At 61.1% G+C, this 56377-nt stretch carries 58 protein-coding genes and 1 tRNA gene (1 of these 59 running past the window's edge); 12 read left to right on the top strand and 47 right to left on the bottom strand.

The window, feature by feature from the left end:
• Window positions 1-4: 4 nt before the first annotated feature.
• On the bottom strand, window positions 5-226 hold the full coding sequence (infA, locus tag J7I86_RS08415; protein ID WP_011775571.1) for a translation initiation factor IF-1: 222 nt from the start codon (window positions 224-226) through the stop codon (window positions 5-7).
• A 196-nt stretch (window positions 227-422) separates the two neighbouring features.
• The gene (locus tag J7I86_RS08410) at window positions 423-1373 is read right to left on the bottom strand and encodes a P1 family peptidase (protein ID WP_214819001.1); all 951 of its coding nucleotides are present in this window, start codon (window positions 1371-1373) and stop codon (window positions 423-425) included.
• A gap of 260 nt (window positions 1374-1633) precedes the next feature.
• Between J7I86_RS08410 and J7I86_RS08405 the strand changes: the two genes are divergently transcribed.
• The 3 genes from J7I86_RS08405 to J7I86_RS08395 are packed head-to-tail and all read left to right on the top strand — an operon-like array spanning window position 1634 to window position 4935.
• Entirely contained in the window at window positions 1634-2620 is a 987-nt protein-coding gene (locus J7I86_RS08405; protein WP_214819000.1) for a carbohydrate ABC transporter permease, read from the top strand.
• Window positions 2617-3537 (top strand): carbohydrate ABC transporter permease, encoded by a 921-nt coding sequence (locus J7I86_RS08400; protein WP_214818999.1) that lies wholly within the window; start codon window positions 2617-2619, stop codon window positions 3535-3537. The genes J7I86_RS08405 and J7I86_RS08400 overlap by 4 nt, the downstream gene beginning before the upstream one ends.
• Window positions 3538-3588: 51 nt before the next feature.
• Window positions 3589-4935 carry an ABC transporter substrate-binding protein gene (locus J7I86_RS08395; protein WP_214818998.1) on the top strand — a complete coding sequence of 449 codons (1347 nt, stop codon included), beginning with the start codon at window positions 3589-3591 and terminating at the stop codon, window positions 4933-4935.
• Window positions 4936-4996: 61 nt separating this feature from the next.
• On the opposite strand, the gene map is transcribed toward J7I86_RS08395, so the two are convergent.
• The 23 genes from map to rpsJ all read right to left on the bottom strand — a co-directional run bounded on the left by map (window position 4997) and on the right by rpsJ (window position 17879).
• Complete coding sequence (gene map / locus J7I86_RS08390; RefSeq protein WP_214819607.1) at window positions 4997-5824, bottom strand: type I methionyl aminopeptidase; 828 nt, start codon at window positions 5822-5824, stop codon at window positions 4997-4999.
• A 184-nt stretch (window positions 5825-6008) separates the two neighbouring features.
• The gene (locus J7I86_RS08385) at window positions 6009-6578 is read right to left on the bottom strand and encodes an adenylate kinase (protein WP_214819605.1); all 570 of its coding nucleotides are present in this window, start codon (window positions 6576-6578) and stop codon (window positions 6009-6011) included.
• 5 nt (window positions 6579-6583) lie between these two features.
• Window positions 6584-7894, bottom strand: coding sequence for a preprotein translocase subunit SecY (gene secY, locus J7I86_RS08380; RefSeq protein WP_214818997.1), 1311 nt, complete (start codon window positions 7892-7894; stop codon window positions 6584-6586).
• A 185-nt stretch (window positions 7895-8079) separates the two neighbouring features.
• Window positions 8080-8562, bottom strand: coding sequence for a 50S ribosomal protein L15 (gene rplO, locus J7I86_RS08375; RefSeq protein WP_209758660.1), 483 nt, complete (start codon window positions 8560-8562; stop codon window positions 8080-8082).
• Window positions 8562-8768, bottom strand: coding sequence for a 50S ribosomal protein L30 (gene rpmD / locus J7I86_RS08370; protein ID WP_011775580.1), 207 nt, complete (start codon window positions 8766-8768; stop codon window positions 8562-8564). The genes rplO and rpmD overlap by 1 nt, the downstream gene beginning before the upstream one ends.
• A gap of 2 nt (window positions 8769-8770) precedes the next feature.
• Complete coding sequence (gene rpsE, locus J7I86_RS08365) at window positions 8771-9442, bottom strand: 30S ribosomal protein S5 (RefSeq protein WP_011775581.1); 672 nt, start codon at window positions 9440-9442, stop codon at window positions 8771-8773.
• A gap of 29 nt (window positions 9443-9471) precedes the next feature.
• Window positions 9472-9855 carry a 50S ribosomal protein L18 gene (gene rplR, locus J7I86_RS08360; RefSeq protein ID WP_024817584.1) on the bottom strand — a complete coding sequence of 128 codons (384 nt, stop codon included), beginning with the start codon at window positions 9853-9855 and terminating at the stop codon, window positions 9472-9474.
• A gap of 3 nt (window positions 9856-9858) precedes the next feature.
• Window positions 9859-10395 (bottom strand): 50S ribosomal protein L6, encoded by a 537-nt coding sequence (gene rplF / locus J7I86_RS08355; RefSeq protein WP_011775583.1) that lies wholly within the window; start codon window positions 10393-10395, stop codon window positions 9859-9861.
• An 18-nt stretch (window positions 10396-10413) separates the two neighbouring features.
• Window positions 10414-10812: a 30S ribosomal protein S8 gene (gene rpsH, locus J7I86_RS08350; RefSeq protein WP_024817585.1), complete on the bottom strand. Its 399-nt coding sequence runs from the start codon at window positions 10810-10812 to the stop codon at window positions 10414-10416.
• Between the two features lie 78 nt (window positions 10813-10890).
• Window positions 10891-11469 carry a 50S ribosomal protein L5 gene (rplE, locus tag J7I86_RS08345; RefSeq protein ID WP_214818995.1) on the bottom strand — a complete coding sequence of 193 codons (579 nt, stop codon included), beginning with the start codon at window positions 11467-11469 and terminating at the stop codon, window positions 10891-10893.
• Complete coding sequence (gene rplX / locus J7I86_RS08340) at window positions 11469-11831, bottom strand: 50S ribosomal protein L24 (protein WP_024817586.1); 363 nt, start codon at window positions 11829-11831, stop codon at window positions 11469-11471. The genes rplE and rplX overlap by 1 nt, the downstream gene beginning before the upstream one ends.
• Before the next feature lie 3 nt (window positions 11832-11834).
• Window positions 11835-12203 carry a 50S ribosomal protein L14 gene (rplN, locus tag J7I86_RS08335; protein ID WP_024817587.1) on the bottom strand — a complete coding sequence of 123 codons (369 nt, stop codon included), beginning with the start codon at window positions 12201-12203 and terminating at the stop codon, window positions 11835-11837.
• Between the two features lie 353 nt (window positions 12204-12556).
• Window positions 12557-12853 carry a 30S ribosomal protein S17 gene (gene rpsQ, locus J7I86_RS08330; protein WP_011775587.1) on the bottom strand — a complete coding sequence of 99 codons (297 nt, stop codon included), beginning with the start codon at window positions 12851-12853 and terminating at the stop codon, window positions 12557-12559.
• A complete protein-coding gene (rpmC, locus tag J7I86_RS08325) occupies window positions 12850-13170 on the bottom strand; it encodes a 50S ribosomal protein L29 (RefSeq protein WP_024817588.1) in 321 nt (106 codons plus the stop codon). The genes rpsQ and rpmC overlap by 4 nt, the downstream gene beginning before the upstream one ends.
• Before the next feature lie 2 nt (window positions 13171-13172).
• Entirely contained in the window at window positions 13173-13589 is a 417-nt protein-coding gene (gene rplP, locus J7I86_RS08320) for a 50S ribosomal protein L16 (RefSeq protein ID WP_003803795.1), read from the bottom strand.
• The gene (gene rpsC / locus J7I86_RS08315; protein WP_011775589.1) at window positions 13590-14411 is read right to left on the bottom strand and encodes a 30S ribosomal protein S3; all 822 of its coding nucleotides are present in this window, start codon (window positions 14409-14411) and stop codon (window positions 13590-13592) included.
• Window positions 14412-14777, bottom strand: coding sequence for a 50S ribosomal protein L22 (rplV, locus tag J7I86_RS08310; RefSeq protein ID WP_011775590.1), 366 nt, complete (start codon window positions 14775-14777; stop codon window positions 14412-14414).
• Window positions 14778-14815: 38 nt separating this feature from the next.
• Complete coding sequence (gene rpsS, locus J7I86_RS08305) at window positions 14816-15097, bottom strand: 30S ribosomal protein S19 (protein WP_011775591.1); 282 nt, start codon at window positions 15095-15097, stop codon at window positions 14816-14818.
• 12 nt (window positions 15098-15109) lie between these two features.
• Complete coding sequence (rplB, locus tag J7I86_RS08300; RefSeq protein ID WP_011775592.1) at window positions 15110-15949, bottom strand: 50S ribosomal protein L2; 840 nt, start codon at window positions 15947-15949, stop codon at window positions 15110-15112.
• 29 nt (window positions 15950-15978) lie between these two features.
• The gene (gene rplW, locus J7I86_RS08295; protein WP_024817589.1) at window positions 15979-16284 is read right to left on the bottom strand and encodes a 50S ribosomal protein L23; all 306 of its coding nucleotides are present in this window, start codon (window positions 16282-16284) and stop codon (window positions 15979-15981) included.
• Window positions 16281-16898 (bottom strand): 50S ribosomal protein L4, encoded by a 618-nt coding sequence (gene rplD / locus J7I86_RS08290; RefSeq protein ID WP_142938370.1) that lies wholly within the window; start codon window positions 16896-16898, stop codon window positions 16281-16283. Before rplD ends, rplW begins: the two co-directional genes overlap by 4 nt.
• Before the next feature lie 4 nt (window positions 16899-16902).
• Window positions 16903-17553 carry a 50S ribosomal protein L3 gene (rplC, locus tag J7I86_RS08285; RefSeq protein WP_011775595.1) on the bottom strand — a complete coding sequence of 217 codons (651 nt, stop codon included), beginning with the start codon at window positions 17551-17553 and terminating at the stop codon, window positions 16903-16905.
• A 17-nt stretch (window positions 17554-17570) separates the two neighbouring features.
• Window positions 17571-17879 carry a 30S ribosomal protein S10 gene (rpsJ, locus tag J7I86_RS08280; RefSeq protein ID WP_003803825.1) on the bottom strand — a complete coding sequence of 103 codons (309 nt, stop codon included), beginning with the start codon at window positions 17877-17879 and terminating at the stop codon, window positions 17571-17573.
• Window positions 17880-18261: 382 nt separating this feature from the next.
• On the opposite strand from rpsJ, the gene J7I86_RS08275 reads away from it, so the two are divergent.
• The gene (locus J7I86_RS08275; RefSeq protein WP_214818994.1) at window positions 18262-19695 is read left to right on the top strand and encodes a GH1 family beta-glucosidase; all 1434 of its coding nucleotides are present in this window, start codon (window positions 18262-18264) and stop codon (window positions 19693-19695) included.
• A gap of 38 nt (window positions 19696-19733) precedes the next feature.
• On the opposite strand, the gene J7I86_RS22740 is transcribed toward J7I86_RS08275, so the two are convergent.
• From J7I86_RS22740 to rpoB, 8 genes are all read right to left on the bottom strand, one after another.
• A complete protein-coding gene (locus J7I86_RS22740; protein WP_286179484.1) occupies window positions 19734-19859 on the bottom strand; it encodes a hypothetical protein in 126 nt (41 codons plus the stop codon).
• 30 nt (window positions 19860-19889) lie between these two features.
• The gene (locus J7I86_RS08270; protein ID WP_214818992.1) at window positions 19890-24062 is read right to left on the bottom strand and encodes a hypothetical protein; all 4173 of its coding nucleotides are present in this window, start codon (window positions 24060-24062) and stop codon (window positions 19890-19892) included.
• A 154-nt stretch (window positions 24063-24216) separates the two neighbouring features.
• Window positions 24217-25407: an elongation factor Tu gene (gene tuf, locus J7I86_RS08265; RefSeq protein ID WP_011775598.1), complete on the bottom strand. Its 1191-nt coding sequence runs from the start codon at window positions 25405-25407 to the stop codon at window positions 24217-24219.
• A gap of 231 nt (window positions 25408-25638) precedes the next feature.
• Complete coding sequence (gene fusA / locus J7I86_RS08260) at window positions 25639-27753, bottom strand: elongation factor G (protein WP_214818990.1); 2115 nt, start codon at window positions 27751-27753, stop codon at window positions 25639-25641.
• 69 nt (window positions 27754-27822) lie between these two features.
• Window positions 27823-28293, bottom strand: a complete 471-nt coding sequence (gene rpsG, locus J7I86_RS08255; RefSeq protein ID WP_003803829.1) for a 30S ribosomal protein S7 — start codon at window positions 28291-28293, stop codon at window positions 27823-27825.
• Between the two features lies 1 nt (window position 28294).
• The gene (gene rpsL, locus J7I86_RS08250) at window positions 28295-28669 is read right to left on the bottom strand and encodes a 30S ribosomal protein S12 (RefSeq protein WP_009358312.1); all 375 of its coding nucleotides are present in this window, start codon (window positions 28667-28669) and stop codon (window positions 28295-28297) included.
• Between the two features lie 410 nt (window positions 28670-29079).
• Complete coding sequence (locus tag J7I86_RS08245) at window positions 29080-32979, bottom strand: DNA-directed RNA polymerase subunit beta' (RefSeq protein ID WP_144648596.1); 3900 nt, start codon at window positions 32977-32979, stop codon at window positions 29080-29082.
• A gap of 103 nt (window positions 32980-33082) precedes the next feature.
• Complete coding sequence (gene rpoB / locus J7I86_RS08240) at window positions 33083-36589, bottom strand: DNA-directed RNA polymerase subunit beta (RefSeq protein WP_043471397.1); 3507 nt, start codon at window positions 36587-36589, stop codon at window positions 33083-33085.
• Between the two features lie 425 nt (window positions 36590-37014).
• Between rpoB and J7I86_RS08235 the strand changes: the two genes are divergently transcribed.
• Together J7I86_RS08235 and J7I86_RS08230 are read left to right on the top strand one after the other, a co-directional pair.
• Entirely contained in the window at window positions 37015-38214 is a 1200-nt protein-coding gene (locus J7I86_RS08235; RefSeq protein WP_214818988.1) for an acetyl-CoA C-acetyltransferase, read from the top strand.
• Window positions 38214-38708: an aminoacyl-tRNA deacylase gene (locus J7I86_RS08230; protein WP_214818986.1), complete on the top strand. Its 495-nt coding sequence runs from the start codon at window positions 38214-38216 to the stop codon at window positions 38706-38708. The genes J7I86_RS08235 and J7I86_RS08230 overlap by 1 nt, the downstream gene beginning before the upstream one ends.
• 78 nt (window positions 38709-38786) lie before the next feature.
• On the opposite strand, the gene rplL is transcribed toward J7I86_RS08230, so the two are convergent.
• The 9 genes from rplL to J7I86_RS08185 all read right to left on the bottom strand — a co-directional run bounded on the left by rplL (window position 38787) and on the right by J7I86_RS08185 (window position 45326).
• Window positions 38787-39164, bottom strand: a complete 378-nt coding sequence (gene rplL / locus J7I86_RS08225) for a 50S ribosomal protein L7/L12 (RefSeq protein WP_011775604.1) — start codon at window positions 39162-39164, stop codon at window positions 38787-38789.
• A 76-nt stretch (window positions 39165-39240) separates the two neighbouring features.
• Window positions 39241-39834: a 50S ribosomal protein L10 gene (rplJ, locus tag J7I86_RS08220; protein ID WP_011775605.1), complete on the bottom strand. Its 594-nt coding sequence runs from the start codon at window positions 39832-39834 to the stop codon at window positions 39241-39243.
• A 299-nt stretch (window positions 39835-40133) separates the two neighbouring features.
• Window positions 40134-41303: a GNAT family N-acetyltransferase gene (locus J7I86_RS08215; protein WP_214818984.1), complete on the bottom strand. Its 1170-nt coding sequence runs from the start codon at window positions 41301-41303 to the stop codon at window positions 40134-40136.
• The gene (locus J7I86_RS08210; protein WP_214818982.1) at window positions 41282-42391 is read right to left on the bottom strand and encodes a GNAT family N-acetyltransferase; all 1110 of its coding nucleotides are present in this window, start codon (window positions 42389-42391) and stop codon (window positions 41282-41284) included. The genes J7I86_RS08215 and J7I86_RS08210 overlap by 22 nt, the downstream gene beginning before the upstream one ends.
• Before the next feature lie 109 nt (window positions 42392-42500).
• Entirely contained in the window at window positions 42501-43208 is a 708-nt protein-coding gene (rplA, locus tag J7I86_RS08205) for a 50S ribosomal protein L1 (protein WP_214818980.1), read from the bottom strand.
• A gap of 146 nt (window positions 43209-43354) precedes the next feature.
• Window positions 43355-43786 (bottom strand): 50S ribosomal protein L11, encoded by a 432-nt coding sequence (rplK, locus tag J7I86_RS08200; protein ID WP_011775609.1) that lies wholly within the window; start codon window positions 43784-43786, stop codon window positions 43355-43357.
• A gap of 130 nt (window positions 43787-43916) precedes the next feature.
• Complete coding sequence (gene nusG / locus J7I86_RS08195) at window positions 43917-44777, bottom strand: transcription termination/antitermination protein NusG (protein ID WP_214818977.1); 861 nt, start codon at window positions 44775-44777, stop codon at window positions 43917-43919.
• A gap of 114 nt (window positions 44778-44891) precedes the next feature.
• Complete coding sequence (secE, locus tag J7I86_RS08190) at window positions 44892-45173, bottom strand: preprotein translocase subunit SecE (RefSeq protein WP_159733538.1); 282 nt, start codon at window positions 45171-45173, stop codon at window positions 44892-44894.
• Between the two features lie 80 nt (window positions 45174-45253).
• Window positions 45254-45326: transfer RNA gene (locus J7I86_RS08185), tRNA-Trp, on the bottom strand.
• Window positions 45327-45578: 252 nt separating this feature from the next.
• Between J7I86_RS08185 and J7I86_RS08180 the strand changes: the two genes are divergently transcribed.
• Window positions 45579-46808 (top strand): pyridoxal phosphate-dependent aminotransferase, encoded by a 1230-nt coding sequence (locus tag J7I86_RS08180; RefSeq protein WP_214818970.1) that lies wholly within the window; start codon window positions 45579-45581, stop codon window positions 46806-46808.
• A 143-nt stretch (window positions 46809-46951) separates the two neighbouring features.
• Here J7I86_RS08180 and J7I86_RS08175 read toward each other — a convergent pair whose 3' ends face one another.
• Together J7I86_RS08175 and J7I86_RS08170 are read right to left on the bottom strand one after the other, a co-directional pair.
• Window positions 46952-47626 (bottom strand): response regulator transcription factor, encoded by a 675-nt coding sequence (locus J7I86_RS08175; RefSeq protein WP_214818969.1) that lies wholly within the window; start codon window positions 47624-47626, stop codon window positions 46952-46954.
• Complete coding sequence (locus J7I86_RS08170; RefSeq protein WP_214818968.1) at window positions 47623-49317, bottom strand: PspC domain-containing protein; 1695 nt, start codon at window positions 49315-49317, stop codon at window positions 47623-47625. The genes J7I86_RS08175 and J7I86_RS08170 overlap by 4 nt, the downstream gene beginning before the upstream one ends.
• A 126-nt stretch (window positions 49318-49443) precedes the next feature.
• Here J7I86_RS08170 and J7I86_RS08165 point away from each other — a divergent pair, with 126 nt between their 5' ends.
• From J7I86_RS08165 to J7I86_RS08145, 5 genes are all read left to right on the top strand, one after another.
• On the top strand, window positions 49444-51030 hold the full coding sequence (locus J7I86_RS08165; protein ID WP_214818965.1) for a PspC domain-containing protein: 1587 nt from the start codon (window positions 49444-49446) through the stop codon (window positions 51028-51030).
• A gap of 1 nt (window position 51031) precedes the next feature.
• Window positions 51032-51451, top strand: coding sequence for a hypothetical protein (locus J7I86_RS23250; protein ID WP_214818964.1), 420 nt, complete (start codon window positions 51032-51034; stop codon window positions 51449-51451).
• A gap of 49 nt (window positions 51452-51500) precedes the next feature.
• Window positions 51501-51749: a PspC domain-containing protein gene (locus J7I86_RS08155; protein WP_214818960.1), complete on the top strand. Its 249-nt coding sequence runs from the start codon at window positions 51501-51503 to the stop codon at window positions 51747-51749.
• Window positions 51750-51949: 200 nt separating this feature from the next.
• Window positions 51950-52975 carry a 6-phosphofructokinase gene (locus J7I86_RS08150; protein WP_214818959.1) on the top strand — a complete coding sequence of 342 codons (1026 nt, stop codon included), beginning with the start codon at window positions 51950-51952 and terminating at the stop codon, window positions 52973-52975.
• Between the two features lie 17 nt (window positions 52976-52992).
• The gene (locus tag J7I86_RS08145) at window positions 52993-53742 is read left to right on the top strand and encodes a GNAT family N-acetyltransferase (RefSeq protein ID WP_214818958.1); all 750 of its coding nucleotides are present in this window, start codon (window positions 52993-52995) and stop codon (window positions 53740-53742) included.
• A gap of 123 nt (window positions 53743-53865) precedes the next feature.
• Here J7I86_RS08145 and J7I86_RS08140 read toward each other — a convergent pair whose 3' ends face one another.
• From J7I86_RS08140 to J7I86_RS08130, 3 genes are all read right to left on the bottom strand, one after another.
• Complete coding sequence (locus J7I86_RS08140) at window positions 53866-55383, bottom strand: DHA2 family efflux MFS transporter permease subunit (RefSeq protein WP_214818957.1); 1518 nt, start codon at window positions 55381-55383, stop codon at window positions 53866-53868.
• Window positions 55367-55996 (bottom strand): PadR family transcriptional regulator, encoded by a 630-nt coding sequence (locus J7I86_RS08135; RefSeq protein WP_214818953.1) that lies wholly within the window; start codon window positions 55994-55996, stop codon window positions 55367-55369. The genes J7I86_RS08140 and J7I86_RS08135 overlap by 17 nt, the downstream gene beginning before the upstream one ends.
• A 125-nt stretch (window positions 55997-56121) precedes the next feature.
• Window positions 56122-56377 carry the 3' portion of an ankyrin repeat domain-containing protein gene (locus tag J7I86_RS08130; RefSeq protein ID WP_214818951.1) on the bottom strand. 137 nt of this gene lie beyond the right edge of the window, so 256 of the gene's 393 nt are visible here — the last part of the coding sequence; the start codon falls outside the window, past its right edge; it ends in the stop codon at window positions 56122-56124.

The raw sequence follows: 56377 nt of genomic DNA, 5'->3' as shown, positions 1-56377 counted from the left end.
CAATTTACTTGTAGCGGTAGACGATACGACCACGTGTGAGGTCGTATGGGCTCAGCTCAACCACTACCCGGTCCTCGGGGAGGATTCGAATGTAGTGCTGTCGCATCTTCCCAGAGATGTGTGCGAGAACGACGTGCTTATTGGTGAGCTCAACACGAAACATCGCATTGGGCAGCGCCTCAGTCACAACGCCCTCGATCTCAATGACCCCGTCCTTCTTGGCCATATCCTCCGCTAACTGTTGTTTGCCACCGTCCTTCAGTTAGGCACCGAAGATCCAGCGGACGTTTTTTTGTTTGCTTGGCCCTCTTGGAACCACGACACTAAAAAGGGCGTGGCTGCACAGACAACCAACAAATAACTCTACGCCAATGAAGCCGGAAAGTTAAATCCGTCTATGGTAGCGCACCTGTCGACAGCCGTCACTCCCCCGCTGGCCGGTAAGCCGGGAAGTCACCTGCCTCCGTCGAGACGCTTTCCGCCGCAAGGACGCCATCCAGAATGGCCAGTCGAACGGCTTCCGCCGCTGTGCTTTGCAGCGTGATCAGCGAGACTTGCCGCGCCTGTTCAGTACTGCGGTCAAGCTCGACAGCGCCAGTGGACAAGGCGAACACGGTGTCACCGTCCACCAAAGTATGGGACGGATCCAACGCCCGCGCCAACCCAGCATGCCCGGCACTGGCAGTCCGCTGACACTCGGCCACATCCAGCACCGCATTCGTCGCAATCACCACAAGCGTCGTATTGAGCCCCTGCGGCGGAACCACCGTTCCCGCAGAAGATTGAGGCCCCGCCCCGCTGAACACCGGTGACCCTAACGCGTTTACCACCGCTATGGCCCCAACGATCACCCCGCCATCAAGAGTGATGGACGACGTACCAATCCCACCCTTGAACTGACCCCGCGCAACAACGGCGCCGGTTCCGGCACCCACATTTCCACGCTCGACGGCGGCATGGTCACCTGAGTTGAAGGCTGCAGCGGCTGCCTGGTAGCCCATGACTGCGTCGGGTCGCGCTTTCACATCGCCGCCCCGACCGAGGTCGAAGATAGCGGCCGCCGGCACGATGGGCACCACCGTCCCCGGAACAGCAAAACCTCTTCCCTCCTCCTCACACCACAACTGCGCTCCGCCAGCCGAGGCCAACCCGAACGCACTGCCCCCGGTAAGAACAACTGCATCAACGATGGACACGAGGGTGGTCGGGTCCAGTGCGTCCGTCTCATGCGTACCAGGACCTCCCCCGCGCACATCCACGGACCCCACTGTCCCCACGGGAGGAAGCACCACGGTCACCCCGGACAACCACCCCTCCCCCACCTTTTGCACATGCCCTACCCGTATGCCGGCAACATCGGTGATCGAATTCATCGCTCCATTCTCCACTGGTGAGCCAAAACGGAAAGCCAGTTGGCTGGGCGGCCCAAGGCATAGCAACAAGTGGGAGCCCGGCCTCAAGTACGAACACCCGAGTAACACCGAGTAAACGGGTTTGGAAGTGTAAGCCAACTATCGATAAGGGGTTCGGTTTTGGCCCAAACATTGGCTTTCGGTGTGGTGAGCTAGGCCTGTCTCCGCCGCCCCGATCCGGGAGCTGGCGCCCCACATTCGCCCGAAACCGTTAGTGACTCATGACTACACGACAGATTCACAGCAGCAGTGCTGCGCCCGCAGACAGGCCGGAGCCCGAGCCTTCGGTTCCCGCCCCGGCTGCCAGGCCCGGTCAGGATAGAAAGCGCTGGTCCGGCCGGAGCCGCCGGGATTTCCTGGTGTTCCTGGCCATGGCTTCGCCGAACTTGGTGTTGATCGGCACGTTCACTTACTGGCCACTGATCAACAACATTTACTACTCGACGTTGGATTGGACCCTCGGCTCGGCTTCAGCCACGGTGGTGGGGTTGCAAAACTACGTCACGTTTTTCGCCGGTGAGGATGCGTCCAAGGTCCTTGGGACCACAGCGATCTTCACGCTGGTGACGGTGGGCGGTTCCATGGTCCTTGGCCTGTTGGTTGCCTTGGCCTTGAATTCGAAGGTTCGCGGCACCACGTTTGCCCGGTCTGCCGTGTTCGCACCGTATGTGCTGTCCGGTGTGGGTGTTGGTTTGGTGTGGCTGTTCATTTTCGATCCCGGCTATGGCGTACTTGCGTGGATCCTGCGTGGCCTTGGCCAACAAAGCCCTCAGTGGATCAACGATCCCGAGCTTTCACTGGTGATGGTGATCACTGTGTACGTCTGGAAGAACCTGGGCTACTGCGCCGTGGTTTACCTGGCCGGCCTGCAGTCATTGCCCCGCGACGTCATGGAAGCCGCGGCGCTGGATGGGGCCAACAATGCGCGCAGGTTCTTCACCATCTCCATGCCACTGCTTTCCCCCACAACGTTCTTCCTGCTGATCACCACCATGCTCAGCTCGTTGCAGGCGTTCGACCTCATCCGCATCATGACTCCCTTGGGCAACGGCACCAGCACCTTGATCTATGAGGCGTACCTGCAGGCGTTCGGCGCGTATAACCGGGCGGGCTACTCTGCGGCGATTTCGGTGATTCTCTTCGCGATTCTGCTGATCGTCACTGTTCTTCAACTGCGGTTCGTAGAGCGAAAGGTCCACTACTCATGAGCGCGCCCTCAACCGCCGTCGTCGTTGATTCACCGCAAGAGGCAGTGCAGGTACCTATGAAGCATGAGCCTCCGCGCCCTTTCTCCAAACCGAATTTCGTCCAGACCATCGCCATGGGCTACGTGCCGCTGATCATCGCCACGCTGGTGGTGTTCCTGCCGCTGCTCTGGATGTTGCTGAGTTCCTTCAAGCAACCCGGCGAGATCGTCACCATGGACCTAAAGATCCTGCCCGAGTCGTTGAACCTGGAAAATTACGCCACAGCGATGACTACGGTTCCGTTCGCACAGTTCTTCGCCAACAGCCTGATCGTCACAACGGTGGGTTCCACCATCAAGGTCATTCTGGCGATCTTGACGGCGTACGCGCTGGTGTTTGTTCGCTTCCCGTGCAAGAACGTGATTTTTGTGCTGATCCTGGTGGCACTCATGGTTCCCGCGCAAGTGTCCATCCTGCCCAATTACATCCTGATCGCCGGTATGGGTGGGAAGAACACCCTGTGGGGCATCATCCTGCCAGGTTTGGGGACGGCGTTTGGCACGTTCCTGCTGCGCCAACACTTCCTGACGTTGCCGGCGTCGATTCTGGAGGCAGCTGAAATCGACGGAGCAGGCCATTGGCGGCGGCTGTGGCAGATCATCGTGCCGGTCTCTGTGCCATCGATCGCCACCGTGGCGCTGGTAACGGTGGTCAGCGAATGGAACGACTACATCTGGCCGCTCATCATCACTGATCGCCCTGAAACCATGACTCTGCCCGTGGGCCTGACCCTGCTGCAAAACTCCGAGGGCAACGGCGCCGGCTGGGGAATCCTCATGGCCGGGGCAGTTTTGGTGATCGTTCCCATCCTGCTGGTGTTCGCAGCGCTCCAGCGCTACATCGTTGCCGGGCTGACCCAAGGCAGCGTCACCGGCTGAATTCTCCAAACGCACCATTCGCATCGAAGAAAGTTATTGAGAGGAAACACCATGCGCACTAACCTTGACCGCCGCCATTTCCTGGGTCTGGCAGGCCTCGGAGCCGGAGCTGCGGCCCTCGCCGCTTGCGGCGGGCCGTCGACGGCGGGCACGGCAGACGCCGTCGACACTGCAACGATCGACTTCAGCGGCGTAAAGCCCGCCAGCTCCATTGATTTCTGGACCAACCACCCGGGCAAATCCCAGGACGTTGAGAAGGCGATCATCGAGAAGTTCCACGCCAAATTCCCTGACATCAAGGTCAACCTGGTGACGGCCGGCGCCAACTATGAAGAGATCGCCCAAAAGTTCCAGACGTCCCAGGCAGCCAAGACTGGCCTGCCCGGGCTGGTGGTCCTCTCGGATGTCTGGTGGTTCCGCTACTACTCGAACGGAAGCATCATTCCCATCGATGGCCTGGTGAAGCAGCTGGACATCAAAATCGATGACTTCCAGAAGTCGCTGGTGGATGACTACAAGTACGAGGACAAGCAGTGGGCTCTCCCCTACGGCCGGTCCACGCCGCTGTTCTACTACAACAAGGACCATTTCAAGGCCGCCGGACTTCCGGACCGTGCACCGGCTACGTGGCAAGAGTTCGCAGAGTGGGCGTCAAAGCTCAAGGCCACCTCCGGTGCGCAGTACGCCTACATCTACCCTGCCCTGGCCGGTTACGCAGGCTGGACTCTGCAGAACAACCTGTGGGGTTGGGGCGGCAGCTGGTCAAGGGATTGGGACATCACCTGCGATTCTCCCCAGTCCGTGGCCGCGCTCCAGTGGGCACAGGATTCCATCTATAAGGACGGTTGGGCCGGCGTCTCTTCCAAGGAGGCAGCAGACGACTTCGCCGCCGGGATCACCTCGTCCACTATCTCCTCCACTGGCTCCTTGCTTGGCGTCCTGAAGGCGGCCAAGTTCAACGTCGGCGTCGGATTCCTGCCCGGCGGCCCTGAGGCGCCCAGCGGCGTCTGCCCCACGGGCGGCGCCGGCCTGGGCATCCCCAGCGGAATCAGCAAGGAAGAACAATTGGCCGCAGCGACGTTCCTCAAATTCATGACCGAGCCGGAGAACACGGCCGCTTTTTCAGCAGCCACCGGCTACATGCCCACCAGGCTCTCGGCTGACATGTCGGCGGTTCTTGCAGCAACACCGCAAATCAAGACGGCCATGGACCAGCTGGCAGCAACCAAGGTCCAGGACAACGCCCGCGTGTTCCTGCCCGGCGCCGATCAGGAAATGGCCAAGTCGGCCGCCAAGATCCTGACGCAACAAGGCGACGTCCAGACAACCATGACCGAGCTGAAGAAAACCCTTGAGGGCATTTACACCAAGGATGTGAAGCCCAAGCTGAAGGCGTAACTGCCACCCTGTTAAAAGAAGAGCTGGGCTACGTCAGTAGCCCAGCTCTTCTTTGCAGGAGTTACGGGATGGGAACGGGCACGACGCCGAGCGGTGCCAACTGCTTGGCCCCTCCGTCCGGGGCGGACAAGACCCAGATGCCTTTGTCATGAACAGCCACGGAATGCTCCCACTGGCAGGAACGCTTACCGTCAGTAGTCACTACGGTCCAGTCGTCGTCGAGGGTTGCGGTCTCAATGTCACCCCGGACCAGCATGGGTTCAATGGCCAGGCACAGGCCGGGGCGGATCTTGGGGCCGCGGTGGCCGGTCCGGTAGTTCAAAACGTCGGGCGCCATGTGCATCTCTGAGCCAATGCCATGCCCCACGTAGTCCTCCAGGATGCCCAACGGCTTTCCCTGGACAGATGACACGTAGTCGTCAATCGCGTTTCCGATGTCTCCCACAAACTTGCCTTTGGCGAGGGCTGCGATGCCGCGCCACATGGCTGCTTCGGTGACGTCGGAGAGACGCTGGTCTTCCGGATCGGCGTTGCCAACAATCACGGTCCTGGCGGAGTCGGAATGCCAGCCGTCAACTATGCAGCCGCCATCAATGGAGATGATGTCGCCGTCGTGGAGGACCTTGCCGCCCGGGATGCCGTGGACCACTTCCTCGTTGACCGAGGTGCAGATCGTGGCCGGGAAGCCGTGGTAACCCAAAAAGTTCGACTTCGCTCCAGCATCATTGAGCACCGCGGCGAAGACGTCGTCCAGGTCCTTGGTAGTGACACCCGGCTTGGCCGCCGCAACGGCAGCGTCGAGTGCACGGCTCAGGACAAGGCCAGCCTGGTGCATGGTGCGCATCTGCTCGTTGGTTTTGTATTCAATGCGGGGCTGACCGAACGCCATGATCTCCTCTGGAAGGTTTGCTGTAGAGGCCAATCGGGCCCCATGCTTCAACCATTTTCCCGTACCGGGGAGCATGGTCGAAATTGAAATTCAGGATGGAAAAGGAAAAGGGTGTGTCCCGCACTCACGGTACGGGACACACCCCTCACTCCAGCGCCGGTAGACCCGGCTATCTGGAGAACTACTAAACGGCCTTGGCTGACTCGATAGCCGTCAACACGCGGTCGGTAACTTCATCGATACCACCGATGCCATCAACCTGCGTGAGAATGCCACGCTCGGCGTACTTGGCCACAACTGCCTCGGTCTGCTCGTGGTAAAGATTCAGGCGGTGCCGGATGACGGTTTCGTTGTCGTCCGAGCGGCCAGTTTCCTTGGCACGGCCGAGAAGACGAGCTACCAGTTCTTCGTCGTCAGCCGTCAGCTGGAGCACGACGTCGAGCTCCTGCTCACCCTCAGCAAGGATCTGGTCCAGGTAGTCAACCTGCGCGGTGGTGCGCGGGTAACCGTCCAGCAGGAAGCCGTTCTCGACGTCGCTCTGGCTCAGGCGATCGCGAACCATGTTGTTCGTGACGCTGTCCGGAACGAAGTCGCCGGCGTCCATGTACTTCTTGGCCTCAAGGCCCAAAGGCGTTTCGCCCTTGACGTTGGCGCGGAAGATGTCGCCGGTGGAGATGGCGACTACGCCGAGGCGTTCGGAAATCCGCTCGGCCTGTGTTCCCTTGCCCGAACCGGGAGGTCCAATGATCAGCATTCTCGTCATCGCAAAAGCCCTTCGTAGTGACGTTGTTGTAGCTGCGCATCAATCTGCTTGACGGTCTCCAGGCCAACACCCACCATGATCAGAATCGACGTGCCACCGAACGGGAAGTTCTGGTTGGCGTTGATCAGGACGAGTGCAACCAAAGGAATCAACGCCACGAAGCCCAGGTAAAGGGCTCCGGGCAAGGTGATCCTGGAAAGCACGTACTGCAGGTAGTCCGCGGTCGGTTTACCCGCCCGGATGCCCGGAATAAACCCGCCGTACTTCTTCATGTTGTCCGACACTTCTTCAGGGTTGAAGGTGATGGCTACGTAGAAGTAGGTGAAGAACACAATCATGGCGAAATACAGTGCCATGTAAATGGGGTGGTCGCCACGGGTGAGGTTGTTGTTGATCCACTCAACCCACGGGGCCATTTGCTCCCCTGGCGCCGGCTGGTTGAACTGCGAAATCAGTCCGGGCAGGTACAGCATGGAGGACGCGAAGATGACGGGCACGACGCCGGCCATGTTCACCTTGATGGGGATGTACGTACTGGTGCCACCCACTGTGCGGCGTCCGATCATACGCTTGGCGTACTGAACCGGAACACGGCGCTGGGACTGCTCCACGAAGACCACCAGGGCCACCGTAAGCAGGCCGACGGCGAGGACAGTGAAGAAAGTGCCCGGACCCTTGGATTCCCAGATGGAGCCCAGCGAGCCGGGGAAGCTTGCAGCGATGGAGGTGAAGATCAGCAGCGACATGCCGTTGCCCACACCCTTTTCGGTGACCAGCTCGCCCATCCACATGATGAGGCCGGTGCCGGCCGTCAGCGTGATGATGATGAGGATGGTGGTAATGATGCTCTCATCAGGAATGATGGGCAGGTTGCAGCCAGGGAGCAACTGGCCGGACCGGGCAAGCGACACCAATGTTGTGGCGTTCAGCAGGCCGAGAGCAATGGTGAGGTACCGGGTGTACTGCGTCAACTTTGACTGACCGGAGGCGCCCTCTTCGTAAAGCTGCTGGAACCGGGGAATGACCACCCGGAGCAGCTGCACGATGATGCTCGCTGTGATGTAGGGCATGATGCCCAGGGCAAACACTGAAACCTGCAGCAACGCGCCGCCGCTGAACAAGTTCACCAGCTGGTAGATGCCTTGCGAGGTGGCATCAGTGTTCAAGCATTGCTGGACATTCTGGTAGTTCACACCAGGCGAGGGGATGAAAGCTCCCAAGCGGAAGATTGTGATGATTCCCAGCGTGAACAACAACTTGCGTCGCAAATCAGGCGTCCGAAACGCCCGGCCGAATGCGCTTAGCAAGCGTCCTCCTGAGTAGAAAGTACAAGGATGTGATCGGGCTCAATGAAACCCAACAACCGAGTCTAACCGCTTGTGACGCCGTCGGAATAATCGAGAGTCAACAATCACGCAAAAAATCCCGGTATACAGGGCCGAAGCCCCGCATACCGGGATCGTTTTACAACGGGCGTTTGCCCCACTGGCTCTTAGAGAGCAGTGGTGCTTCCGCCTGCTGCAGCAATCTTTTCCGAAGCGCTGGAAGAGAATGCGTGGGCGGTGACGTCAACCTTGACGGTGATGTCGCCGGTGCCCAGCACCTTGACGGGCTGGTTCTTGCGAACGGCACCCTTCTCAACCAGGGACTCGACGGTGACAACGCCACCTTCCGGGAACAGCTCGTTGAGCTTCTCCAGGTTGACAACCTGGAACTCAACCCGGAACGGGTTCTTGAAGCCGCGCAGCTTCGGCAGGCGCATGTGCAGCGGCAGCTGGCCGCCGGCAAAGCCAGCCTTTACCTGGTAGCGGGCCTTCGTACCCTTGGTACCACGACCAGCGGTCTTACCCTTGGAGCCTTCACCACGACCAACACGGGTCTTGGCGGTCTTGGCACCCGGGGCGGGGCGCAGGTGGTGGACCTTCAGAGCGTGCTGCTTCTCAGCAGTCTCTTCGGCGGTCTTGTTCTCTGCCATTACTTCGCCTCCTCTACATTCACGAGGTGCGGAACCGTGTTCAGCATGCCAACGGTCACGGCGTCAGCGTTGCGGACAACAGTGTGTCCGATGCGCTTCAGGCCGAGGGACCGAAGGGTAGCCTTCTGGTTCTGCTTGGCGCCAATGACGCCCTTGATCTGGGTGATCTCCAACTTGGCGTCGGAGGGAGTCAGGTTCTTAGCCATGACTAAACACCTGCCTTCTGGTTCTGGAGCGCGCGCACCAGAGCAGCGGGAGCAACCTCGTCCAGCGGCAGGCCACGGCGGGCAGCCACGGAAGCGGGCTCTTCGAGCTGCTTCAGAGCGGCAACAGTCGCGTGAACGATGTTGATCGCGTTTGAGGAACCGAGCGACTTGGAGAGGATGTCATGGATACCCACGCACTCCAGTACCGCGCGGACCGGACCACCGGCGATAACACCGGTACCGGCGGAAGCCGGACGCAGCAGGACTACGCCTGCAGCGGCCTCACCCTGCACGCGGTGCGGGATGGTGCTGCCAACGCGGGGAACGCGGAAGAAGGACTTCTTGGCCTCTTCAACGCCCTTTGCGATAGCCGCGGGAACTTCCTTGGCCTTGCCGTAGCCGACGCCGACCATACCGTTGCCGTCACCGACGACGACGAGAGCGGTGAAGCTGAAGCGACGACCACCCTTGACGACCTTGGCAACGCGGTTGATGGTGACAACGCGCTCTACGAACTGGCTCTTCTCAGCCTCACGACCGCCGTCGCGGCCACCACGGCCGCCACGGTCGCCGCGGCCTTGGCCACGGTCGCCGCGCTCGCCACGACGTCCGCCGCGGCGGTCATCGGTAGCGGGTGCGGTCTCAGTTGCTTCAGCAGCTACAGCTTCAGTCACCTGAACGTCCTTTTCGTTATTTTCAACGGTCACAGTGCCAGCCCACCTTCGCGAGCACCGTCGGCGACGGCGGCGATACGGCCGTGGTACTTGTTACCGCCACGGTCGAAGACAACAGCTTCGACGCCTGCAGCCTTGGCGCGCTCGGCAACGAGCTCGCCAACGCGCTTGGCCTTGGCAGTCTTGTCACCGTCGAATGCACGAAGGTCCGCTTCCAAAGTGGAAGCGAAAGCCACGGTTACACCCTTGCTGTCATCGACAACCTGGACGAACATGTGACGTGCAGAGCGGTTAACAACCATACGAGGACGTACAGCCGTACCTGTGATGCGCTTGCGGATACGAAGCTGGCGACGGCTGCGTGCAGCCGACTTGCTCTTGTTCGTACGCTTCTTGTTAATTGCGATGGCCATGGTTTACTTACCAGCCTTTCCGACCTTGCGGCGGATGACTTCGCCGGCGTAACGGACACCCTTGCCCTTGTAGGGGTCAGGCTTGCGCAGCTTGCGAATGTTGGCAGCAACCTCGCCGACCTGCTGCTTGTTGATACCCGCAACAGAGAGCTTGGTCGGACCCTCTACTACGAAGGTGATGCCTTCGGGTGCAGAGACGTTAACCGGGTGGCTGTAGCCCAGAGCGAACTCCAGGTCAGAACCCTTGGCTTGAACGCGGTAACCAGTACCAACGATTTCAAGCTTCTTCTCGTAGCCCTCGGTAACGCCCTGGATCATGTTGGCGATCAGGGTGCGGGTCAGGCCGTGCAGCGAACGCGAGTTGCGCTCGTCATTCGGGCGGGTGACCGTGAGAGTGTTCTCTTCCTGGGTAACCTCGATCGGGCTGGCCACAGTGTGGCTCAGCTCGCCCTTGGCACCTTTGACGCTGATGACGGAGCCATCGAGCTTGACCTCAACTCCGGCAGGAACGGTGATGGGGAGACGTCCAATACGTGACATTATTCTCTTCCTTTCCCGTTACCAGACGTACGCGAGGACTTCGCCGCCCACGCCCTTCTTGCCGGCCTGCTTGTCAGTCAGGAGGCCGGAAGAGGTGGACAGGATTGCGATACCCAGGCCACCCAGCACGTGCGGCAGGTTGGTGGACTTCGCGTAAACGCGGAGGCCCGGCTTGGAGATGCGGCGGACGCCAGCGATGGAACGCTCGCGGTTCGGACCGAACTTCAGGTCGAGGGTCAGCTTCTTGCCAACCTCGGCGTCTTCTTCCTTCCAGCCGGCAATGTAGCCTTCTGCCTTCAGGATGTCGGCAACGCGTGCCTTCAGTTTGCTGTACGGCATGGACACGGTGTCGTGGTATGCCGAGTTTGCATTGCGCAGACGCGTGAGCATGTCTGCGACAGGATCTGTCATAGTCATTTGGGCTATAGCCCTTCCTCGTACCGGTTTCCGCTGCGCCTGCTCTTATGAGCCTGCGCGGACGGACCTGTCACGTAGTTAGTTTTCGGTCTTGAACGGGAAGCCAAGCGCCTTGAGCAGCGCGCGGCCTTCGTCATCGGTCTTGGCGGTGGTGACGACCGTGATGTCCATACCGCGAACGCGGTCGATGGAATCCTGATCGATTTCGTGGAACATAACCTGCTCGGTCAGACCGAAGGTGTAGTTGCCGTTGCCATCAAACTGCTTGCCGTTGAGGCCGCGGAAGTCGCGGATACGCGGCAGGGCCAGCGAAACCAGACGGTCCACGAATTCCCACATGCGGTCTCCACGCAGAGTTGCGTGTGCACCGATGGGCATGCCTTCGCGCAGCTTGAACTGTGCGATCGACTTGCGGGCCTTGGTTACCTGCGGCTTCTGGCCGGTGATCAGGGTGAGGTCGCGAACAGCGCCGTCGATCAGTTTGGAGTCCTTGGCGGCATCTCCAACACCCATGTTCACTACAACCTTCACCAGGCGGGGAACCTGGTTGACGTTTCCGTAGCTGAATTCGTCCTGCAGGGACTTCTTGATGGTCTCTGCATACTTCGTCTTCAGACGCGGAACGATCTTTACTGGAGTCTCGAGAGTCTCAGTCATTAGATGTCCTTCCCGGTGGCCTTGGACACGCGGATACGGACGGTCTTGGTAGCGCCATCCTTCTCAACGGTGTCGAGACGGAAACCAACACGGGTCGGCTTCTTGGTGGACGGGTCAACCAAAGCAACGTTGGATACGTGAATCGGGGCTTCAACAACCTCGATGCCACCGGTCTTGGTGCCGCGCTGCGACTGACCGACCTTGCTGTGCTTGGTGACGCGGTTGATTCCCTCTACCAGCACGCGGTTGGTGTCGGTGAACACGCGCAGGACCTTGCCCTGCTTGCCGCGGTCGCCGCCACGTTCCTGCTTGGCGCCGGTGATGACCTGAACGAGGTCACCCTTTTTGATTTTCTTAGCCATGGACTAAAGCACCTCCGGGGCCAGCGAAACGATCTTCATGAACTTCTTGTCGCGAAGTTCACGACCAACCGGGCCGAAGATACGGGTACCGCGGGGGTCACCGTCGTTCTTCAGGATCACAGCTGCGTTTTCGTCAAACTTGATGTAGGAACCATCCGCACGGCGGCGTTCCTTCTTGGTACGGACGATGACCGCCTTGACGACGTCGCCCTTCTTTACGTTTCCGCCGGGAATAGCGTCCTTGACGGTAGCGACGATCACGTCGCCAATGCCTGCGTAGCGACGACCAGATCCACCGAGAACGCGAATGGTAAGGATTTCCTTAGCACCCGTGTTGTCGGCGATCTTGAGTCGCGACTCCTGCTGAATCAATTTTTACTCCTTGCGTCGCGCGGGTTCTCAGACCGAAATCATGCATACGGAATGAGCCTTGCGGAACGGTTGATCGGGGTGTCTCTTGACCTGCCTGGATTTTGCCAGTACAGGCCTAAACGCCCGTGCCACAAGCATCAGCTTCCCTTGCAGAAAACTCTGCGCGGGGCAGTATGCAGCGGCACGATTGTTTACGAGGTAGTGGACGACGCACAAGTGGCGCCATACAAACTCAATATCCTAGCACGTTTACAGTCCGAAACCGAAACGGCTGGAGAAGCGGAGAGGCCCGCATTCCCTAGGGAATGCGGGCCTCTCCAGTGAATCACCGCCAGGCATGCCCGGCGTCAGATTTACTTGGCCTTTTCGAGGATCTCCACCAGGCGCCACCGCTTGGTAGCGGAGAGCGGGCGGGTCTCAGAGATGAGAACGAGGTCGCCGATGCCGGCGGTGTTCTCTTCGTCATGAGCCTTGATCTTCGAGGTGCGGCGAATAACCTTGCCGTACAGAGCGTGCTTCACGCGGTCTTCAACCTGAACAACGATGGTCTTTTCCATCTTGTCAGAGACAACGTAGCCGCGACGCGTCTTACGGTAACCGCGCTGTTCAGCGCTGGCTGCTGCTTCCGTCACAGTTTCCTTCTCGCTCACTTGGCATCCTCTCCAGCTTCAACCTCGGCCTTTTCAGCCTTGGTAGCCTTCTTGGACTTCTTTTCTTCCTTGGCTTCCACAACCGGTGCGGCAACCTCGGCACGAATGCCCAGTTCGCGCTCACGGAGAACGGTGTAGATGCGTGCGATGTCCTTCTTTACCGCGCGCAGGCGACCGTGGTTCTCCAGCTGTCCGGTGGCGGACTGGAAACGCAGGTTGAACAGCTCTTCCTTGGACTTGCGGAGTTCTTCAACGAGACGCTCGTTGTCGAAACCGTCCAGCTGTGCGGGTGCGAGATCCTTCGACCCTACTGCCATTTCTATTCACCACCTTCGCGACGCACAATGCGTGCCTTCAACGGGAGCTTGTGGATTGCCAGGCGCAGGGCCTCGCGAGCTACCTCTTCATTGACACCGGAGAGTTCGAAGAGAACCCGGCCCGGCTTGACGTTTGCGACCCACCATTCCGGAGAACCCTTACCGGAACCCATACGGGTTTCAGCAGGCTTCTTCGTCAGCGGACGGTCCGGGTAGATGTTGATCCAGACCTTACCGCCACGCTTGATGTGGCGGGTCATCGCGATACGAGCGGACTCGATCTGACGGTTGGTTACGTATGCCGGGCTCAGAGCCTGGATACCGTATTCACCGAAGCTGACCTTGGTGCCGCCCGTTGCAGCGCCGGAACGACCCGGGTGGTGCTGCTTACGGTGCTTGACTCGACGTGGGATAAGCATTTAAGCCTGTCCTCCTTCTGCTGCCGGAGCAGCAGCTTCAGCGGCCGGTGCTTCAACGGCAGCGGGTGCTGCCTCAGCTGCCGGACGGTCGTTACGACGACGGCGGTCGCCACCCGGGCGGCCCGGACGGTCTCCTGCACGGCCACGGGACGGAGCAGCAGCTGCCTGCTGAGCCAGTTCCTTGGCAGTTACGTCACCCTTGTAGATCCAAACCTTCACACCGATACGGCCGAAGGTGGTCTTGGCTTCGTAGAAGCCGTAGTCGATGTTCGCGCGGAGGGTGTGCAGGGGCACACGGCCTTCGCGGTAGAACTCCGAGCGGGACATTTCTGCGCCACCCAGACGACCCGAGCAAGCAACACGGATACCCTTGGCACCCGCACGCTGTGCGGACTGCATGGCCTTCTTCATCGCACGGCGGAAAGCCACGCGGGAAGTCAGCTGCTCAGCGATGCCCTGGGCAACAAGCTGTGCTTCCATCTCGGGGTTCTTGACCTCGAGGATGTTCAGCTGAACCTGCTTGCCGGTGAGCTTTTCGAGCTCGCCGCGGATGCGGTCTGCTTCAGCGCCACGGCGGCCGATAACGATACCCGGGCGTGCCGTGTGGATATCCACGCGGACACGGTCACGGGTGCGCTCGATCTCGACCTTGGCGATGCCGGCGCGCTCCATGCCGGTGGACATGAGCTGACGGATCTTGATGTCCTCGCGGACGAAATCCTTGTAGCGCTGTCCGGGCTTGGTGCTGTCAGCGAACCAGTGCGAAACGTGGTCGGTGGTGATGCCGAGTCGGAACCCGTGCGGGTTAACTTTCTGTCCCACTTAGCGAGCCTCCTCTTTCTCCGGGGTTGCGACAACCAGCGTGATGTGGCTGGTCCGCTTCCTAATGCGGTAGGCGCGGCCCTGGGCACGCGGCTGGAACCGCTTCATGGTCGGGCCTTCATCAACAAATGCTTCGGTGATGAAGAGGTCGCTGTCGTCGAATGCAACGCCGTCACGGTCCGCGAGGACACGTGCGTTGGCCATTGCCGACTGAAGTACCTTGAATACCGGCTCCGAAGCTGCCTGGGGGGCAAACTTCAGAATTGCCAGAGCCTCATTCGCTTGCTTACCACGAACAAGGTTGACGACGCGCCGGGCCTTCATAGGCGTTACGCGGATGTGACGCGCAATAGCCTTGGCTTCCATTGCTTTCCTTCTCTCGTCTAAGACGTAAGGTCAGGCGCCTAGCGGCGCTTGCCCTTACGGTCGTCCTTAACATGGCCGCGGAATGTCCGCGTGGGAGCGAATTCGCCGAGCTTGTGCCCGACCATCGACTCTGTGACAAACACCGGAATGTGCTTGCGTCCGTCGTGTACGGCGATCGTGTGCCCGAGCATGTCGGGGATGATCATCGAACGGCGGGACCAGGTCTTGATGACGTTCTTGGTGCCCTTATCGTTTTCCCGTGCGACCTTCACAAAGAGGTGCTGGTCAACGAAAGGACCTTTTTTCAGGCTGCGTGGCATGTGTCCAGGCTCCTATCGCTTGTTCTTGCCAGTACGGCGGCGACGAACAATAAGCTTGTCGCTCTCTTTGTTCGGACGGCGGGTACGGCCCTCGGGCTTGCCGTTCGGGTTAACCGGGTGACGTCCACCGGAAGTCTTACCTTCACCACCACCGTGCGGGTGGTCAACCGGGTTCATGGCTACACCACGGACGGTCGGGCGAACGCCCTTCCAGCGCATACGGCCGGCCTTGCCCCAGTTGATGTTCGACTGCTCGGCGTTGCCGACCTCGCCGACGGTTGCGCGGCAGCGCACGTCAACGTTGCGGATTTCGCCGGAGGGCAGACGCAGCTGAGCGAAGCGGCCTTCCTTGGCAACGAGCTGTACCGAAGCACCTGCGGAACGTGCCATCTTGGCGCCGCCACCCGGACGCAGTTCAACTGCGTGGATTACGGTACCAACCGGGATGTTGCGCAGCGGCAGGTTGTTGCCCGGCTTGATGTCAGCGTCAGGACCAGCCTCGACGAAGTCACCCTGGGACAGCTTGTTAGGAGCGATGATGTAACGCTTGGTGCCATCAACGTAGTGCAGGAGTGCGATGCGAGCCGTACGGTTCGGGTCGTACTCGATTTCGGCAACGCGGGCGTTGATGCCGTCCTTGTCGTGACGACGGAAGTCGATCAGACGGTACTGGCGCTTGTGCCCACCACCCTTGTGACGGGTGGTGATCTTACCAGAGTTGTTACGGCCGCCTGTTTTGTGCAGCGGACGCAGCAACGACTTTTCCGGAGTCGATCGCGTGATTTCAGCGAAGTCGGCTACGCTCGAGCCACGACGGCCCGGGGTAGTCGGCTTGTATTTACGGATTCCCATAATTTATTTCCTCGTTAAAGTGGTCTCCGCTACGCGAGCGGACCGCCGAAGATGTCGATTGTGCCTTCTTTGAGGGTGACAATTGCACGCTTGGTGCTCTTGCGCGTTCCCCAGCCGAATTTGGTGCGCTTGCGCTTACCGGCACGGTTGATGGTGTTGATCGAGTCAACCTTGACCGAGAAGATCTTCTCAACGGCCAATTTGATCTCGGTCTTGTTCGAGCGAGGGTCCACCAGGAAGGTGTACTTGCCTTCGTCGATCAGACCGTAGCTCTTTTCCGAAACGACGGGTGCAAGCACGACGTCGCGCGGGTCCTTGATGGTGGTTACGCTCACTTGGAGGCCTCCTCGTTCTTGGCCTTGTCAGCGACGAACGCCTCGAAAGCAGCCTTGGTGAAGACCACGTCGTCGGAGATGAGTACGTCGTAGGTGTTCAACTGGTCTGCGTACAGAACGTGAATACCTTCGAGGTTGCGCACGGAGAGTGCAGCAACATCGTTGGCGCGCTCGATTACGACGAGCAGGTTCTTGCGCTCGGAGACTGCACGCAGCGACGCCAGTGCTTCCTTGGCGGACGGCTTGGTGCCGGCTACCAGTTCAGCGATGACGTGGATGCGGCCGTTACGGGCGCGGTCAGACAGGGCGCCGCGGAGTGCAGCAGCCTTCATCTTCTTGGGGGTGCGCTGGCTGTAGTCACGAGGGGTCGGACCGTGGACAACGCCACCGCCGGTCATGTGAGGAGCACGGATTGAACCCTGACGGGCGCGGCCGGTGCCCTTCTGCTTGAACGGCTTGCGACCTGCACCGGAAACCTCGGCGCGGGTCTTCGTCTTGTGGGTACCCTGGCGTGCAGCAGCGAGCTGTGCGACGACGACCTGGTGCAGCAGCGGCACGTTGGTCTGGACGTCGAAGATCTCTGCGGGCAGGTCTACCTTGACAGTGCTAGTCATTTAACTAGGCTCCCTTCACGGCGGTGCGTACGAGTACGACCTGGCCGCGGGCACCGGGAACGGCACCCTTGATAAGGAGCAGCGACTTCTCAGCGTCAATGGCGTGAACCGTGAGGTTCAGCGTGGTGTGACGCTCGGCGCCCATGCGGCCGGCCATTTTCAGGCCCTTGAAGACGCGGCTCGGGGTGGATGCGCCACCGATGGAGCCAGGCTTACGGTGGTTCTTGTGGGCACCGTGGGAAGCGCCAACGCCGTGGAAGCCGTGACGCTTCATAACACCGGCAAAGCCCTTACCCTTGGAGGTGCCGACGACGTCGATCTTCTGGCCGGCTTCGAAGATCTCAACAGAGAGCTCCTGGCCCAGCTCGTAGGATGCGGCGTCTGCGGTACGCAGTTCGACGACGTGGCGGCGAGGAGTTACGCCGGCCTTTTCAAAGTGACCAGCCAGCGGCTTGGTGACCTTGCGGGGGTCGATCTGGCCGTAGCCGATCTGTACGGCGACGTAGCCATCTACCTCTGCGTTACGCAGCTGGGTGATGACGTTGGAGTCAGCCTGGACAACAGTTACCGGGATGAGCTTGTTGTTCTCGTCCCAGACCTGGGTCATGCCGAGCTTCGTGCCCAGCAGGCCCTTTACGTTACGGGTTGCGGTCATAGTCTCTCAGCACCTCCCTAGAGCTTGATTTCGATGTTCACGTCGGCGGGCAGGTCGAGACGCATAAGCGAGTCAACAGCCTTCGGCGTGGGGTCGATGATGTCGATCAGACGCTTGTGAGTACGCATTTCGAAGTGCTCACGGCTGTCCTTGTACTTGTGAGGAGAGCGAATAACGCAGTAAACGTTCTTCTCCGTCGGCAGGGGCACCGGGCCGACTACCGTTGCGCCTGCGCGCGTGACCGTCTCAACGATCTTCCGCGCTGAAACATCAATGACCTCGTGGTCATATGACTTCAGCCGGATGCGGATTTTTTGTCCCGCCATGTCGCCTGACTCTCTTTCAGCTAGTGCTGCTCTAGTTAGGGCTGCTCTGTTTACTTACCTGTTGATGTGGCCGCCGAAGCGTTTGAGGATCTACCACCACACGCCGCACAAGCTGAATCCGGAAGAATCCGGGTTCCTCACCTTGTCGGCGCACCGACCCCCGCGGTCGGGCGTGTCGCGATTTCCACGCAAACTCGACCGCAATCATGGGGTTCAGGGTTATGTTTGGGCTTCAGCCTGGACCCTGACATCCGGCATTATCCGGATCGGGACACGAAGAAGCGCTTGAACAACTCATCCAGTATGGCGGAAATATGGTGTAAAGGCGAATCGGCCCGTGAGAGCCATTGCCCGGCACTCATCCGGTGAGGATGATGGGGGCATGAACTCCCAGGATTCAGGCTCCGTGGAAGATCTCGCCGCCCGCCTGCACCGGGGGTTCACTTTGGGTGTTGCATCTGCGGCTTTCCAGATTGAGGGTTCGCTGACCGCCGATGGACGGGGGCCCTCTGGCTGGGATGCGTTCTCGGAAAAGCCCGGAGCAATAGTCGACGGCGGCTCCCCCGCCGTGGCGTGCGATCACTACAACCGTTCTGATGAAGACATCGCCCTGATGCAGGAACTTGGCGTCGACTCCTACCGCTTTTCGCTCTCGTGGCCTCGAATCCAACCTGGCGGCAAAGGCGCAGTCAACCAGCGGGGGCTGGATTTCTATGACCGCCTGATAGACAAACTCCTGGCCGCGGGAATCTCCCCCATGGCGACGCTCTACCACTGGGATACCCCGCTGGAATTGGAGCACGCCGGCGGGTGGATGAACCGGGACACTGCCGAGCGCTTCGCTGTCTACTGCGAGGCCGCCGCCGAACGCTTCGGTGATCGCGTTGATCACTGGGTCACCATGAACGAGCCCGTGTCAGTCACTGTGCAGGGGTACTCGTTGGGAGTGCACGCCCCGGGCCGGCAACTGCTGTTCGATTCCCTGCCTGCCGCACATCATCAACTGCTGGGTCACGGAATGGCTGTCCGGGCACTACGGAGCGCCGGCGTTAAAGGGCAGATAGGGGTCTCCAACATGCACTGCCCCGTCGAGTCCGCCAGCAACAGTCTTGGCGACCGGCTGATGACTCAGGCGCTGGACCTGATCCTCAACCGCATCTACGCCGATGCAATACTGCTTGGCCAGTATCCCAAGCCACCCCTGCCCATGAAACCTTGGTTCCGCTCACTGGGTACCGTCCACGATGGCGATCTTGAACTGATCAGCCAACCCCTGGACTTCTACGGACTCAACTACTACTACCCCGTGAAGGTGGCAGCAGGCCCCGGGCCGGCGGAGATACCCACCGGACGGTCACCGGAGATGACCCAGGTTCCCTTCCACTTGGCCGCCTACAAGGAGTATGAGACCACAGGGTTTGGCTGGCCGGTCGCACCGGAATACCTGGCGCTGCTGCTGCGCCAATTGAAGGATCGGTATGGGGAGGCACTTCCGCCCGTCTACATCACCGAAGGCGGCGCCAGCTTCCCCGAGCCAGCGCACGTTGACGGACCCCTTCAGGACACCAACCGCATCACCTATCTGGCTGAACATTTAGGCCATGCACTGACGGCAACCGGGCCTGGAGGCATGGCCGAGGATGTGGATCTTCGCGGATACTACGTCTGGACCTTGCTGGATAATTTCGAGTGGGCAGCCGGTTACTCGCAACGGTTCGGCCTGATCCACGTGGACTTCGAGACCCTGGAACGGACTCCCAAGGAGTCGTTCTACTGGTACCGGTCATTAGTCCGCGCACGCCATTATCATTTGTAGCCCGTATGAGTTAAATTGTGCGGGCTTGGCGTACCGGCCTACTTGCTTTTGTTGGCCCGGCGAATCCGCTTTGCGCGTTCGATCTCGCTCTTGAAGTTCTTTCGCCCCCACAGCACGCCGCCGCCGATAACGGCAATGACTGCCAGGAAAATCAGGAATTCCATGGTGCGCTCCTCTTTTCGTAGACTGCAACATTATCGGATTCCGTCACGGGTCCGCACAGGAGGGACATCGCTCGGATCTCCGCTTTGGCCCGACCCACCGGTATTGCTGGGCGGCTTCCGGTTCAAACGCCATACCGCCAGCACGATCAGCCCCAAGGCAACCAATGCGAGCATGGCGAAGGCGTAGGAGCGCAGCGACCACATGATGCTCAGCGCTACGGCGACGGCACCCCACCACACCAGTACCCGTTCGGCCAGGAGCAGGCCCGCAGCCAGAAGCAGGACATGTGCCACGAGTACGTAGAGCTGCTGCGAAGACGTACCGCTGAAGATGGTCCCCAAGGACATGAGAGACAGCAACCCGGCTGTAATGCAAAGGCGGAGGAGACCTTCCGCACGCTGCCCGTTTGCGTAGCGCAGCCCTGCTATAACGGCCCCGGCCACCACGTACCACTGCGCGGTCCAGAACAAGTCAGGACTGGACCCGTCCACAAACAGCACCGCCCGTTGAAGAGCTGCAACGCAGATAATCCCCGCAAGCTCAGCTGCCAGCCATTTGCCGTTCGGCACCTCAACCACCACCAGCACCCCGGTTGCCACCACCAGGACAAATCCCAGCATGGACGTTTGGTCGCGCCCCAACCCCACGGCAGCAGATGTTGCAACCGCCAAGGCCGCAGCGCCGGCCAGGGAGTTGCGTCGCCAGTCATTGCCCTTAATGGCCTGTCCGCCGAACACTTTCAGGGAATAAAGGAGCACCGCGGTCCCCACTCCACCAATAAGCCAGGCAGCGTAGTCGCTCCAGACACCCGCAGGCAGCCCCTCCATCAGACCGTCGACGGCGGGAACCGCCCCTACCAGCACCGCCGGCGCAGCCACCGCGTAAAGAGCCGGGAGGCGTTCAAAGTGAGAGGCAGCGAACAAGACGCCGGCCAGGACCAGTACCGACAGTCCTGTCAGCGAGTGTGAGATACCCAAGGTCAGAACACCGCCCACCAGCGTGAACGCCATTGCTGAGACGAGCCAGAACCAGCGCTCCGTGCCGCCTGCAACTGAACCCTCGGCCGACTTCTCCGGACGGAACATCGCCCGAGCAGCAACCGTGGCAACTGCCAGGGCGAGCAGGACAACGGGGACTTGAGACCTGTCCAGCAGCGGCTGATACAGCCACGTTGAAGCAGGGAAAACGAGTGCCGGCCCAGCAGCGATGACGCCCACCCCAATCGCCGTAGTGCAGAAGTACTGGGATCCTCGTGCTCCGAGAATGCGCCAGGCGATAGCAGCAGAAGCCGTGACCAGAACCGACTCAAGCATCACCACCCAACGGCCACCGGCGTCGTAATCCCCTGCGAGCAAGTAAGCGAACGGCAGCAGGAGTTGGGCGCCCAAGGTGGCGTGGACTGTTGCCTGTTGGAAGGCGACATCAACTCCCCGCCTGCGCAGGACCAAGGTCAGCACGTGCTGCAACGCGAGCACCATAGCCAGGCTGACGGATATCGCTGACGGTGAGTCCGTCACGTCGGCCACTACCACCGTGATGAAGGCGCCGGTAAGCACCCGGACCGCAAGCAAGTAGCAGCCGCGGACCAATCGGTGGCGAACCACGACCATCATGAAGCCGCTGTAGGCCGCAAAGATGCCGAGCAATATTTCGACGTCCCGGATATTCACCCAGCGAAGTGCCAGGAGGAGGACAAAAGCCGCGGGAGCGAAGATCCAGCCAGCGGCGTGGCGACGCAGAAGGGCGCTGACCAGGACGGCGGCCAAGGCAGTTGTTACCGCTGCAACTCCCGGCTGCCAGCTGTCCCGAACGGTCCCCCCGGACAACGCACCGGTGATAGTAAGGAACGAGCTTGCCACGGCCATGACGGCAACTACAACACCGGCATCGGCTACGGAAGCTCGAGGGTAACGGCGTCGGCTGCCGGCAAGGAGGGGAAGGACCAGCTGGAATGCAGCAGCCATGACCACTACAAATCCTGGGACCGGAACTTCCCCGGCGAAGCGCATACTCCAGCCATCGCGCGTCGCGTCGCCGTAGGCCGACACCGCCAACAGCGTACCGGCCGCCCGCGAAAGCCACCAATAACACTGCCTGTGGAACGACGGGGAAATTCTTAGGGCAGTGCCCACGAAGTACGCGAGCAACGCCAGAAGGACGCCGTTTCCCAGCGCCCAGGACACGAATGCTGCTGCCACACCGCCTGCGACGACAGCAGTTGACGGGGCAATGACTTCGGCCACCGTTGCACGCCAAACGACCCTGGCACCTGACTCCGGATGAGCCGGCTGAAACATCAGGAGGCCTGCGGCCAAACCTGCCAACAACACGACGAGTACTGCTGCGCCAACGACGGGGCGGCCGGCGGCCTCTTCAAATATCGGCAGGACGAGAAGTCCCGCGACTGCGGCGCCGCCGAAGCCCGCCACTGAAGCTTGCGGGGCCACCAGCAGGACTCCCCCACGTGCGAACCCGGCACTCACCAGTTGCTGCGCAGCTGCCGCAGCCACGAACGCAATCAAGGAGTATGAAGTCCTGTCCGGATTTCCTGTCAATACGCCAGCCACCGCCACGGGCACAGCCAGAGTGAGCGCGATCCTGCCCGCAAGAATCAGGAACTGCCGGAAAGCGGTTGGCCTGGACAACGCCAGCAGGAACCAGTAGAGCGCTGCTGCAGCCAGGAGTACCGAGAGAGGCCACGCGCCCAGCAATCCACCGAGCGCACCTCCCACAACCAGCACAGCGGCCGCGGCGAACTCGGTGCCTTGGCCCAGTTTCCAACCGATCACCATGGCCGTCAGCATGGTCACGGCGAGAGGAACATAGTTGGGAGGGTCGAACGGCCTGAACTCGACCACTACCGTGAGGATAGCCGAGGTGATAAGTTGCAGCGCCCAACACGAAACGGCGTCAGCCCACCAGGAGCGAGGCAGCAACTTCCTGCCGCCCAAAGCAACTCCGAGTGCCTGGACTCCAAGGCAAATCACCGCGGCCAGCAACACCGTGCTGACGTTCGCGGTGACATCCCACACCACCCCAAGCAAAGCCAACGTCAGTGCGGCCCTCGCAGCATAGAGGTGCTGCACCCTGTATCGGGCCTGAGGAACGAAGAACATTACGGCGAAGTAGATGCCGCACATCAACATGACCCAGGCGTACTCCCCCTTGGACAAGAGGTGCGGAGTAAAGGTGACAGCAACGGCTACGAGGGGGACCAACGCGGGGTGCAGCACCATCAGAGGACGGACGTAAAGGGGAGGAAGCCACTTAGGACGCAGCAAGGACACAACCGTCAGGAGCACTGCCACCCCGATGAGAGCTGTGAAGTACCAGACCAGTGCGCCGCCAAGAACAGATACGCCGGACCACGCCGTTGAGACGACGAAACTGAGGGAGAGGAAGGCCAGGACTTTGTTGTCCAACCTCACGGCGGTGTAAGCGTAAACGGCTGTACCCAGCAAGGAAGTGACCAGCCAGGCCGCCGGGCCGTTGTGAAGCACAAAGTTGTACATTGCCAACCCGGTGACCGGAACGAGCGCAAGTCCTGTTCCGACGAAGGCAACGGCAGCAGGTCGCAGCCGCGGCACGCGCGAGTGGATGACCATGCCTGAAACGTAGAACAGAGCAGTGATGAACCAGATCCCCACGAACCGGAAGAGGGCCGGAAGGCTCGTGCCCACGAACAGCGCACCGGCAGCAACCAAGAGAAGGCTGGCTACGTAGAGCGTGACGTTGATGTTCTGCTGATCGCGCTTTTCCTTGCGCGCAGCGGCGGCTTCAGGAGTCTCCCGAAATACCGGCGGCTGGGAGATGTGGAATGCAGATTGCTGTTGTGCCACGGGTGACACGGATGGTTGTGCCACAGGTGAGACGGCTCGTTGTGCCACGGGTTCCTGAGGAGCAGTCCAGTGCGGGACTGGCTGTTGCGGCAGGGGCTGCCTGGCGGCCGACGGAGTCGGCGGTGGGCTCACAGTTGCAGAAGTAACCGTCCCTGCCGAAGAGCCGTCCTTGATCTGCCCCTTGGCCTCAGCGTCCCGCCAACCAGCCAGATGGCCTGCGAGAAAGCCCGCTTGGTAGGAAGCGGCTTTGTCCTGCGCCGCAGAAGGAACATGAGCAGTGCCGCGGCGCCCCCTCGCCAACCCGACCGCAAAGCCCACCCCGCCGACGATGACGAGGAGCAGCAGTACGAGAAATGCAGTCATGGTAGCTCCTTGGTTGCGCCGGACGCAGTGCGCGCACAGCCTTTATCCATTCGATAGAGTAACTGTAGCAAAAAGAACCCCACCGCCGTAGCGGTGGGGTTCTTTTTAGCTAACTACCGGCTGGGCCGGAGTGTCACCGATCTACAAGTAGAGACTACTTGATGATGCTGGTAACACGTCCCGAACCAACGGTGCGGCCGCCTTCGCGGATAGCGAAGCCGAGGCCCTCTTCCATAGCGATCGGCTGGATGAGCGCAACGGTCATCTCAGTGTTGTCGCCAGGCATAACCATTTCCGTGCCTTCCGGCAGGGTGATAACGCCGGTTACGTCCGTGGTACGGAAGTAGAACTGCGGGCGGTAGTTGGAGTAGAACGGGTTGTGACGTCCGCCTTCGTCCTTGGAAAGGATGTAGACGTTAGCCTCGAAGTCGGTGTGCGGGGTAATGGAACCCGGCTTGACGACAACCTGGCCACGCTCGACATCGTCGCGCTTCAGACCGCGGAGCAGGAGGCCACAGTTCTCGCCGGCCCATGCTTCGTCGAGCTGCTTGTGGAACATCTCGATACCGGTAACCGTGGTCTTCTGGATCGGGCGGATGCCAACGATCTCAACCTCGGAGTTGATGGCGAGGGTTCCACGCTCGGCGCGGCCCGTAACAACGGTGCCACGACCGGTAATCGTGAAGACGTCTTCGATCGGCATCAGGAACGGCTTGTCGCGGTCACGTACGGGGTCCGGAACGGACTCGTCGACAGCTGCCATCAGGTCCTGGACGGACTTGACCCAAACCGGGTCGCCTTCCAGAGCCTTGAGGCCGGAAACGCGAACAACCGGAGCCTCATCGCCATCGAAGCCCTGCGAGCTCAAGAGCTCACGAACTTCCATTTCGACGAGGTCGAGGAGTTCTTCGTCATCAACCATGTCGGACTTGTTCAGTGCGACCAGCAGGTAGGGAACACCAACCTGGCGGGCGAGCAGAACGTGCTCACGGGTCTGAGCCATCGGACCATCGGTTGCAGCAACCACGAGGATTGCGCCGTCCATCTGGGCAGCACCGGTGATCATGTTCTTGATGTAGTCAGCGTGACCCGGGGCGTCTACGTGTGCGTAGTGGCGCTTCTCGGTCTGGTACTCCACGTGGGAGATGTTGATGGTAATACCGCGTTGGCGCTCTTCCGGAGCAGAGTCAATCGACGCGAAGTCGCGCTGCTCGTTGAGATCCGGGTACTGGTCGTACAGCACCTTGGAAATGGCGGCAGTCAGCGTCGTCTTACCGTGGTCAACGTGACCAATGGTGCCGATGTTGACGTGCGGCTTAGTCCGCTCGAACTTTGCCTTTGCCACAGGTTCCTCCTAGAACGATTTCAAGTGAAGTGCTCCTCGGCCGCGCTTTTCGCGGCAGAAACTTTAGCAAGTCTACTTGGGGGCTTGGTTTTGGTGAAATTGCAGATTCAGGAACCAATGGTAGTTCCTCGAGCCTGTTTGCGCAGGGGCCGGACCGCAGCTCTCGCCGCAGCCCCGCCTCAAGCGCTCAGATGCCTTCCCGATACCGGAATTGCATCCGTTACCGGGAGATTACTCGCCGCGGGTTTTCTGGATGATCTCGTCGGCTACTGCCTTGGGAACCTCCGCGTAGCTGTTGAATGTCATGGAGTACACAGCGCGACCCTGGGTCTTGGACCGGAGGTCACCGATGTAGCCGAACATGCCGGACAGCGGAACGTGTGCACGGATAACCTTCACACCTGCTGCGTCTTCCATGGACTGCATCTGGCCACGACGGGCGTTCAGGTCACCGATAACATCACCCATGTATTCCTCAGGTGTGCGGACCTCAACATCCATCAGCGGTTCAAGCAGAACAGGGTTCGCCTTGCGTGCAGCTTCCTTGAAAGCCATACGCCCGGCGATCTTGAACGCCATTTCCGAGGAGTCAACATCGTGGGACGCGCCATCAATCAGCGTGGCCTTGATGCCGACAACCGGGTAACCGGCCAGGACGCCGTCGTTCAGTGCATCCTGGATACCAGCGTCAACGGACGGGATGTATTCGCGCGGAACACGGCCACCAGTGACCTTGTTCACGAACTCGTACAGCTCGCCGGAAGCGGTGTCCATGGGCTCAATCGCAATCTGGATCTTTGCGAACTGACCCGAACCACCGGTCTGCTTCTTGTGCGTGTAGTCAAGGCGCTCGACGGCGCGCTTGATGGTTTCGCGGTAAGCAACCTGCGGCTTGCCAACGTTTGCCTCGACCTTGAATTCGCGGCGCATGCGGTCCACCAGGATGTCCAGGTGGAGCTCGCCCATGCCGGCGATGATGGTCTGGCCCGTATCTTCGTTGAGGGAGACCTGGAAGGTCGGATCCTCAGCGGAGAGCTTCTGGATGGCCGTGGAGAGCTTCTCTTGGTCACCCTTGGTGTTGGGCTCGATCGCAACAGAGATCACGGGCTCCGGGAAGCTCATGGACTCGAGGACAATCTGGTTGTTGGCATCACACAGGGTGTCACCCGTGGTGGTGTCCTTCAGACCGATGGCTGCGTAGATGTGGCCGGCGGTAGCGCCCTCAACAGGCATTTCCTTGTTGGCGTGCATCTGGAACAGCTTGCCGATGCGTTCCTTCTTGCCCTTGGTGGAGTTGACCACCTGGGCGCCTGCCTCAACGTGACCGGAGTACACGCGGACGAAGGTCAGCTGACCGAAGAACGGGTGCGCAGCAATCTTGAAGGCGAGGGCCGAGAACGGCTCGTCTGCAGACGGCTTGCGGGTAAGTTCCTTCTCTTCGTCGCGGGGATCGTGACCGATCATCGGCGGGACGTCGAGCGGGTTCGGCAGGAAGTCAACAACAGCGTCAAGCATCGGCTGGACACCGCGGTTCTTGAAGGCAGAACCACAGAAGACCGGGTAGAGCTCAGAGTTGATGGTCATCTTGCGGATGCCGGCTTTGATCTCTTCGAGGGTGAGTTCTTCACCTTCGAGGTACTTCTCCATGAGCTCTTCGGAAGCCTCGGCCACAGTCTCAACGAGCTGTGCACGGTACTCTTCGGCCTTGGCCTGGAGGTCCGCCGGGATTTCCTGAACTTCGTAGGAAGCGCCCATGGTGACGTCACCCTTTGCGTCGCCAGGCCAAACCAGGGCGCGCATTTCGAGGAGGTCAACAACACCGATGAAGTCGTTCTCAGCGCCGATGGGCAGCTGCATGACCAACGGCTTGGCACCAAGGCGGGAGATGATGGTGTCTACGGTGAAGTAGAAGTCAGCACCCAGCTTGTCCATTTTGTTGACGAAGCAGATACGCGGAACGTTGTACTTGTCAGCCTGGCGCCAAACGGTCTCGGACTGCGGCTCCACGCCTTCCTTGCCGTCGAACACTGCAACTGCACCGTCGAGGACGCGCAAGGAGCGCTCAACCTCAACCGTGAAGTCAACGTGGCCCGGGGTGTCAATGATGTTGATCTGGTTCTTGTCCCAGAAGCAAGTCACGGCGGCAGACGTGATGGTGATGCCGCGTTCCTTTTCCTGTTCCATCCAGTCAGTCGTCGAAGCGCCGTCGTGCGTCTCGCCGATCTTGTGGTTCACACCCGTGTAGAACAGGATGCGCTCGGTAGTGGTGGTCTTGCCGGCATCGATGTGGGCCATGATGCCGATGTTGCGGACCTTATTAAGGTCGGTAAGCACGTCCTGTGCCACGGGGTCTCCCTTTCGGATGGACTACACGTTCGCCGCCGGCTCAGTGAGCCGGCGGCGTCCGGAAAGTTTTTACCAGCGGTAGTGTGCGAAGGCCTTGTTGGACTCGGCCATCTTGTGGGTGTCTTCGCGACGCTTCACAGCGGCACCAAGACCATTGGAGGCATCCAGGATTTCGTTCTGGAGGCGCTCGGTCATGGTCTTCTCGCGGCGGGCCTTGGAGTAGCCCACGAGCCAACGCAGAGCGAGAGCGGTGGAGCGACCCGGCTTGACCTCAACCGGAACCTGGTAGGTAGCGCCACCAACACGGCGTGAACGCACCTCGAGGGAAGGCTTGACATTGTCCATGGCCTTCTTGAGAGCGGCAACGGGGTCGCCGCCGGACTTGGCACGTGCACCTTCGAGTGCGCCGTAAACGATGCGCTCTGCGGTGGACTTCTTGCCGTCAACAAGAACCTTGTTGATCAGCTGCGTGACCAACGGGGAGCCGTAAACGGGATCGGAAACTAGCGGCCGCTTCGGGGCCGGACCCTTGCGAGGCATATTACTTCTTCTCCATCTTTGCGCCGTAACGGCTGCGAGCCTGCTTGCGGTTCTTGACACCCTGGGTGTCGAGTGCGCCGCGGACGATCTTGTAGCGGACACCCGGAAGGTCCTTAACACGACCACCACGGACGAGCACGATGGAGTGCTCCTGGAGGTTGTGGCCAACACCGGGGATGTAGGCGGTAACTTCTACGCCACCGTTGAGGCGCACACGTGCCACCTTACGGAGAGCCGAGTTCGGCTTCTTGGGGGTGGTGGTGTAAACGCGGGTGCAAACACCGCGGCGCATCGGGCTGCCCTTCAGCGCGGGAGCCTTGGTCTTGGAGACCTTCGGCGTGCGGCCCTTGCGGACCAGCTGGTTAATCGTAGGCACTTTCGTGTTCTCCGTTGTTTGATCTCTGCTCCCACACACAGGCGCCAGCCTGGTAAACGTGGGAACTTTGGCGTTGCTCGTGCAGCCGGCCGAAACTCCGGTAGGCGTGCAAAAGTGCGGCATTCGTTGCGCATGTTGCCCGCAACCCGGAAACAGGCTCCACCCAGCACCATGAGAACAAAACCAAAATGATGCTGCGGCGGCCTTCATCCACTGCCACACAGAACAATTACCAAAAGTCTAGCACGGCTTGATCTAGGGCCTTAATCGGGTGTATGGAGGTCGACGGCGGCAGCCGCCTGCCGCCGTCGACCTCCACTCCCCCTGGTCTCCTCGCAGAACTACGTTAACGGGTCAGGCCCCGCACTCAAGAGTGCGGGGCCTGACCGTCAAAGCGCTAGCTGCCGCTTTTAGCGGAAGTCGTTGCCGAGATCGTAGTCATCCAGCGGGATGGCGTGGAACTCAGGAGCACCGTCGCCGCCCAGGGCATCATAGGAGAAATCGGTGAAAGCGCTGGGGCCTGTGAACAGGCTTGCCTTTGCTTCTTCCGTCGGCTCCACAGTGACCTCTGTGTAGCGGGGCAGACCCGTACCAGCCGGGATGAGCTTACCGATGATGACGTTTTCCTTGAGGCCGAGCAGAGGATCGCTCTTGCCTTCCATGGCCGCCTGCGTCAGGACGCGGGTGGTTTCCTGGAACGAAGCAGCCGACAGCCAGGACTCGGTAGCCAAGGAAGCCTTGGTGATACCCATGAGTTCCGGACGACCCGAGGCCGGGGACTTGCCCTCGGACACGACGCGGCGGTTCTCGTCCTCGAAGCGTGCGCGCTCTGCAAGCTCACCGGGGAGCAGGTCGGAGTCGCCGGATTCGATGACGGTCACGCGGCGCAGCATCTGGCGGACGATAACCTCGACGTGCTTGTCGTGGATGCCAATACCCTGGCTGCGGTAAACGCCCTGAACCTCGTCCACAAGGAACTTCTGTGCGGCACGGGGACCCATGATACGCAGAACCTGCTTCGGGTCCACAGGACCGTTGATCAGCTTCTGGCCGACGCTGACGTGCTCGCCATCCTCGATGAGGAGACGTGAACGGCGCAGCACCGGGTAGGCAATCTCTTCGGAACCATCGTCCGGAGTGATGACCAGGCGCATCTGGCGCTCGGACTCTTCGATGGTGATGCGGCCGGCTGCTTCAGCAATCGGTGCGACACCCTTCGGAGTACGGGCTTCGAAGAGCTCCTGGATACGGGGCAGACCCTGGGTGATGTCGTCGCCACCACCGGCAGAAACAGCACCACCGGTGTGGAACGTACGCATGGTCAGCTGGGTACCGGGCTCACCGATGGACTGTGCGGCAATGATGCCCACGGCCTCGCCGATGTCCACGGTCTTGCCAGTGGCCAGCGAACGGCCGTAGCAGAGTGCACAGGTACCGACCTTGGACTCACAAGTGAGCACGGAGCGGACCTTGACCTCGGTGATGCCTGCAGCCAACAGCTGGTCGATAACGACGTCGCCGCAGTCGGTGCCGCCGGCAGCCAGGACGTTGCCCTGGGCATCGACGACGTCGACAGCCAACGTACGTGCATAGGCGCTGTTCTCGACGTTCTCGTCGAGGACGAGCTCACCGTTGGAATCCGGCACGGCGATCGGGGTGACCAGACCGCGTTCGGTACCACAGTCCTCTTCGCGGACGATGACGTCCTGCGAAACGTCCACCAGACGACGGGTCAGGTAACCCGAGTTGGCGGTACGCAGAGCGGTATCGGCCAGACCCTTACGGGCACCGTGAGTGGCGATGAAGTATTCCAGCACCGACAGGCCCTCGCGGTAGGAGGACTTGATCGGGCGAGGAATAATCTCACCCTTCGGGTTGGCCACAAGACCACGGATACCCGCAATCTGGCGGACCTGCATCCAGTTACCACGTGCACCGGAGGACACCATGCGGTTGATGGTGTTCATGGGTGACAGGCTGTCGCGCATCGCCTGGGCGATTTCGTTGGTTGCCTTGTTCCAGATTTCGATCAGTTCCTGGCGACGCTCGTCGTCGTCGATCAGGCCCTTGTCGTACTGGCCCTGAATCTTGGCAGCCATGTTCTCGTAACCGGCCAGGATGGCAGGCTTGGAAGTAGGCACCTCGATGTCGGAGATGGCAACCGTGACGCCCGAACGGGTGGCCCAGTAGAAGCCTGCGTCCTTCAGGTTGTCCAGCGTTGCCGCGGTAACAACCTTCGGGTAGCGCTCTGCGAGGTCGTTGACGATCCGGGACAGTTCGCCCTTGTCGGCAACAGCCTCAACCCACGGGTAATCCTCGGGCAGCGTCTGGTTGAAGATGACCTGGCCCAGGGAGGTTTCAACGAGAGCCGGCTGACCGGGCTCCCAACCTTCCGGAGCTTCCCATCCTGCGTAAGGCACGAAGTCATCCAGACGGATCTTCACCTGGGAGTTCAGGTGCAAATCACGGGCGTCGTACGCCATGATGGCTTCCGAAACCGAGGAGAAGATGCGGCCTTCGCCGGCGGAGCCGACGCGCTTGGTGGTCAAGTGGTACAGGCCGATGATCATATCCTGCGAAGGAAGGGTCACCGGACGGCCATCGGACGGCTTCAGGATGTTGTTCGAGGACAGCATCAAGATGCGTGCTTCGGCCTGGGCTTCCGGACTCAGCGGCAGGTGGACTGCCATCTGGTCGCCGTCGAAGTCAGCGTTGAAGGCGCCACAAACCAGCGGGTGAAGCTGGATTGCCTTGCCTTCCACAAGCTGTGGTTCGAAGGCCTGGATGCCGAGACGGTGCAGGGTAGGTGCACGGTTGAGCAGCACCGGGTGTTCGGTGATGATCTCTTCCAGCACGTCCCAAACCTGCGGACGGTAACGCTCAACCATGCGCTTTGCCGACTTGATGTTCTGTGCGTGGTTGAGGTCAACCAGGCGCTTCATCACGAACGGCTTGAAGAGCTCCAGTGCCATCTGCTTGGGCAGACCACACTGGTGCAGCTTCAGCTGCGGGCCGACGACGATGACCGAACGGCCTGAGTAGTCAACGCGCTTGCCGAGGAGGTTCTGGCGGAAACGACCCTGCTTGCCCTTGAGCATGTCGCTCAGGGACTTCAGCGGACGGTTGCCCGGACCCGTGACGGGACGGCCACGACGACCGTTGTCGAAGAGGCTGTCAACAGCTTCCTGAAGCATGCGCTTCTCGTTGTTGACGATGATCTCCGGAGCACCAAGGTCAAGCAGGCGCTTGAGTCGGTTGTTACGGTTGATCACACGGCGGTAGAGGTCGTTGAGGTCGGAGGTCGCGAAGCGGCCACCGTCCAGCTGGACCATCGGGCGCAGTTCCGGCGGGATCACCGGAACGGCGTCGAGAACCATGCCAAGCGGGCTGTTGTTGGTGGTCAGGAATGCGTTGACAACCTTCAGGCGCTTCAGGGCACGCGTCTTACGCTGGCCCTTGCCGTTCTGGATGGTGTCGCGCAGTGACTCAGCTTCAGCCTGCATGTCAAAGGTTTCGAGGCGCTTCTTGATTGCCTCGGCACCCATGGAGCCCTCGAAGTACAGTCCGTAGCGGTCGCGGAGTTCGCGGTACAGGCCTTCGTCACCTTCAAGGTCAGCGACCTTGAGGTTCTTGAAGCGGTCCCAAACCTGCTCAAGGCGCTCGATGTCGGCGTCGGCACGCTTGCGGACGTTCGCCATCTGGCGGTCAGCAGAGTCGCGGGCCTTCTTCTTGTCGGCAGCCTTGGCACCTTCGCCTTCAAGACGGGCAAGCTCGTCCTCAAGGTCGCGGGCGATCGTGGCGATGTCGCTGTCGCGGTTGTCCACCATCTGCTTCTTCTCAAGGTCATGCTCAACCTGGAGGTTCGGCAGTTCGGCGTGACGGCTTTCGGTATCAACGCTGGTGATCATGTAGGCAGCGAAGTAGATGACCTTCTCGAGGTCCTTCGGTGCCAGGTCCAGAAGGTAGCCCAAGCGCGAGGGAACGCCCTTGAAGTACCAGATGTGGGTTACAGGCGCGGCCAGCTCAATGTGACCCATGCGCTCACGGCGCACCTTGGCGCGGGTGACTTCAACGCCACAACGCTCGCAAATGATGCCCTTGAAGCGGACGCGCTTGTACTTACCGCAGTAGCATTCCCAGTCGCGGGACGGGCCGAAGATCTTCTCGCAGAAGAGGCCGTCCTTCTCGGGCTTGAGCGTGCGGTAGTTGATGGTTTCCGGCTTCTTGACCTCACCGTAAGACCATCCGCGGATGTCTTCCGCGGTGGCGAGGCCGATCTGCATGAGGCCGAAGGAGGATTCGCTGGACATATGGTCCCTGTTCTCTCTTGTTCTCTAAATTCTGAAGTCTTGGTTACGGGAAGAGGGAGTTGTTCCGACGGACAGCTGGTGAAGCTGTCCGCCGGAACAGCTGCTAGACCTCTTCTACGGAACTGGGCTCTGCACGAGACAGATCGATGCCCAGTTCTTCCGCAGCCGTGAAGACTGCGTCATCAGAGTCACGCATTTCGATCGTGGTTCCATCGGTGGAAAGAACTTCCACGTTCAGGCACAACGACTGCATTTCCTTGATCAAGACCTTGAAGGACTCGGGAACGCCAGGCTCAGGGATGTTCTCGCCCTTGACGATGGCTTCGTAGACCTTCACACGACCATGGATGTCATCCGACTTGATCGTGAGGAGTTCCTGAAGGGTGTAAGCGGCACCGTAAGCTTCGAGCGCCCACACTTCCATTTCACCAAAGCGCTGGCCACCGAACTGAGCCTTACCACCCAGCGGCTGCTGCGTGATCATGGAGTACGGGCCGGTGGAGCGCGCGTGGATCTTGTCGTCCACCAAGTGGTGGAGCTTCAGGATGTACATGTAACCGACGGAGATCGGGTCCGGGAACGGCTCGCCGGAGCGGCCGTCAAACAGACGGGTCTTGCCGGAGGAGTCGATCAGGCGGTCGCCGTCGCGAGTCACGTTGGTGGAGTCAAGCAGGCCCGTGATTTCTTCTTCGCGGGCGCCATCGAACACCGGTGTGGCAACGGTGGTCTGGCCGGTTTCACGGGGCAGGTTGGGGAGGTTCTTGACCCACTCCGGCTCGCCTTCGATCTTCCAACCGGTCTTGGCAACCCAACCGAGGTGGGTTTCCAGAACCTGTCCAACGTTCATTCGACCCGGAACACCAAGCGGGTTCAGGACGATGTCCACCGGGGTACCGTCTGCAAGGAAGGGCATATCCTCGATCGGAAGGATCTTGGAGATAACACCCTTGTTGCCGTGACGGCCGGCGAGCTTGTCGCCGTCGGTGATCTTACGCTTGGCTGCAACGTAGACGCGGACCAGCTGGTTCACGCCCGGGGGCAGTTCGTCGTCGTTGTCGCGGTCGAAGACGCGCACGCCGATGACCGTACCGGACTCGCCGTGGGGCACCTTCAGGGAGGTGTCGCGCACTTCGCGGGACTTCTCACCGAAGATTGCGCGGAGCAGGCGCTCTTCCGGGGTCAGTTCGGTTTCACCCTTAGGGGTGACCTTTCCGACCAGGATGTCGCCGGCTTCAACCTCGGCACCGATGTGGATGATGCCGCGCTCGTCCAGGCCTGCAAGGACTTCCTCGGACACGTTGGGGATATCGCGAGTGATTTCCTCGGCACCAAGCTTGGTGTCGCGGGCATCAATCTCGTGCTCCTCGATGTGGATGGAGGAAAGAACATCCTCAGCAACAATGCGCTGGGACAGGATGATGGCGTCCTCGAAGTTGTGGCCTTCCCATGACATGAATGCCACGAGCAGGTTCTTACCGAGGGCGAGTTCACCCTGGTCCGTTGCCGGACCATCAGCAATGATGCCGCCAACTTCCAGGCGCTGGCCTTCGTTGACCAGGACGCGGTGGTTGTAGCAGTTGCCCTGGTTGGAACGGGCGAACTTGTTGATGCGGTAGTTGGTCTCAGTGCCGTCGTCGTTGATCATGACAACGAGCTCAGCGGAAACCTCGGTGACCACACCTGCCTTCTTCGCGATGACAACGTCACCGGCGTCGACGGCTGCTGCGCGCTCCATGCCGGTGCCCACGAAAGGAGCCTCGGAACGGACCAGCGGCACGGCCTGACGCTGCATGTTGGCACCCATGAGTGCACGGTTGGCATCGTCATGCTCAAGGAACGGGATCAGCGCGGTTGCCACGGACACCATCTGGCGCGGGGAAACGTCCATGAACTGAACGTCTGCAGCGGGAACCAGAACCGGCTCGCCTCCACCACCACGGGCACGGACAAGGACGGTCTCTTCGGAGAACTTCTTGTCAGCGTCCAGAGGAGCGTTGGCCTGTGCGATCAGGACCTCGGCTTCGTCGTCGGCCGTCAGGTACTGGACTTCGTCGGAAACGACGCCCTCGGAAACCAGGCGGTACGGCGTCTCAATGAAGCCGAACGGGTTGATGCGGCCGTAGGATGCCAACGAACCGATCAGACCGATGTTCGGGCCTTCAGGGGTTTCGATGGGGCACATACGTCCGTAGTGGGACGGGTGAACGTCTCGAACTTCCATGCCTGCACGGTCACGGGACAGACCACCCGGGCCAAGTGCCGACAGGCGGCGCTTGTGGGTCAGACCCGAGAGCGGGTTGTTCTGGTCCATGAACTGCGACAGCTGGGACGTTCCGAAGAACTCCTTGATTGCTGCCACGACGGGACGGATGTTGATCAGTGTCTGCGGCGTGATGGCCTCGACATCCTGCGTGGTCATGCGTTCGCGAACGACGCGTTCCATGCGGGAAAGACCGGTGCGGACCTGGTTCTCGATCAGTTCGCCCACGGCGCGGATGCGACGGTTGCCGAAGTGGTCAATGTCATCGACGTCGACGCGAAGCTCGTGGTCTTCGCCGTCGCGCTTGCCCATGAGGGTCTTCTCGCCGGCGTGAAGCGCAACGAGGAACTTGATCATGGCAACGATGTCTTCAACGTGCAGGACCGACGCTTCCTTGTCACCAAGGGAGCGGTCGATGCCGAGCTTGCGGTTGATCTTGTAACGGCCAACCTTGGCAAGATCGTAGCGCTTGGCGTTGAAGTACAGGTTGTCCAGCAGGGACTGGGCAGCCTCAACTGTGGGCGGCTCGCCCGGACGCAGCTTGCGGTAGATGTCCAGAAGCGCATCTTCGCGGGTTTCGGTGGCGTCCTTCTCCAGCGTTGCACGCATGGAGTCGTACTGGCCGAACTCTTCCAGGATCTGGCCTTCGGTCCAGCCGAGGGCCTTCAGGAGAACGGTGACCGACTGCTTGCGCTTACGGTCGAGGCGAACGCCGACCTGGTCGCGCTTGTCGATTTCGAGTTCGAACCATGCACCACGGGACGGGATGATCTTCGCAGTGAAGATGTCCTTGTCACTGGTCTTGTCAGCCGTGCGCTCAAAGTAGGCGCCCGGTGAACGGACCAACTGGGAGACAACGACGCGCTCGGTGCCGTTGACGACGAACGTTCCCTTTTCAGTCATAAGGGGGAAGTCGCCCATGAACACGGTCTGCTGCTTGATTTCGCCCGTGTTGTTGTTCATGAACTCGGCCTTGACATACAGCGGTGCCGAGTAAGTGGCGTCACGGTCTTTACATTCGGCCATGGTGTACTTCGGGTCAGCGAACTCCGGCTCGGAGAAGCTCAGGGACATGGTGCCCTGGAAGTCCTCGATTGGGGAGATCTCTTCGAAGATGTCGGCAAGTCCGGAGGTGGTGGCGACGCTGAGGTCGCCCTCCTCGACAGCCTTCGCTACCCGCGCCTGCCAGCGTTCGTTTCCGACCAGCCAGTCAAAGCTGTCTGTCTGCAGGGCGAGAAGATTCGGAACATCAAGGGGTTCGTGAATCTTTGCGAATGAGAGGCGGCGGGTGGCACCATCGGTGCTTGCCGTGTTAGCGGTTTCGTTATTAGAGGTGCTCGAGGCGACCAAGAGGGATCCTTCCACAGACCTTCAGGCGTTTTCAGATCTCCCCCGTTTGCATTCTGCAGAGTGCTCCGCAGAATGCTTGTTCCGGTTCCGCTATATGACCCGGACCCAGACCGCTTATGACAGTGCACGTTTCGGAACGGCACGTCAAGGACGCAGCTGAGAGATAAAGCCCACCGCTATATGAAGGCTGAAGGTTAACAGGGAAGACGCAAATATCTACAATACGGCAAAGCAGCCTTCCTGTCTACCCCAGATCGTCCGTGATTGCAAGCACGGTTGCCGCAGGCACCAATGCCCGGGAGAATCCCCGGAATCACGGTGGCACCCGCCAAGGAATGGGACGAACGGCACAATTGTTGACGAGGTGGGCCGCCGCCCCCTCCACGGTAGCCTTGCTACACCACTCCCGGATCGGAAGAGAGACCATGACCAACTCCGCTGACGACAATGCCGTTGTCATCCTTGCTGCTTCCCGTACCCCACAGGGTCGGCTCAACGGGCATTTGGCGGGCTTCACCGCCGTCGACCTTGGCGCTCATGCCATCAGCGCCGCTTTGGCGGCCAGCGGGGTCAAAGCCGAACAGGTGGACGCTGTGATCATGGGCCAGGTGCTTCAGGCCGGAGCGGGGCAAAATCCGGCCCGGCAAAGCGCCATCGCCGCCGGTGTTGGCTGGAACATTCCTGCCGTCACCATCAACAAAGTCTGCCTCTCCGGGCTCACCGCAGTCATTGATGCCGCACGCCTGATCCGCAGCGGCGATGCCACAGTAGTTGTTGCCGGCGGCCAGGAATCCATGACCAGGGCCCCCCACCTCCTCCCGGGATCCCGCCAAGGCTGGACGTACGGAGCCATCCAGGCGCTGGACGTTGCCGCTCACGATGGCCTTACCGATGCGTTCGATGGACAGTCCATGGGCTTGTCCACGGAAACGAAGAACGTCACGCTCGGCATCGACCGCAAGGCGCAGGACCAAGTTGCCGCGGCCTCGCATCAACGCGCCGCTGCCGCCATTGCAGACGGAACCTTCGACGTCGAAATCGCTCCGGTAAGCGTCAAGCAGCGCAAGGGCGAACCCCTGCTGCTCACCACGGACGAGGGCGTAAGGCCCAACACCTCGTTGGAAACCTTGGCACCGCTCAAGGCCGCTTTCGCCACCGACGGGACCATCACGGCCGGCAACTCCTCTCCCCTGTCCGACGGCGCCTCCGCGCTGGTTCTCACCAGTCGCCGCTTCGCCACGGACAACGGGCTGGACTACCTTGCGATTGTTGGCAAGCCAGGACAGGTTGCAGGACCTGATAACTCGCTTCATTCGCAGCCGTCCAACGCGATCGCACAGGCCTTGAAACGCGCAGGGTGGACGTCAGAGGACCTGGACTTCATCGAAATCAACGAGGCGTTCGGCTCGGTGGCCGTCCAGTCCCTCAAGGACCTCAGTTACCCCTTGGAACAGTGCAACATCCATGGCGGCGCCATCGCTTTGGGCCACCCCATTGGGGCGTCCGGAGCGAGGCTCGCGCTGCATGCCGCGCACGAACTCAAGCGCAGGGGAACCGGAAAAGCGGCTGTCTCGCTCTGCGGAGGCGGAGGCCAGGGTGAAGCTCTCCTCCTGTACCGCGACTGATGGCTGAGGAATTGGCTGCACCCGGGATGGATGGTGTCGCACGGTTTTTGTCTGACGCTGCCGCGCGCGGACTGGACGTTGACGTTGTCGAGCGTCCGGCTGCGCGCAGCTTGGAAGAGGCCGCCGAAATCCTGGGGATCAGCCCCGCGGACATCGTGAAGTCGTTGGTGGTCAAGCACAAGGACGGCAGCTTCTTGTTCGCACTCATTCCCGGGGACCGGCAGATCTCCTGGCCCAAGCTACGTGCCTTGGTTGGCGTCAACAAGCTCTCGCTACCCCACGCCGACGTTGCCCTGGCCGCCACCGGCTATGAACGCGGCACCATCACTCCGTTGGGCAGCACCATCCCCTGGCCTGTGTATGCCGACGCCACCATCACCGGGCGTCGCATTTCCATGGGAGCCGGGGCACATGGCCGGAGCGCGTTCGTGGACGCGGATGCACTCACGGCAGCCCTGGGCGCGATAGTAGCGGACATCAGCGAACCCAATTGATTGCGCCCTGCTTGGGTGCGTTAAACGCAGGAAGCCCCGCCCGGCGAACCGGACGGGGCTTCCACAAGCAAAAACGAGTTACTTAAGGGTAACCGTTGCGCCAGCTTCTTCGAGCTGAGCCTTAGCCTTCTCGGCAGCTTCCTTGGTGGCGCCTTCGAGAACAGCCTTCGGTGCGCTGTCAACCAGGTCCTTGGCTTCCTTGAGGCCGAGGGAGGTGATGGCGCGAACTTCCTTGATCACTGCGATCTTCTTGTCGCCAGCAGCTTCGAGAACGACGTCGAATTCGGTCTTCTCTTCAGCAGCTTCAGCAGCACCGCCGGCAGCGGGGCCAGCAACTGCAACAGCAGCAGCCGTAACTTCGAAGGTCTCTTCGAAGAGCTTGACGAACTCGGAGAGCTCGATGATGGTCAGTTCCTTGAAAGCTTCAATGAGCTCTTCGTTGCTGAGCTTCGCCATGGTGGCGTCCTTCCATTAGTTGGTGCAGATCCGGGCTAAACCGGTCCATGCACCAGAGTTTGATTGAGGGGAGAACTTAGTTCTCTTCGGTTGCAGCTTCAGCGGCTTCGGCCGGAGCCGCAACCTCTTCAGCAGCAGCCTCTTCAGCGGCCGGGGCTTCTTCAGCGGCCGGTGCAGATGCGCCGCCCTCTTCTTCAAGCTTGAGGCGCAGAGCGTCGATGATGCGTGCAGCAGCGGATGCGGGAGCCTTGAGGACACCAGCAACACGTGCAAGCTGCAGCTCGCGGGACTCGAGGGCTGCCAGTGCGGCAACTCCTGCTGCGTCCAATGCCTTGCCTTCGAAGACGCCGGTCTTGATAACCAGCTGCTTGTTGGCCTTGGCAAAGTCCGTCAGGCTCTTGGCAGCAGCAACAGCGTCACCCTTGATGAAGGCGATTGCAGTAGGGCCGGCGAGCTGATCGTTGAATGCTTCAACTCCAGCTTCCTTGGCTGCAATGGCACTCAGGGTGTTCTTGACGACCGAGAACTTGGTGTCCTGGCCGAGCGCAACACGCAGTTCCTTGAGCTGTGCAACAGTGAGCCCGCGGTATTCGGTCAGGACAGCCGCGTTCGATTCCTTGAAATCGTTGGTGATCTCTGCAACTGCGGAGATCTTGCTAGGCGTTGTCATAACCCTCCTTCCGGGGAATAAAGCCGGTCTTCCGGGTCCCCGCTCACGAGAGCTAAAACTAAAAACGCCCCGCGCAGATGCACGGGGCTTGGCTCAACACAGTTTGATCCGTGGAGACTTGCTTCGTTCACCTGCGCCGGCCGCCCTATGTTCAGGGTCCTTCGTCAAGGAATTCACTTTTACCTCAGGGGCGCAGCTACAGAATTGAGCTGTGCTCGAAAGAGTGGATTCCCATCAACCGACGGTCTTTGGTACTTCAAGGTTACGGGAGAGTGTTCAGCAAACCAAATCGGCCCTGCCTAGTCCGACGACGTTGCTCCCGACAACCTGCCCGGGAGTTCCTTCTGCCACAGTCCCGTGACGCCGGCAGTAGTGAATCCCAGCTGCTTGTTCACGGTCAGGAGGTACCTGTTCTCCGGCGCATTCCAGGTATAGATGACCCGGGCGTCCGGGAATTGCTCACTCAGCCGTTCCATGTTGGCAACCTTAATCAACAAGCCGAGCTTGTTCCCCCGATGCTCCTGCAGGACCAAAGTATCGTCTTGGAAGACCACGTCCTGACGGTGCGCCAGGACGCTGATGGTGGTCAGGCCCACCAATCGTCCGGTCTCTATATGCTCGACGGCGGTCACCACCGTGCGTCGGCCCTGCGCCAATGCGGCGTCCTCGGTTTCGCGCAGGACCGCTGCATCGAACACCATCCCGCTCGCTTCAACTTCAGGCGCGTCTTCGTCCCCCTCGTCACGGACCACCTCGCCGGCTGCGTTCTCCAATTCAGCCACGGCTTCCAGCCAGGGTTCGGGGCAGCGGTCCGTCCAGTGGTGCAAGGTGTACCGGCCGCCGTTGGCTTCCTCGGCCTCAAGCTGCAGATCCCCCACAAGCTTGGAATCCAGAGGCAACACGCAGGAGCTGAACTGTTCTATGTGCTGAAGGGTGTACCCGGCCCGCTTGGCAAAATCCACTTCCCTGCTGCTCACGGGGACAAAACCAGCACCGCTGCCCGGGATCAACTGGTCCTCGGGTATTTCAGTGAGGGACGTGGCCGGATGATTGGTATCCACCAGGGCCATGATGCGCCCCTCAGCCCGGGCGAGCTGCTCCGCGGCTTCCAATAACTGACGTCCGACACCCTGCCCCTGGAACTCGGGAAGGATGTCCAAGGTGAACTCAGCCAGGTCAAGGTTGTCCGCAAGCGGCAAGGCAATATCCACGGTGCCCACAATGACGCCGTCTACTTTCCCCACCAGAATGACTTGGCGCTCATAGGGGTCAGAAAGCTCCAACAGCTTTTCCAAGGGCGTATAAGCGAGGTCGTCACTCCCCCAGGTCTCCATGCGAACCCGGCGTCCTACTTCCACGGCGTCCAGGAAATCAGCGGCGTCGGGGCTGTCAAGGGTGTCAGGAACCCACAGCTGCTCGACTTGAACGGTCTTCGCCTCGTCTACAGTCATTCCAGCCGTTTCTGCCATTCGCCGTCAAAGCCGGAAGGCTTGAACCCCAGGGCGATATTTATGGCCAGCATATGCTGGTTTTCATTGGCGTTCCATGTCATTACCGATGTGGCGGCCGGCCACAGCTCCTGAATGCGGCGGAGATTGGCAATCTTGACCAGCATGCCAAGGCCATGCCCTCGATGCCCTGGAGCCACCAAGGTGTCCTCTTGATAGACCATGCCAGGGGTAGCCTCGCGGTGGGTGAGCGTGGTGTACGCCGCCAACTCCCCCGTGGCATCGTGGCGGGCAACGGCAACGGTGGAAGCGACGCCGCCTGCCAGCCATGTTGATTCCTCGAGACGGACGCGGTTGGCATCCCATTCCTCGCCCTCCCAGCCCAGTCCTGCGATGGGCACCTCGGTGCTCATGAGGCTTTTAAGCTTGGCAAACACGTCTACGAGCTCATCAGGGCAGCGGTCCTGCCACCCGACGAAGCTGTAGTCGGCTGCCCGCTGCGCTGCCTGCGTTTCGAGGTCCTGCAGCAGCGCCGCCCCCACCGGGAGGGCCAGTGTGCTGTTGGTTTCCACCTGCTCCAGAGAATACCCGTGGTGGAGTGCAAACCGCGTGGACGCCGAATCCAGAGGGACGCCGCCCGTGCCGGACTTTGCTTCCAGCAACTCACCGCCCGGGGTCAGGAGCCGGAGAGGCTCCGCGCAAAACGCGTCAAAGGACACGCGGTCCCGATCGCGGGCCTGCTGCTCCAGCATCTCGAGGATCTTCGTCCCAATGCCGCGTCGACGGTAGTCGGCGTCCACCAAGACGTCCACACCCGCCGTCGTCGTGTTTTCGCTCAAGGGCAATGTCAGAGTGCCGCTGCCAACCACGGTTCCCTTGAAGCAAGCCAAAAAGGCATGCCGTTCTTCGTATTCATTGCCCTGCCAGAAGAGGACAGCTTCAGCCAGAGTGGAGCAACGGTCCAGGTTGCCCCAGAGATCCAGGTGGTGGGCAACATCCAGATCATGGAAGGCGCGGAAATCCGGCGCCCCGCTCGCGTCGGGACTTGTGGGGACCGGAATCCGTTCTACGGACAACCCGGCAAGGGCGTGAGAGTTCGACGACGACACGCACCACAGCCTACGGCGCACCACTGACGGTGAACAGGGAACAAGGCAAGAAAAAGGACCGCCCGGCAAAGCCGGACGGTCCTTTTATCAGAGCAAGTGCTCGCGAAGCTTAGGCGTCGACGAGGACCTTGGTGACGTTCGGGTCAACGGTGATGCCCGGACCGAACGTGGTGGCAACGGTGGCCTTCTGGATGTAGCGGCCCTTGGAAGCGGACGGCTTCAGACGAAGCACCTCTTCCAGTGCGGCTGCGTAGTTCTCAGCAAGCTTGTCGATGTCAAAAGACACCTTGCCGATGATGAAGTGCAGGTTGGAGTGCTTGTCGACGCGGAAGTCGATCTTGCCACCCTTGATGTCGTTGACAGCCTTGGTGACATCCGGGGTAACCGTACCGGTCTTCGGGTTCGGCATCAGGTTACGCGGGCCGAGGACCTTACCCAGACGGCCAACCTTGCCCATGAGGTCAGGGGTTGCCACTGCGGCATCGAAGTCGGTCCAGCCGGCTGCGATCTTTTCGATCAGGTCATCGGAACCAACGAAGTCGGCGCCGGCAGCGATTGCTGCTTCAGCTTTGTCGCCGGTTGCGAAAACGAGGACGCGGGCAGTCTTACCGGTGCCGTGAGGCAGGTTGACGGTGCCACGAACCATCTGGTCAGCCTTACGCGGGTCAACGCCCAGGCGGAAAGCGACCTCAACGGTTGCGTCGAACTTGGAAGGATTGGTGTCCTTCGCGAGGGTAATGGCCTCGATCGGGGCGTAGACCTTGTCTGCCTCGATCTTGGCTACGGCTGCCTCATATGCTTTGCTGCGCTTTGCCATGCTGCTATTTCTCCTTGTGCAGTTGTGGTCTGCGGACCGCGCTGGGCCCTGCCACAAGCCGAGGATCCGGCAAGGATCCTGCGACATTTCAATGTTTCAGATGCCGGTTGCCCGGCGGGTGAAGGCCACAGGGCCTTCGAAGGTTACTAGCCTTCTACGGTGATGCCCATGGAACGGGCGGTGCCGGCGATGATCAGGGCAGCTGCCTTGATGTCGTTGGCGTTGAGGTCTTCCATCTTGGTGGAAGCAATTTCCTCAACCTGCGCCTGGGTCAGCTTGGCAACCTTGACGGTGTGCGGGGTAGCCGAACCCTTGGCGACGCCTGCAGCCTTCTTGATGAGCTCTGCAGCCGGCGGGGTCTTGGTGATGAAGGTGAAGGAACGGTCTTCGTAGACCGTGATTTCAACCGGGATAACGTTTCCGCGCTGGGATTCCGTTGCAGCGTTGTACGCCTTGCAGAATTCCATGATGTTGACACCGTGCTGGCCAAGCGCAGGACCGATCGGCGGAGCCGGGTTAGCGGCACCTGCCTGGATCTGCAGCTTGATGAGGCCGGTGACCTTCTTCTTGGGAGCCAATGTAGGGTCCTTCTCTCAATAGCTTCCTGGGACACAGGAGCGCGTCCCAGGTTGGTGGCCGCCATGGCGAGGCGGCCGGCCGCTCCCGAGCTGCTAAGCAGGCAGGACTGGAGCGAAATTTTGGAATCAGCTAGATCTTGGTGACCTGATTGAATGCGAGCGTTACCGGGGTTTCGCGCTCGAAGATCGAGACCAGAACCACCAGGGTCTGGGACTCGGGCTTGATCTCGGAGATCGTAGCCGGGAGGGTCTCGAACGGACCTTCCTTGACGATGACCGACTCGCCGACCTCGAAGTCGACGGCCACAGGAGCCTGGTTCTGCTTGTTGACGGGCTTGCCCTGCTCTGCCTGCTCTTCTTCGAAGACCGGGGCGAGCATGGAGAAGACCTCATCGAGGCGCAGCGGGACGGGGTTGTGTGCGTTACCCACGAATCCGGTGACACCCGGCGTGTGACGCACGGCGCCCCAGGAAGCGTCGGTCAGATCCATACGGACCAGGACGTAGCCGGGAATGCGTACGCGGTTGATGACCTTGCGCTGCGCGTTCTTGATCTCGACGACCTCTTCCATGGGCACCTGGATTTCGAAGATGTAATCTTCCATGTCCAGGGTCTGGATGCGGGTCTCAAGGTTGGCCTTCACGCGGTTCTCGTAACCTGCGTAGGAGTGGATGACGTACCAGTCACCTTCCTGGCGGCGCAGCTTGCCCTTGAATTCTTCGGCCGGGTCGGCCGGCGCTGCAGCAGCAGCGGCTGCCAGGTCGTCGCCGTCGGACTCTTCCGAAGCGTCGGCTTCGTCGGCGTCGGACGCGTCATCAGACTCGGCGTCCACGTCAGCTTCGAAGTCCTCTTCGGAATCGTCGGCGTCGGCAGATTCGGGCGCAGCAGAATCAACCTCGGACTCTTCCACGACAATAGCCGTGGCGTCGGCTGAGTCCTCGGCGGATCCGCCCAGCTCAGTCTCGTTTACCTCGAGCTCCTGCTCAGACACTTGGTCTCCTGCTTCCTCATTGCCTAACATGCCTATTTAAATGGCTCAATTCCGCAAACCCCGCAAAATCCCTGATCCAACAAGGAATTTCACACAGTTTGCGGACAGATCCGCTTATTGGTCCGTAGCCCCTGACCCACCAAAGACCCAACTGACTCCTGTGCCGAAAGCGAGGTCCAGCAGGGTGACGATGAGCATCATGATGGCCACAAACACCAGCACCACAAGCGTGTAATTGATCAGTTCCTTGCGGGTGGGCGCAACAACCTTCTTCAGTTCACCAATGACCTGGCGGACGAAGAGTGCAATACGGGCGAAGAAGCCACGATCGGCTTTCTTGGCGGGACGGCCCTTCGAGCTGCTGGCAGCTGTTTCGGTCACCTGGTCCTCACTCACCTTGCAAAGTTGTTGACCCGACTCTGATCAGAGCCATGGTTGCTGCGCGTGCCCCGGCGTTTCCGCCGGAACAGCTTGCGCAGGGCAGACAGGACTCGAACCTGCAACCTGCGGTTTTGGAGACCGCTGCGCTACCAATTGCGCCACTACCCTATGGATCAAATCCATGTTTCAGGCCGCACTTCAGCCTGTGGTGCTTTTCAACACCGGTGAACCAGTCTACGCAAGAATTTCGCGATAGTCGAACCGGCCCGATTCCGGACCTCCCAGCCCTAAAAGCCTGTGACCAGCATTATCAGTCACAAAGTTCTGCAGGCACCCGGGGGCTCCGCAGAACAGCATAAGGTAGTTTACGTCGAATCCCATCATCCAGCCCCCGAGCTGCCTGCGAAGAACGGTACATAGATGTCTGCCGGAACAACTACCGCCCGCATTTCACAGCGAATCTCCGCCATTGCAGAATCCGCCACCCTTGCCGTTGACGCCAAGGCCAAGGCACTGAAGGCCGCGGGACGTCCCGTGATCGGATTCGGTGCCGGCGAACCCGATTTCCCCACCCCGGACTACATCGTCCAGGCCGCCATTGAGGCAGCGGGTCAACCGAAGTACCACCGCTACTCCCCCGCCGGGGGTCTCCCCGAGCTGAAGAAGGCCATCGCTGAAAAGACCCTGCGGGACTCCGGTTACGAGGTGGACCCGTCCCAGGTCCTGGTGACCAACGGGGGCAAGCAGGCTGTCTACAACACGTTCGCAACCCTGGTGGATCCAGGCGACGAAGTCATCATCCCCACCCCCTTCTGGACTACGTACCCGGAGGCCATCCGCCTTGCCGGCGGCGTGCCCGTCGAGGTCTTCGCCGGCCCTGAACAGGGCTACCTGGTCACCGTCGAGCAGCTTGAGGCCGCTGTGACCGACAGGACCAAGATCCTGCTGTTCGTTTCCCCGTCCAACCCAACCGGCGCCGTTTACAGCCCCGAGCAGGTCGCGGAGATCGGCAAGTGGGCCGCGTCCAAGGGGCTTTGGGTTGTTACCGACGAGATCTACGAGCACCTGACGTACGACGACGTCGAGTTCACCTCCATCGCCACCGCTGCGCCGGAACTGGGCGACAAAGTTGTCATCCTCAACGGCGTTGCCAAGACATACGCCATGACCGGATGGCGGGTGGGCTGGATGATCGGCCCGGCCGACGTCATCAAGGCAGCCACCAACCTGCAGTCGCACGCGACCTCCAACGTCTCGAACATCATGCAGATCGCCGCTGCCGCTGCCGTCACGGGTCCGCTCACCGCCGTCGACGAAATGAAGGTTGCCTTCGACCGCCGCCGCAAGGCGATCGTTGCCGGCCTGAACGCGATCGATGGCGTTGAATGCCCGACGCCGACCGGCGCCTTTTACGTCTACGCGGACGTTCGCGGACTGCTGGGTAAGGAATTCGAGACCTCCAACGGTCCCGTCCGGCCCCGGACTTCGGCTGAACTTGCCACCCTCATCCTCGACGAAGTCGAAGTTGCGGTGGTACCGGGCGAGGCATTCGGCCCTTCCGGATACGTGCGGCTGTCCTACGCACTGGGCGATGACGACCTCGCCGAGGGTGTCCGCCGCATGCAGGAGTTCCTGGGCAAGGCCAAGTAGCAACCAGCCAACGCAAACGCTCTTCCACCGTGACAGGTGGAAGAGCGTTTGCGTTTAAGGCGCGGGAAGTGAGAGAGGGGTCGGGAAATCCCGACGGGAAGTGAGAGAGGGGTCGGGAAATCCCGACGGGAAGTGAGAGAGCGTCAGAGGAGGCGGCGTTCGGCCGCCCACTTGGTGAGTTCGTGGCGGCTGGAAAGCTGGAGCTTCCTCAAGACCGCCGACACATGCGTCTCCACCGTTTTGATGGAGATGAACAGCTCCTTGGCCACCTCCTTGTAGCTGTAACCCCGGGCGATGAGCCGCATGACTTCAAGTTCGCGGGCGGAAAGCTTGTCCAGCTCGTCGTCGGCGATGTCAGCAGGTGCGGTACCGAAAGCGTCCAGCACGAAACCTGCCAAACGGGGAGAGAAGACGGCGTCGCCGTCGGCCACGCGGATGACGGCATCGGAAATCTCCTTGCCGGAAATGGTTTTGGTGACGTACCCGCGAGCACCCGCCCGGATGACCGAAACTACGTCCTCAGCGGCGTCGGACACGCTCAAGGCCAGAAAGCTGGTGGAGGTGAGCAAGGACATGGAACCGGCAATGACTTCACGTCCGCCACCACCCAGACCGCCGGGAAGGTGGACGTCCAAGAGCACCACTTCAGGCCGGGTCTCGGCTATGACGGCGATGGCCTGCTCGACGGTTCCGGCCTCGCCCACCACATCAATGCGTTCGTCGAGGTCCGCCTTCAACCCGGAGCGGAAAATGGTGTGGTCGTCCACTATGACGACGCGCACCCTGCGTCTGGCACCGTTTTCAGGGCTGTTGTTCATTGCTTCGCTTCTCCATTCCGCTGTTCGCCGTTCCGCACGTCGCCGTTCCGCTGCTCGCCGGCGTCTGCATTCAGTGACGGAAGGGCCAAACGGACTTCCGTTCCATCGCTGCTGCTGTTGATGACCGCTGTGCCGCCGTGCCGCTTCATCCGGCCAATGATCGATTCCTTAACGCCCAATCTGTCTTCCGGGACAGCTTCGGGGTCGAAGCCCGGGCCGCGATCCTTGATGAAGATTTCCGTACTCCCGGCGGTGCTTTCCAAGTACACCGATACTGTTCCGCCCCCGTGCCGGGCGGCATTGAGCATGGCCTCCCTGGCTGCCTGGACCATGGCCTCATGCCGATCCGTCATGTCAGTATCTCCGACCGTGACCACCTCCACCGCATGCCCGTGGGAGTCCTCAACCTCGGCCGCGACTGCCTTGATCCGTTCCGCCAGTAGGCCGGACTCCTTGGCAGGATCACTGAACAGCCAGGACCGGAGCTCGCGTTCCTGGGCCCTGGCGAGGCGCACCACATCCTGCTCGGAACCCGCACGCCGTTGAATGAGCGCCAAGGTTTGAAGCACGGAGTCGTGCAAGTGTGCTGCGATCTCCGCGCGCTCAGTTTCGCGGACGCGTCCGGCCCGTTCGGTTTCGAGGTCCTTCCAGAATTTCAGGCCCCACGGCAACAGCACCAGGGCAACGCCGCCGAGGACAGCCACGGATGCCAGCAGCGCCAGCCAGGTCTGCTCCCAGGATCCCGAACCGGACACCATCACCAGGACGCCGGCCACCACCAAGGCCAAACCCGCTGCCAGGCGCGTCCATCCACCTGCTTGGTCGGCCTTTGTTTTGTCCACCAAGCCGGCTCGTCGGGTCTCATCGAGCTGCATCCAAGCGATCGCAGCGCCACCCAGGATGGCGGCGGCCGGAATGAGTGTGCCCAATGGGACGTCAACGCCGAACTGGCGGGCGATCAAGATTGCAGCAACCAGGAGAAGTGCCGCTCCGAGCAGAATTTCTTTGCCGTACTGGATCTTGCGGAACGAGAACCAGGACGCCAAGGTACTTCCGCTGCCCTCGCCTGCGGCGTCCCGGGAACCCGCCCAGTCCCGGTTTCCGGCCCAGTCCCACGCTGATGAGGCGCTGCCGAAGGCAGCAGGTTCGGCGCCTGCAGTGCCCGAAGGAGGCCCGTCGGCTGGCTGACCCACAAGGGAACCGCCGCTGAGTGCCGAATCACCGGCCGGGAAAGGACCGTTGCCGGGCACAAAACCGCTAGCCGGCACAGAACTGCGGGCCGGGACAGAACTGCCGGCCCTGCTGTAACCAGGAACAGGAGAGCCGCCCGGGACGGAGCCGAACACCGGAGGTGCGCCGGCCACCGTCGGCGACGATCCGGCGTCGTACGTGTTTGACGGCGCGGAAGCGCCCGCGGTGGGGACGGACGCAGACGGCAGGCTCACCGCAGGAGCAATGGGCGACGCCGGCCGGCGGGCGTTGCGCTCGGCGTTCTCGTCCGCGGTAGGAACCATGGTCCACAGCCACGCGTAGAAGGCCACACCTGCACCGCCCGCGAAACAGGCCAGGATCATGCCCAGCCGGACGAGCTTGACGGGCCACCCCAGGTGGTCGGCGAGTCCGCTGCAGACGCCCGCGATCATGCGGTCGCTGCTGCGGACCAGCGTGGGGCGTTGTACAGCGGTTGTCATGTACCAATCCAAACACGGATCGCCGGTGCCCCGGACCGGAAACCGGACTTGTTCGGGGGTCCCTCAGGGATCATTCAGGGTATCCCCCAGTAGAGGACAGGGTGGTCCGGACGGCAGGATCGAAGTATGAACGCGAACAGCATGAACCCAGAGGAACCCGGAACGCCAGGCACCGCCGGCGGATCCGGCTCCAGCGCCCATACCGGCGCTTCCACCGGTGCCACTGGCGCCACATCCGGGACACCTTCGGGGACACCCGGAGAGTCCGCGGCTCCTTCGGGAACCGGTCCCGCCAGCGGCAACTACACGCCGACCGGCGCCGCTCCGGCAACCTCCCAGCAGAACTTCTTCGACTGGATCCGCAACCAAGGCATCCGCCGGGGACCAGACCGTTGGATCGGCGGCGTGGCGAGCGGTGTGGCCCACCGGTTCGGCATCGACCCCCTGATTGTGAGGGGCATCTTCATTGTCCTGGCACTCTTTGCAGGCGTAGGTGTACTGCTTTACGGCGTTGCCTGGGCGCTCCTGCCTGAGCCTGACGGCCGGATCCATGTACAGGAAGCCGCCGCGGGCCGGTGGTCAGGGGGCATGACCGGCGCGTTGATCACCACCATCATCGGCCTGCCGAGCCTGGGCCGCGGCTTCTGGGGTTGGGGCTGGGATGGACTGCCGGGCGTGTTCTGGACGCTGTTCTGGATGGGCGGCGTTTTTTACCTCATCTATTTCCTGGTCCAACGGAACAAAGCCCCAAAGGGAACTTCGACTGTGGGCCAGCAAAACTACTCCGCCACGCCGTATTCCGCCGCTCCGGGCGGCACGGGCTACGGCACGCCGAGGTCGTTCGCGTCCACCACAACCACCGGCACCAATACCGGCGTACCCGTGTACGGCGCGGGCCAACCGGGCAGTAAAACCTATGGGCCTCCTTCCGCAGGCGGCGCCCACGGCCCCGCTGGTAGCTACGGCGCAGCCAGTGGCTACGGCGCGGGCGGCCGGTCAGGCTCCACGCCATCCGGCCCGCGTCCCCCTTACGGTCCCACTCCCCCGCACGAATGGCACCCGAAACCCGCCGCTCCAAAGCGTAAGGGTGCGGGAGCTGCAATCGTCTCAGTGTCAGCCGGTGCAGCGCTGCTCGCCGGTGGAACGTTGAAAGCGCTCGACGCCGGCAACGTCATTGAGTTGGGCAACTCGGGTAACGCCGTGGTGTGGGCTACAGGCGCGGCCGTACTTGGCTTGGGCATCCTCATCGCCGGACTTCGCGGGCGGACCTCGGGGTTCCTTGGCTTCCTCGCAGTGGTGGCTCTGATCATCGGTGGAATCTTCAATGTGGTTCCAAGGAACGGAGACCGCTTCACCTTCCATGACGTGAATTGGGCACCTACCAGCCTGGAGCAGGCACGGCTTGGCATCGACGTCACAGGGGCGCAAGGACGGGTGGACTTAAGCGACATCGTCCTGACGCCTCCGCTGATCTCCGAGGTGCTGATTCCGGTTGATGCCACAGCCAGCAACGTCACCGTCATCATTCCCGATGATGTTCCCGTGGAGGTCAGGGCCGATATGACCTTCGGCAACCTCAACGAACGTGGCACAGACCGCGGTGGCCGCCTCCAGGACGAGAGGACGCTCTACAACACTGAAAAGCCGGGGGCCAACCTCGTGGTGGAAATTGACGGCACGTTCAGCAACGTGACCATCCAGGAAGGAAACTGACATGAGCACCAACGAGCCAGGCAAGGCACGCGACGCGCAGCCAACAGAGCCGCTGCCCAGGGAGCAACGTCCTGCTGAAACCCGCCCCACGGAGGCCCTGCCCAGGGAAACCCGCCCCACGGAGGCCCTTCCGAAACCGAGCCTCCGGCAGATCCCGCTCACGCCGCCCTTGGAGCCCAGCTTCGCAGTGGAACACACGGACGACGACGAACCCCGGCAGGCACGCATAGGAACAGTGGTGTGGGGGTTGATTGTGATCGCCCTCGCCGCCCTGATCGTCATCTCCACACTCGGCTGGGTTACGTTGAACGGTACGTATGTGCTGATCGGCTTGATGATCGGTGCGGGCGCGGCACTGGTGGTCGGCGGGCTACTGTCAGCCCGTAAGGGTTCAAGCACACCAAAGAGCCCGGCCAAGTGACCGGACACAGCAACGTGACAAAGCAACCGCAACAGGGAAGGGTGTAGCCATGGACAAGTTCTTCAGCATCGTCAGGGGCTTCGGCCTGAAGCGTGGTCCGCAGCGTTGGATCGGCGGGATCTGCGGAGGAATCGCAGCAAAGCTCCGGGTAGACGTAGCGTACGTTCGGGTGGCTTTCCTGCTTTTCTGCCTGCTGCCCGGTCCCGCATTCGTGGTCTACATCCTGGGCTGGCTGATCCTGCCGGACCAGAACAACAAGATCCCCCTCGAATCCTTCATCACCCAACGCTCTCGGTAGTTGCCGGTTACAGCTAGCTGAATTCAACGAAACGCCCTGCCGGTTGGCGGGGCGTTTCGCTGTTTTCGGGCAGGTTTCCGCTACCGCACCGCCGGGGTCAAAAGTAACCGTTTGTGTCCCACCCCACATGCCCGTCTACAATCATGGGGAGCTCAGCGTGGCGCTCTGCACGTATTCCTCCAAGCCATGAGTGAGCAAACATGAAAATTGGCATTCTTACCAGCGGTGGCGACTGCCCCGGCCTCAATGCAGTGATCCGGGGATCAGTCCTCAAGGGCATTGCCATCCACGGCCAGGAGTTTGTGGGCTTCCGCGACGGCTGGCGCGGCGTTGTCGAAGGCGATGTGATCGACATCCCCCGCACCATGGTCCGCGGTATCGCCAAGCAGGGTGGCACCATTCTGGGTACCTCCCGTACCAACCCGTTCGAGAACGGGGGTGGCCCTGATGTCATCAAGGCGCACATGGAACGCCTTGGCGTTGACGCCATCATCGCAATCGGCGGAGAGGGAACACTGGCAGCTGCAAAGCGCCTCACCGACGCCGGCCTGAAGATCGTCGGCGTCCCCAAAACCGTGGACAACGACCTCGATGCCACTGACTACACCTTCGGTTTCGATACCGCCGTGCAGATTGCCACGGAGGCCATCGACCGTCTCCGCACCACCGGAGAATCCCATCACCGCTGCATGATCGCCGAAGTGATGGGCCGCCACGTGGGCTGGATCGCCTTGCACGCAGGCATGGCAGCCGGCGCCCACGCCATCCTGATCCCGGAGCAGAAGGCAAGCATTGAACAGATCACCGAATGGGTCCAGGAGGCCCACGATCGTGGCCGCGCCCCGCTGGTAGTAGTTGCCGAAGGCTTCGTTCCGGAGCACATGGAGTCCCCGCACTCCGAACGAGGCTTGGATACATTCGGCCGGCCCCGCCTGGGTGGTATCGCTGACCAGTTGGCACCAGAGATCGAGGCCCGCACGGGCATCGAAACCCGGGCGACGATCCTCGGCCACATCCAACGTGGTGGCGTTCCCACCGCCTTTGACCGCGTCCTGGCGACTCGCTTGGGCATGGCCGCAATTGATTCCGTAGTGGAAGGCCGCTGGGGAACCATGGTGGCCCTGAAGGGCACGGACATCTCCCATGTGGGCTTCGAGGAAGCCCTGGGCAAGCTCAAGACCGTGCCGCAACACCGCTACGACGAAGCGTCTGTGCTGTTCGGCTAGTCGGCTAGGCTGAATCCATGACTCTAGAGCCCGCGTCCGCTGCCATTATCCAGCTGGCGTGGGCTCGCCGTTTGGGGCTCGACGACGACGCTTTCGCCACCGCTGCTGCCCGGCTCGCCACGTCAGTGGCTGACCCCGGGGACATCGGCAACCGCATCTCCCGCGTGGACGATTCGGCGCGGACCTTGGTTTTCCTTCGCCTCTTCGGCGTCTCGGCGCTCGTGGGACCGCAGTGGGCACTTGATGCGGCGGCATCCATTCCCGATACCGAGCTCGCCCAACACGTGACGCTGTTGACCATTACGCGATCTCACGGCGGACACGGGCTCGGATCCTCCGCCTTGTTCTTTGCCGACGACCTCCCGCTTCAGCAACCTTCCGAGGAGCTCACGGTTTCCCACGGCAACCCTGAAGCCATCAGCCTGGAAAGCTTGTGCCCTCCGGATGACGTCAATGAGGTGGGCATTCAAGGACTCGAGCATCGCTTTACCATCATGCACCCAGAGGATGATCAGCCCACGCCCGTGGCCTGCGGAGCCTATTCCGAGTGGGAAGGCATTCTGGCCAACATGGGCGTTCTGGTTGCGCCTCCCTGGCGACGGCGAGGTTTGGGCACCCTGGCTGCATCCATCACTGCGCACGAGGCTTTGGCATCGGGCCTGACCCTCCAGTGGAAGGCCGACGTCAGCAATACCGGTGCGCTCGCGATGGCCCGCAGCCTTGGCTTTGCCACGGGCGGGCTCCACGCCAGCGTCATCCTCGGCTGACAAGGTACCGAACCGGCCCGGCTTTGAACCCGTAGAGGACTGGTCCTGCCCTGGAACAAGTAAAGACCGGCCCAAAAGTGGGCTGGTCTTTACCGTTTGCAGCGCTACTGCCTACAGTTTGCGCTACTTGCCGACAGATTCCTGCACGGCCGGTACCCCAGTGGTCTTTCCGGCCCAACCGCTGACGGACTTCGGCTTGCCAAAGAACATTGCCACCACTGCGCCCAAGAGGATCGCGCAGGCGGGCAGCAAGATGGACTGGCTCATTGCCGTCGAGAATCCCGCGTGGAGCGCCTCAGGCAACACTCCATTCATGGAGGCTTCGCCTACGGGTGCGCCCGCTGGAGCTGCAGGCAACTCCGCGGCGAGCCGGGACTGGATGAGGGCAGCGATGGCAGCCGACCCAAGGACAGCACCGATTTGGCGCGTGGTGTTGAAGACACCGGAGCCGGCCCCTGCCTGGCGTGGTTCCAGGTTGCGGGTAGTCGCGTTGGACACCGGCCCCCAGATGAAGGCGTTGGCAACACCCTGCAGCGCACTGGGCAGCAGGAACATCCAGATGGGCGTGTCCGGGCCCAGCAGGGACGCGGTCCAGAACAGTGCTCCGGAGAGGCAGACGAGGCCGAAGGACGCGAACCAGCGCGGGTTGGCACGGTCTATGAGCTTGCCAACGAACGGAGCGAGCGCACCCGAGATTACGGCCATGGGAATCATCAACAATGCAGACTGTGTTGGCGTCAAGCCCCGCACCGTCTGGTAGTAGAAAATGGTGGGCAGCGGGAAGGCCGTCACCGTGAAGCCCACGGCCATAATGGTGGCGTTGCCCAGGGAGAAATTACGTTCTTTGAACAGGCCCAGCGGCAGCAGTGGTTCCCCGCCGCGGCGTTCGAGAAGCCACTGCCAGGCCACAAACAGCACCAGAACCACAAGTCCAGTGATGATCAAACCCCAGACTGAGACAAAGCCGGTAACCGTTCCCCATTTGTACGTTTGGCCTTCCTGAATGCCAAACACCAGCAGGAACATACCGACGGCGGATAGCACCACGCCCACGACGTCGAACGTGTGGGTGTGAGTAGTAAGTTTCGGCACGAAACGCATCACCAGGATGAAGGCCACGATTCCGATCGGAACGTTGACGAAGAAGATCCATTCCCAGCCGAGGCTGTCCACCAGCAGGCCGCCAAGGATCGGACCTACCAGTACCGCCATGCCTGCAGTTGCTCCCCACAACCCCATGGCTGCGCCACGGCGGTCCGGCGGGAAGATACGCGTAATCACGGCCATTGTTTGGGGAGTCATCATGGCGGCGCCCAAGCCTTGCACGGCACGGGCAGCGATCAACATGGTGATGTCGCCGGAAAGCCCACACCACAGGGAGGCGAGCGTAAACACCACCAGGCCGATCAGGTACAGGTTCTTGGGTCCGAAGCGGTCACCCAGCCTGCCCGTAATCAGCAGTGGGACGGCATAGGCCAGCAGGTAGGCGCTGGTGACCCAGATGACGGCGTTGATGTCCGTGTTGAGGCCCTCCATGATCCGCGGGTTCGCGACCGACACGATGGTGGTGTCGATGAGGATCATGAAGAAGCCCACCACGAGTGACCAGAGCGCGGGCCACGGCTTAGCTACGTTTTCCAAGGGATTCCTTTGGCTTGTTTGAAAGTTCGGTTGGAGCTGGTTGGGGTTCATCCCAGGGCAGATGCCCGTTTCCCAACTCCTCAAGGAGGCCGCGGATCCACGCGATCTCCGTTCTGCGCATTGCTTGTTGATACGTGATGTCGATCCAGTACTTACGGTCCAGCCCTTTGGTCGTCACGGTGGCCTCGGCGCGGACGAGGAAGTCGAGATCGGCTTTCAGTGCCACAACCCTCTCCTCCAACAACTCCATCACCACTGCGGCGGGAAGGTGGTGGGCCTCGGCAATTGCGTGGGGAAAGACGGGGTATTCGTTGACGGGCGTGGAGAGCATGGCCTGTAACCGTGCATCCAAGGCAACATGTCCGGCGGAGGTAATCCGGTACGTGGTGCGTTCGGGACGGTTGCCTTCGCGCTCTGTTCCCGTGGCCTCCACAAGCCCGTTTTCCTCGAGCCTGCCCATGGCGTGATAGAGGGTGCCGGGGCGCACTTTGACCAAGCGGTCTTCGTGACGGGCCATCAACAACTGGTACATCTCGTACGGGTGCATGGGCTCCTCCGCGAGAAGGGCCAATGAGGCCACGCCGAGCGGGGTCAGTTCAGCGACTTTGGGCACGATTACCCCCTTCCGGATCAAATAGTCCACAACAACTATTCCACGTGGAGTATCTGGACGCAAGAAAGGCTGGACGCAAGAAAGCCCGGCCGCGAAGCGGCCGGGCTTTCCATACACAAGCTGCGTTAGCCCAGTAGGGCCTGAATTTCTGACCTGGCGAACATCGTGGCGGCATCGCGCGCAGAAGGCGTACCGGCGTCGGGATCCGCCCCGGCATCCAACAAGACCCGGGCAACTCCGGTGTATCCCTTGAAGACCGCTCCGGCGAGTGGGGTCTGCCCGCGGTCGTTGGGGGCATTGACGTCAGCGCCGTGATGGAGGATGAGCTGTACGGCTTCCTCGTGGCCGTGATAGGCCGCAAGCATCAGGAGGGAGTCGCCG

This window comes from Arthrobacter sp. ISL-95 (genome assembly GCF_018613695.1).
Classification (GTDB): domain Bacteria; phylum Actinomycetota; class Actinomycetes; order Actinomycetales; family Micrococcaceae; genus Arthrobacter.
The sequence above is the reverse complement of the archived record's forward strand: the minus strand, read 5'-3'. Positions and strand labels throughout refer to the sequence as shown.

What these genes read in the sequence shown, in the direction of transcription:
- infA (WP_011775571.1), bottom strand. Translation starts at nt 226, where the DNA reads ATGGCCAAGAAGGACGGGGTCATTGAGATCGAGGGCGTTGTGACTGAG.
- J7I86_RS08410 (WP_214819001.1), bottom strand. Translation starts at nt 1,373, where the DNA reads ATGAATTCGATCACCGATGTTGCCGGCATACGGGTAGGGCATGTGCAA.
- J7I86_RS08405 (WP_214819000.1), top strand. Translation starts at nt 1,634, where the DNA reads ATGACTACACGACAGATTCACAGCAGCAGTGCTGCGCCCGCAGACAGG.
- J7I86_RS08400 (WP_214818999.1), top strand. Translation starts at nt 2,617, where the DNA reads ATGAGCGCGCCCTCAACCGCCGTCGTCGTTGATTCACCGCAAGAGGCA.
- J7I86_RS08395 (WP_214818998.1), top strand. Translation starts at nt 3,589, where the DNA reads ATGCGCACTAACCTTGACCGCCGCCATTTCCTGGGTCTGGCAGGCCTC.
- map (WP_214819607.1), bottom strand. Translation starts at nt 5,824, where the DNA reads ATGGCGTTCGGTCAGCCCCGCATTGAATACAAAACCAACGAGCAGATG.
- J7I86_RS08385 (WP_214819605.1), bottom strand. Translation starts at nt 6,578, where the DNA reads ATGCTGATCATTGGACCTCCCGGTTCGGGCAAGGGAACACAGGCCGAG.
- rplO (WP_209758660.1), bottom strand. Translation starts at nt 8,562, where the DNA reads ATGGCAGAGAACAAGACCGCCGAAGAGACTGCTGAGAAGCAGCACGCT.
- rpmD (WP_011775580.1), bottom strand. Translation starts at nt 8,768, where the DNA reads ATGGCTAAGAACCTGACTCCCTCCGACGCCAAGTTGGAGATCACCCAG.
- rplR (WP_024817584.1), bottom strand. Translation starts at nt 9,855, where the DNA reads ATGGCCATCGCAATTAACAAGAAGCGTACGAACAAGAGCAAGTCGGCT.
- rplF (WP_011775583.1), bottom strand. Translation starts at nt 10,395, where the DNA reads ATGTCACGTATTGGACGTCTCCCCATCACCGTTCCTGCCGGAGTTGAG.
- rpsH (WP_024817585.1), bottom strand. Translation starts at nt 10,812, where the DNA reads ATGACTATGACAGATCCTGTCGCAGACATGCTCACGCGTCTGCGCAAT.
- rplE (WP_214818995.1), bottom strand. Translation starts at nt 11,469, where the DNA reads ATGACTGAGACTCTCGAGACTCCAGTAAAGATCGTTCCGCGTCTGAAG.
- rplX (WP_024817586.1), bottom strand. Translation starts at nt 11,831, where the DNA reads ATGGCTAAGAAAATCAAAAAGGGTGACCTCGTTCAGGTCATCACCGGC.
- rpmC (WP_024817588.1), bottom strand. Translation starts at nt 13,170, where the DNA reads ATGGCAGTAGGGTCGAAGGATCTCGCACCCGCACAGCTGGACGGTTTC.
- rplP (WP_003803795.1), bottom strand. Translation starts at nt 13,589, where the DNA reads ATGCTTATCCCACGTCGAGTCAAGCACCGTAAGCAGCACCACCCGGGT.
- rplV (WP_011775590.1), bottom strand. Translation starts at nt 14,777, where the DNA reads ATGGAAGCCAAGGCTATTGCGCGTCACATCCGCGTAACGCCTATGAAG.
- rpsS (WP_011775591.1), bottom strand. Translation starts at nt 15,097, where the DNA reads ATGCCACGCAGCCTGAAAAAAGGTCCTTTCGTTGACCAGCACCTCTTT.
- rplB (WP_011775592.1), bottom strand. Translation starts at nt 15,949, where the DNA reads ATGGGAATCCGTAAATACAAGCCGACTACCCCGGGCCGTCGTGGCTCG.
- rplD (WP_142938370.1), bottom strand. Translation starts at nt 16,898, where the DNA reads ATGACTAGCACTGTCAAGGTAGACCTGCCCGCAGAGATCTTCGACGTC.
- rplC (WP_011775595.1), bottom strand. Translation starts at nt 17,553, where the DNA reads ATGACCGCAACCCGTAACGTAAAGGGCCTGCTGGGCACGAAGCTCGGC.
- rpsJ (WP_003803825.1), bottom strand. Translation starts at nt 17,879, where the DNA reads ATGGCGGGACAAAAAATCCGCATCCGGCTGAAGTCATATGACCACGAG.
- J7I86_RS08275 (WP_214818994.1), top strand. Translation starts at nt 18,262, where the DNA reads ATGAACTCCCAGGATTCAGGCTCCGTGGAAGATCTCGCCGCCCGCCTG.
- J7I86_RS22740 (WP_286179484.1), bottom strand. Translation starts at nt 19,859, where the DNA reads ATGGAATTCCTGATTTTCCTGGCAGTCATTGCCGTTATCGGCGGCGGC.
- J7I86_RS08270 (WP_214818992.1), bottom strand. Translation starts at nt 24,062, where the DNA reads ATGACTGCATTTCTCGTACTGCTGCTCCTCGTCATCGTCGGCGGGGTG.
- rpsG (WP_003803829.1), bottom strand. Translation starts at nt 28,293, where the DNA reads ATGCCTCGCAAGGGTCCGGCCCCGAAGCGGCCGCTAGTTTCCGATCCC.
- J7I86_RS08245 (WP_144648596.1), bottom strand. Translation starts at nt 32,979, where the DNA reads ATGTCCAGCGAATCCTCCTTCGGCCTCATGCAGATCGGCCTCGCCACC.
- J7I86_RS08235 (WP_214818988.1), top strand. Translation starts at nt 37,015, where the DNA reads ATGACCAACTCCGCTGACGACAATGCCGTTGTCATCCTTGCTGCTTCC.
- J7I86_RS08230 (WP_214818986.1), top strand. Translation starts at nt 38,214, where the DNA reads ATGGCTGAGGAATTGGCTGCACCCGGGATGGATGGTGTCGCACGGTTT.
- rplL (WP_011775604.1), bottom strand. Translation starts at nt 39,164, where the DNA reads ATGGCGAAGCTCAGCAACGAAGAGCTCATTGAAGCTTTCAAGGAACTG.
- rplJ (WP_011775605.1), bottom strand. Translation starts at nt 39,834, where the DNA reads ATGACAACGCCTAGCAAGATCTCCGCAGTTGCAGAGATCACCAACGAT.
- J7I86_RS08215 (WP_214818984.1), bottom strand. Translation starts at nt 41,303, where the DNA reads ATGGCAGAAACGGCTGGAATGACTGTAGACGAGGCGAAGACCGTTCAA.
- rplA (WP_214818980.1), bottom strand. Translation starts at nt 43,208, where the DNA reads ATGGCAAAGCGCAGCAAAGCATATGAGGCAGCCGTAGCCAAGATCGAG.
- J7I86_RS08180 (WP_214818970.1), top strand. Translation starts at nt 45,579, where the DNA reads ATGTCTGCCGGAACAACTACCGCCCGCATTTCACAGCGAATCTCCGCC.
- J7I86_RS08175 (WP_214818969.1), bottom strand. Translation starts at nt 47,626, where the DNA reads ATGAACAACAGCCCTGAAAACGGTGCCAGACGCAGGGTGCGCGTCGTC.
- J7I86_RS08170 (WP_214818968.1), bottom strand. Translation starts at nt 49,317, where the DNA reads ATGACAACCGCTGTACAACGCCCCACGCTGGTCCGCAGCAGCGACCGC.
- J7I86_RS08165 (WP_214818965.1), top strand. Translation starts at nt 49,444, where the DNA reads ATGAACGCGAACAGCATGAACCCAGAGGAACCCGGAACGCCAGGCACC.
- J7I86_RS23250 (WP_214818964.1), top strand. Translation starts at nt 51,032, where the DNA reads ATGAGCACCAACGAGCCAGGCAAGGCACGCGACGCGCAGCCAACAGAG.
- J7I86_RS08155 (WP_214818960.1), top strand. Translation starts at nt 51,501, where the DNA reads ATGGACAAGTTCTTCAGCATCGTCAGGGGCTTCGGCCTGAAGCGTGGT.
- J7I86_RS08150 (WP_214818959.1), top strand. Translation starts at nt 51,950, where the DNA reads ATGAAAATTGGCATTCTTACCAGCGGTGGCGACTGCCCCGGCCTCAAT.
- J7I86_RS08145 (WP_214818958.1), top strand. Translation starts at nt 52,993, where the DNA reads ATGACTCTAGAGCCCGCGTCCGCTGCCATTATCCAGCTGGCGTGGGCT.